55 protein-coding genes and 1 tRNA gene (1 of these 56 running past the window's edge) are annotated in these 57,671 nt (G+C 38.8%); 8 read left to right on the top strand and 48 right to left on the bottom strand.

The window, feature by feature from the left end; all coding sequences use genetic code 11:
- Positions 1-134 precede the first annotated feature (134 nt).
- From yunB to dapB, 9 genes are all read right to left on the bottom strand, one after another.
- Entirely contained in the window at positions 135-797 is a 663-nt protein-coding gene (gene yunB / locus H0Z36_RS07530) for a sporulation protein YunB (RefSeq protein WP_296865101.1), read from the bottom strand.
- A 156-nt stretch (positions 798-953) separates the two neighbouring features.
- Positions 954-1,027 (bottom strand) — tRNA-Gln (locus H0Z36_RS07535).
- A gap of 122 nt (positions 1,028-1,149) precedes the next feature.
- Positions 1,150-2,814 (bottom strand): ribonuclease J, encoded by a 1,665-nt coding sequence (locus H0Z36_RS07540; RefSeq protein ID WP_296865104.1) that lies wholly within the window; start codon positions 2,812-2,814, stop codon positions 1,150-1,152.
- A gap of 190 nt (positions 2,815-3,004) precedes the next feature.
- Positions 3,005-3,883 carry a 4-hydroxy-tetrahydrodipicolinate synthase gene (dapA, locus tag H0Z36_RS07545; protein WP_296865107.1) on the bottom strand — a complete coding sequence of 293 codons (879 nt, stop codon included), beginning with the start codon at positions 3,881-3,883 and terminating at the stop codon, positions 3,005-3,007.
- 19 nt (positions 3,884-3,902) lie between these two features.
- Positions 3,903-5,129 (bottom strand): aspartate kinase, encoded by a 1,227-nt coding sequence (dapG, locus tag H0Z36_RS07550; RefSeq protein WP_296865109.1) that lies wholly within the window; start codon positions 5,127-5,129, stop codon positions 3,903-3,905.
- A 13-nt stretch (positions 5,130-5,142) separates the two neighbouring features.
- Positions 5,143-6,159, bottom strand: coding sequence for an aspartate-semialdehyde dehydrogenase (locus H0Z36_RS07555; RefSeq protein WP_296865112.1), 1,017 nt, complete (start codon positions 6,157-6,159; stop codon positions 5,143-5,145).
- Positions 6,160-6,219: 60 nt separating this feature from the next.
- On the bottom strand, positions 6,220-6,831 hold the full coding sequence (locus tag H0Z36_RS07560) for a dipicolinate synthase subunit B (protein ID WP_296865114.1): 612 nt from the start codon (positions 6,829-6,831) through the stop codon (positions 6,220-6,222).
- Positions 6,832-6,849: 18 nt separating this feature from the next.
- Positions 6,850-7,764: a dipicolinate synthase subunit DpsA gene (gene dpsA / locus H0Z36_RS07565; RefSeq protein WP_296865116.1), complete on the bottom strand. Its 915-nt coding sequence runs from the start codon at positions 7,762-7,764 to the stop codon at positions 6,850-6,852.
- A gap of 169 nt (positions 7,765-7,933) precedes the next feature.
- Positions 7,934-8,734, bottom strand: coding sequence for a 4-hydroxy-tetrahydrodipicolinate reductase (gene dapB, locus H0Z36_RS07570; RefSeq protein ID WP_296865118.1), 801 nt, complete (start codon positions 8,732-8,734; stop codon positions 7,934-7,936).
- A 127-nt stretch (positions 8,735-8,861) separates the two neighbouring features.
- Between dapB and H0Z36_RS07575 the strand changes: the two genes are divergently transcribed.
- On the top strand, positions 8,862-9,299 hold the full coding sequence (locus H0Z36_RS07575; RefSeq protein WP_296865120.1) for a universal stress protein: 438 nt from the start codon (positions 8,862-8,864) through the stop codon (positions 9,297-9,299).
- Positions 9,300-9,337: 38 nt separating this feature from the next.
- Here the strand turns inward: H0Z36_RS07575 and H0Z36_RS07580 are convergent, their stop codons facing one another.
- Positions 9,338-9,757 (bottom strand): hypothetical protein, encoded by a 420-nt coding sequence (locus H0Z36_RS07580; RefSeq protein WP_296865122.1) that lies wholly within the window; start codon positions 9,755-9,757, stop codon positions 9,338-9,340.
- Positions 9,758-9,917: 160 nt separating this feature from the next.
- Here H0Z36_RS07580 and H0Z36_RS07585 point away from each other — a divergent pair, with 160 nt between their 5' ends.
- Positions 9,918-11,690, top strand: coding sequence for an NFACT RNA binding domain-containing protein (locus H0Z36_RS07585; protein ID WP_296865125.1), 1,773 nt, complete (start codon positions 9,918-9,920; stop codon positions 11,688-11,690).
- Between the two features lie 37 nt (positions 11,691-11,727).
- Here the strand turns inward: H0Z36_RS07585 and H0Z36_RS07590 are convergent, their stop codons facing one another.
- The 3 genes from H0Z36_RS07590 to pyrF are packed head-to-tail and all read right to left on the bottom strand — an operon-like array spanning position 11,728 to position 13,346.
- Entirely contained in the window at positions 11,728-12,024 is a 297-nt protein-coding gene (locus H0Z36_RS07590) for a hypothetical protein (protein ID WP_296865127.1), read from the bottom strand.
- Between the two features lie 24 nt (positions 12,025-12,048).
- Positions 12,049-12,624 carry an orotate phosphoribosyltransferase gene (pyrE, locus tag H0Z36_RS07595; protein WP_296865128.1) on the bottom strand — a complete coding sequence of 192 codons (576 nt, stop codon included), beginning with the start codon at positions 12,622-12,624 and terminating at the stop codon, positions 12,049-12,051.
- Between the two features lie 2 nt (positions 12,625-12,626).
- Positions 12,627-13,346 carry an orotidine-5'-phosphate decarboxylase gene (gene pyrF / locus H0Z36_RS07600; RefSeq protein WP_296865131.1) on the bottom strand — a complete coding sequence of 240 codons (720 nt, stop codon included), beginning with the start codon at positions 13,344-13,346 and terminating at the stop codon, positions 12,627-12,629.
- 156 nt (positions 13,347-13,502) lie between these two features.
- On the opposite strand from pyrF, the gene H0Z36_RS07605 reads away from it, so the two are divergent.
- Positions 13,503-14,804, top strand: a complete 1,302-nt coding sequence (locus H0Z36_RS07605) for an acetyl-CoA hydrolase/transferase C-terminal domain-containing protein (protein ID WP_296865133.1) — start codon at positions 13,503-13,505, stop codon at positions 14,802-14,804.
- 39 nt (positions 14,805-14,843) lie between these two features.
- On the opposite strand, the gene H0Z36_RS07610 is transcribed toward H0Z36_RS07605, so the two are convergent.
- From H0Z36_RS07610 to H0Z36_RS07665, 12 genes are all read right to left on the bottom strand, one after another.
- Positions 14,844-15,791: a dihydroorotate dehydrogenase gene (locus H0Z36_RS07610; protein WP_296865135.1), complete on the bottom strand. Its 948-nt coding sequence runs from the start codon at positions 15,789-15,791 to the stop codon at positions 14,844-14,846.
- 23 nt (positions 15,792-15,814) lie between these two features.
- Positions 15,815-16,591, bottom strand: a complete 777-nt coding sequence (locus tag H0Z36_RS07615; RefSeq protein WP_296865137.1) for a dihydroorotate dehydrogenase electron transfer subunit — start codon at positions 16,589-16,591, stop codon at positions 15,815-15,817.
- Positions 16,592-16,652: 61 nt separating this feature from the next.
- The gene (gene carB / locus H0Z36_RS07620; protein WP_296865139.1) at positions 16,653-19,862 is read right to left on the bottom strand and encodes a carbamoyl-phosphate synthase large subunit; all 3,210 of its coding nucleotides are present in this window, start codon (positions 19,860-19,862) and stop codon (positions 16,653-16,655) included.
- 23 nt (positions 19,863-19,885) lie between these two features.
- The gene (carA, locus tag H0Z36_RS07625; protein WP_296865141.1) at positions 19,886-20,950 is read right to left on the bottom strand and encodes a glutamine-hydrolyzing carbamoyl-phosphate synthase small subunit; all 1,065 of its coding nucleotides are present in this window, start codon (positions 20,948-20,950) and stop codon (positions 19,886-19,888) included.
- Between the two features lie 34 nt (positions 20,951-20,984).
- On the bottom strand, positions 20,985-22,271 hold the full coding sequence (locus tag H0Z36_RS07630) for a dihydroorotase (RefSeq protein WP_296865143.1): 1,287 nt from the start codon (positions 22,269-22,271) through the stop codon (positions 20,985-20,987).
- Positions 22,255-23,196, bottom strand: coding sequence for an aspartate carbamoyltransferase catalytic subunit (locus H0Z36_RS07635; RefSeq protein WP_296865145.1), 942 nt, complete (start codon positions 23,194-23,196; stop codon positions 22,255-22,257). The genes H0Z36_RS07630 and H0Z36_RS07635 overlap by 17 nt, the downstream gene beginning before the upstream one ends.
- 128 nt (positions 23,197-23,324) lie before the next feature.
- Positions 23,325-23,876 (bottom strand): bifunctional pyr operon transcriptional regulator/uracil phosphoribosyltransferase PyrR, encoded by a 552-nt coding sequence (gene pyrR / locus H0Z36_RS07640; protein ID WP_296865146.1) that lies wholly within the window; start codon positions 23,874-23,876, stop codon positions 23,325-23,327.
- A gap of 223 nt (positions 23,877-24,099) precedes the next feature.
- A complete protein-coding gene (gene ablB, locus H0Z36_RS07645) occupies positions 24,100-25,005 on the bottom strand; it encodes a putative beta-lysine N-acetyltransferase (protein ID WP_296865148.1) in 906 nt (301 codons plus the stop codon).
- Positions 24,998-26,260 (bottom strand): lysine 2,3-aminomutase, encoded by a 1,263-nt coding sequence (ablA, locus tag H0Z36_RS07650; protein WP_296865150.1) that lies wholly within the window; start codon positions 26,258-26,260, stop codon positions 24,998-25,000. Before ablA ends, ablB begins: the two co-directional genes overlap by 8 nt.
- 238 nt (positions 26,261-26,498) lie before the next feature.
- Complete coding sequence (locus tag H0Z36_RS07655) at positions 26,499-27,422, bottom strand: RluA family pseudouridine synthase (protein WP_296865152.1); 924 nt, start codon at positions 27,420-27,422, stop codon at positions 26,499-26,501.
- Positions 27,423-27,424: 2 nt separating this feature from the next.
- Complete coding sequence (lspA, locus tag H0Z36_RS07660; RefSeq protein ID WP_296865154.1) at positions 27,425-27,868, bottom strand: signal peptidase II; 444 nt, start codon at positions 27,866-27,868, stop codon at positions 27,425-27,427.
- Between the two features lie 23 nt (positions 27,869-27,891).
- Complete coding sequence (locus tag H0Z36_RS07665) at positions 27,892-28,506, bottom strand: TetR/AcrR family transcriptional regulator (RefSeq protein ID WP_296865155.1); 615 nt, start codon at positions 28,504-28,506, stop codon at positions 27,892-27,894.
- Positions 28,507-28,690: 184 nt separating this feature from the next.
- On the opposite strand from H0Z36_RS07665, the gene H0Z36_RS07670 reads away from it, so the two are divergent.
- Positions 28,691-29,548, top strand: coding sequence for a hypothetical protein (locus tag H0Z36_RS07670; protein WP_296865157.1), 858 nt, complete (start codon positions 28,691-28,693; stop codon positions 29,546-29,548).
- A gap of 105 nt (positions 29,549-29,653) precedes the next feature.
- Positions 29,654-30,589: a DUF5692 family protein gene (locus H0Z36_RS07675; protein ID WP_296865159.1), complete on the top strand. Its 936-nt coding sequence runs from the start codon at positions 29,654-29,656 to the stop codon at positions 30,587-30,589.
- A gap of 170 nt (positions 30,590-30,759) precedes the next feature.
- Here the strand turns inward: H0Z36_RS07675 and fdhF are convergent, their stop codons facing one another.
- The 20 genes from fdhF to pta form a co-directional block, all read right to left on the bottom strand.
- Entirely contained in the window at positions 30,760-33,456 is a 2,697-nt protein-coding gene (gene fdhF / locus H0Z36_RS07680; RefSeq protein ID WP_296865161.1) for a formate dehydrogenase subunit alpha, read from the bottom strand.
- 20 nt (positions 33,457-33,476) lie between these two features.
- A complete protein-coding gene (gene nuoF, locus H0Z36_RS07685) occupies positions 33,477-34,697 on the bottom strand; it encodes an NADH-quinone oxidoreductase subunit NuoF (protein ID WP_296865163.1) in 1,221 nt (406 codons plus the stop codon).
- A gap of 11 nt (positions 34,698-34,708) precedes the next feature.
- Positions 34,709-35,158, bottom strand: a complete 450-nt coding sequence (locus H0Z36_RS07690) for an NAD(P)H-dependent oxidoreductase subunit E (RefSeq protein WP_296865165.1) — start codon at positions 35,156-35,158, stop codon at positions 34,709-34,711.
- Positions 35,159-35,241: 83 nt separating this feature from the next.
- The gene (locus H0Z36_RS07695) at positions 35,242-35,607 is read right to left on the bottom strand and encodes a DUF134 domain-containing protein (RefSeq protein ID WP_296865167.1); all 366 of its coding nucleotides are present in this window, start codon (positions 35,605-35,607) and stop codon (positions 35,242-35,244) included.
- 78 nt (positions 35,608-35,685) lie between these two features.
- Entirely contained in the window at positions 35,686-36,177 is a 492-nt protein-coding gene (gene mobB / locus H0Z36_RS07700) for a molybdopterin-guanine dinucleotide biosynthesis protein B (protein WP_296865169.1), read from the bottom strand.
- A 13-nt stretch (positions 36,178-36,190) separates the two neighbouring features.
- On the bottom strand, positions 36,191-37,486 hold the full coding sequence (locus H0Z36_RS07705; protein ID WP_296865171.1) for an amidohydrolase: 1,296 nt from the start codon (positions 37,484-37,486) through the stop codon (positions 36,191-36,193).
- Between the two features lie 32 nt (positions 37,487-37,518).
- Positions 37,519-38,169, bottom strand: coding sequence for a class II aldolase/adducin family protein (locus H0Z36_RS07710; protein ID WP_296865173.1), 651 nt, complete (start codon positions 38,167-38,169; stop codon positions 37,519-37,521).
- 4 nt (positions 38,170-38,173) lie between these two features.
- Positions 38,174-39,205 carry an S-methyl-5-thioribose-1-phosphate isomerase gene (mtnA, locus tag H0Z36_RS07715; protein ID WP_296865337.1) on the bottom strand — a complete coding sequence of 344 codons (1,032 nt, stop codon included), beginning with the start codon at positions 39,203-39,205 and terminating at the stop codon, positions 38,174-38,176.
- On the bottom strand, positions 39,205-39,996 hold the full coding sequence (mtnP, locus tag H0Z36_RS07720; RefSeq protein WP_296865175.1) for an S-methyl-5'-thioadenosine phosphorylase: 792 nt from the start codon (positions 39,994-39,996) through the stop codon (positions 39,205-39,207). Before mtnP ends, mtnA begins: the two co-directional genes overlap by 1 nt.
- A 17-nt stretch (positions 39,997-40,013) precedes the next feature.
- Positions 40,014-41,171, bottom strand: coding sequence for a signal recognition particle-docking protein FtsY (gene ftsY, locus H0Z36_RS07725; protein WP_296865177.1), 1,158 nt, complete (start codon positions 41,169-41,171; stop codon positions 40,014-40,016).
- A gap of 22 nt (positions 41,172-41,193) precedes the next feature.
- The gene (gene smc / locus H0Z36_RS07730) at positions 41,194-44,763 is read right to left on the bottom strand and encodes a chromosome segregation protein SMC (RefSeq protein WP_296865179.1); all 3,570 of its coding nucleotides are present in this window, start codon (positions 44,761-44,763) and stop codon (positions 41,194-41,196) included.
- An 11-nt stretch (positions 44,764-44,774) separates the two neighbouring features.
- Positions 44,775-45,746 carry a biotin--[acetyl-CoA-carboxylase] ligase gene (locus tag H0Z36_RS07735; protein WP_296865180.1) on the bottom strand — a complete coding sequence of 324 codons (972 nt, stop codon included), beginning with the start codon at positions 45,744-45,746 and terminating at the stop codon, positions 44,775-44,777.
- Positions 45,747-45,943: 197 nt separating this feature from the next.
- Positions 45,944-47,032 (bottom strand): radical SAM protein, encoded by a 1,089-nt coding sequence (locus H0Z36_RS07740; protein ID WP_296865182.1) that lies wholly within the window; start codon positions 47,030-47,032, stop codon positions 45,944-45,946.
- Positions 47,029-47,763, bottom strand: coding sequence for a ribonuclease III (rnc, locus tag H0Z36_RS07745; protein WP_296865184.1), 735 nt, complete (start codon positions 47,761-47,763; stop codon positions 47,029-47,031). Before rnc ends, H0Z36_RS07740 begins: the two co-directional genes overlap by 4 nt.
- Positions 47,756-48,004, bottom strand: coding sequence for an acyl carrier protein (locus tag H0Z36_RS07750; protein WP_296865186.1), 249 nt, complete (start codon positions 48,002-48,004; stop codon positions 47,756-47,758). Before H0Z36_RS07750 ends, rnc begins: the two co-directional genes overlap by 8 nt.
- 23 nt (positions 48,005-48,027) lie before the next feature.
- A complete protein-coding gene (gene plsX, locus H0Z36_RS07755; RefSeq protein ID WP_296865189.1) occupies positions 48,028-48,984 on the bottom strand; it encodes a phosphate acyltransferase PlsX in 957 nt (318 codons plus the stop codon).
- A gap of 90 nt (positions 48,985-49,074) precedes the next feature.
- Positions 49,075-49,245, bottom strand: a complete 171-nt coding sequence (gene rpmF, locus H0Z36_RS07760) for a 50S ribosomal protein L32 (protein WP_296865191.1) — start codon at positions 49,243-49,245, stop codon at positions 49,075-49,077.
- Positions 49,246-49,262: 17 nt separating this feature from the next.
- Positions 49,263-49,766 carry a DUF177 domain-containing protein gene (locus H0Z36_RS07765; protein WP_296865193.1) on the bottom strand — a complete coding sequence of 168 codons (504 nt, stop codon included), beginning with the start codon at positions 49,764-49,766 and terminating at the stop codon, positions 49,263-49,265.
- Positions 49,767-49,991: 225 nt separating this feature from the next.
- Positions 49,992-51,191 (bottom strand): acetate kinase, encoded by a 1,200-nt coding sequence (locus tag H0Z36_RS07770; protein WP_296865196.1) that lies wholly within the window; start codon positions 51,189-51,191, stop codon positions 49,992-49,994.
- A gap of 38 nt (positions 51,192-51,229) precedes the next feature.
- A complete protein-coding gene (gene pta / locus H0Z36_RS07775; protein ID WP_296865198.1) occupies positions 51,230-52,222 on the bottom strand; it encodes a phosphate acetyltransferase in 993 nt (330 codons plus the stop codon).
- A gap of 128 nt (positions 52,223-52,350) precedes the next feature.
- On the opposite strand from pta, the gene H0Z36_RS07780 reads away from it, so the two are divergent.
- Entirely contained in the window at positions 52,351-53,592 is a 1,242-nt protein-coding gene (locus H0Z36_RS07780; RefSeq protein WP_296865200.1) for a nucleotidyltransferase, read from the top strand.
- Here H0Z36_RS07780 and H0Z36_RS07785 read toward each other — a convergent pair.
- Positions 53,589-54,368 carry a patatin-like phospholipase family protein gene (locus tag H0Z36_RS07785; protein ID WP_296865202.1) on the bottom strand — a complete coding sequence of 260 codons (780 nt, stop codon included), beginning with the start codon at positions 54,366-54,368 and terminating at the stop codon, positions 53,589-53,591. The genes H0Z36_RS07780 and H0Z36_RS07785 overlap by 4 nt on opposite strands.
- Positions 54,369-54,458: 90 nt before the next feature.
- Between H0Z36_RS07785 and ylbJ the strand changes: the two genes are divergently transcribed.
- A complete protein-coding gene (ylbJ, locus tag H0Z36_RS07790) occupies positions 54,459-55,643 on the top strand; it encodes a sporulation integral membrane protein YlbJ (protein WP_296865204.1) in 1,185 nt (394 codons plus the stop codon).
- On the opposite strand, the gene H0Z36_RS07795 is transcribed toward ylbJ, so the two are convergent.
- Together H0Z36_RS07795 and rsmD are read right to left on the bottom strand one after the other, a co-directional pair.
- Positions 55,644-56,093, bottom strand: a complete 450-nt coding sequence (locus H0Z36_RS07795; RefSeq protein ID WP_296865206.1) for an ATPase — start codon at positions 56,091-56,093, stop codon at positions 55,644-55,646.
- A 5-nt stretch (positions 56,094-56,098) separates the two neighbouring features.
- A complete protein-coding gene (gene rsmD, locus H0Z36_RS07800) occupies positions 56,099-56,665 on the bottom strand; it encodes a 16S rRNA (guanine(966)-N(2))-methyltransferase RsmD (RefSeq protein WP_296865209.1) in 567 nt (188 codons plus the stop codon).
- Positions 56,666-57,178: 513 nt separating this feature from the next.
- Between rsmD and gpr the strand changes: the two genes are divergently transcribed.
- Positions 57,179-57,671 carry the 5' portion of a GPR endopeptidase gene (gpr, locus tag H0Z36_RS07805; protein ID WP_296865211.1) on the top strand. It continues 467 nt past the right edge of the window, so 493 of the gene's 960 nt are visible here — the first part of the coding sequence; it begins with the start codon at positions 57,179-57,181; its stop codon lies beyond the right edge, outside the window.

Raw genomic sequence — 57,671 nt, forward strand, 5'->3', positions numbered from 1 at the left:
TTATAATACCACCTGCCTCGCTTATTGTCAACAGATTTTTTAACATTTTTTTCGCTTTATATATATTTTTCGAACCTACTCTTTTCAAATACGGTTTTAATGTAATCAACACCAATACAAGCCTGAAATAAATCTTAGTCTTTTATAAAAGGATATAAGCTCTGATTTTCGCCCTTAAAATCGACATAAGTCTTGGGCACATCCCCTACTATTATGGTTTCTGCCAAAGGAATAGTACTCGACACTTTTATTTCCTCATTCATGAACGGTACTGCTATTTTAAGAGTATGATTGATTTGAAAATAAATCAAATGGCGTGTTTGATTTATGCCTGCCTGTTCAAATTTATTTAAAACTTCTACATTAATTTGTCCGGTTGGAATAATATGAACATTTAATTTTGGACCCGCTGCTGCCAGGACTTTTAACCCTGAAAGCTGTCCTAGTGGTATGGCTATATATTCTTCTTGCACGTTATCTAATGATTTAGTTATTTCTACTACTGTTCCAGTCATTATTTTGTTAAGCATTATCGTATTAGGCTGCAGCAAAACAATATGTCCCTTATCATCTTTATGAACTATTACAATATCCGTATACTCTACTTTTGACACAACTTTTTCATTTACTATTTTATTAATTCTCTCTATCCCTTTTATCTGTGCCTCTGATTTAGCAATTTCAAGCAAACTTGCCTGTATTCTTAAATCTATATATACAAAAAGTAATATTATAATAAATAACGAAAAGATAAAGATAGATCCTTTGCCATGTCTTCGTGTTCGAATATTTATCATTTCCTCACCCCCATAATAAATATATATGAAAAATAGCCTCATTAGGTGAACACTTAATTTATACTCAAAATACAAAAAGCCGAAACTTCAAAAGTTTCGGCTCTACTTTATCCAAATTTGAATTTTATATCCCTCAAAATAATATGGAAAATAATATGGCAGCCGGACAAGGATTCGAACCCTGGCCAACTGATCCAGAGTCAGTTGTGCTACCACTACACCATCCGGCTGCAAAGCAAATCTGTATTCATTTATCTCGCGTTGATTATTATAATACATATAAAATTAATTGTCAAAGAGATTTAAAAAAATTCCCTTAATCTTTTTGACAATTAAGGGAATTAATTTTTGATCAGATTTCCATAATTATAGGCAGTATCATGGGGCGGCGGCCTGTTTTTTCAAATAAAATTTTACCAAGTTTATCTCGTATTTGAGCCTTTATAACTGCCCACTCGGTGATATTATGTTTTTCACAGATATCTAAAGCCTCTTTAACTTTTGCTTTAGCATCTTCAATCAATTCTTCAGATTCACGAACATAAACAAATCCACGCGTAACAATATCAGGTCCTGCTACAACCTGTCCCTGATCGCGATTTATAGTAACTACTACGATCATTATCCCATCTTGAGCCAACTGTTTTCTATCTCTGAGGACAATGTTACCTACATCTCCCACTCCCAAGCCATCAACTAAAACTTTACCTGCAGGTACTTTACCTGCAATAGATGCCTTTTTTCTTCCTATTTCGATTATATTGCCATTTTCAACTACAAAAATGCGATTACGGGGTATACCAAGGCTTTCTGCCAATTTCGCATGTTTCATTAAATGGCGATACTCTCCGTGCACCGGGATAAAATATCTTGGTCTTATAAGATTTATAAGTATTTTTAACTCTTCTTGCGCAGCATGACCGGAAACATGTACACCCATTCCCCGCTCATATATCACTTCTGCACCCTGCCTGAAAAGAAGGTCAACCGTTTTGGCAACCAGTTTTTCATTACCCGGTATAGGAGTAGCTGAAATAATCACCGTATCTCCAGGCCTTATTCCTACCCAGCGATGATCTGCTGTTGCTATCCGCGTCAAAGCCGACATAGGTTCTCCCTGGGATCCTGTTGTAACAATAGCTATTTCATGTGGGGGATACTTATCTATATCTTCCATCTCAATCATTATTCCATCCGGAATATTCATGTACCCTAACCGCTGGGCTATTTCAACATTGTTAACCATGCTCCGCCCTATTATACTTACTTTGCGGCCATATTTGGCAGCAGTAGTAACAACCTGCTGTATCCGGTGTACATTAGAAGCAAAGGTAGTAACAATAATACGACCTTCGCATCTGCCAAACAGTTCATCAAAGGTATTTCCTACTACCTTTTCCGACATGGTAAACCCTGTTTTGTCAGCATTAGTGCTATCCCCCAGCATAACCAAGACACCTTTTTCCCCAAGCTCCGCCAGTTTCCTAAAATCTACAACTTGTCCATCAACCGGTGTTTGATCCAGCTTAATATCACCGGTATGCAAAATTATTCCTAAAGGGGTATGTACTGCAACCCCTAAAGCATCTGGAATACTATGACTTACCCGGAAAAACTCCACAGTAAAATCATCAATATCTACTTTATCCCGCGGGTTAACAAGATGGAGTTTTACATTATCAAGGCAATGATCCTTAAGTTTTCCTTCTATTATACCCAGAGTAAGCCTGCTGCCATAAACCGGGACATTCAACTCTTTCAAAACATATGGCAGAGCACCTACATGATCTTCATGTCCGTGGGTTATTATTATAGCTTTGACCTTTTCGCGATTTTCCAGCAAATAAGTTATATCCGGAATAACTACATCTATCCCCAAAAGTTCTTCTTCAGGGAACATAAGACCAGCATCAATAACAATTATGCTGTTCTGATAACGGATAGCCAGCATGTTTTTTCCAATTTCCCCTAAGCCGCCCAGAGGAATTATGTGTAGTCGCGCATCATTATCCGGCACATCTTCACCTCCTTTTGTCCAATTTTCAAACCGCCCTGTACCCACTCAAATAATTATATATCAATCATTTTTTAAGTACAACTCGGTAATATTAAAAATACATAATTCCCCAATATATAACAACAAAAATTAGTGATAGATTTAAAAATCTATCTACTAATTTTCAACAAAAGCATTTAAATTTTAAAATTTAAATCAATTTATATTCTTTCAAAAGTTCTTGCAAAAATTGCTTCTCTTTTTCTCCCGCTTCAGTAAGAGGCAGCCTGAACCCACCTACCTGCATTCCTTTTATATTCAATGCCTCTTTTAAAGGAATCGGATTGGTAGTCACAAATAATCCTTTAAACATAGGAAATAGATAAAGATGAAGTTTTGTTGCCTTTTTTACATCTCCATTAACAAATGCATATATCATTTCCTTTATATCATTTCCCACTAAATGAGAAGCAATACTTATTACTCCATATCCACCCAAGGACATTATTGGTAAAGTTAAAGAGTCGTCTCCCGAATAAATTAAAACCCTTTCAGGTAAAAGCCTTATAAGTTTAGAAACCTGGTCTAAATCTCCGCTCGCTTCCTTTATTGCAACAATATTTTCTATCGCAGCAAGCCTCGCAGCAGTTTCCGGAAGAAGATTAGAACTTGTTCTTCCCGGTACATTATAGAGCATAACCGGAATGGATACGCTTTCAGCAATAGTTTTAAAATGCTGATAAAGTCCTTCCTGGGTAGGTTTATTATAATATGGGCAAACCAACATAACCCCATCTGCCCCATTTTTTTCAGCCTCTTGGCTCAAAATCACTGACTGTCTTGTATTGTTTGAACCGGTTCCCAGCCATACCTTTATCCGGTCACCTACTGCGCCTTTCACTACTTTAAGCAGCTGAAGTTTTTCTTCAGTAGTAAGTACCGGAGATTCTCCGGTAGTACCGCTAACTACAATGCCTTCACTGCCGTTATCTGCCAAATATTTGGCTAATTCAGCTGCCTTCGTATAATTCACCTCAAGATTTTCATCATAAGGAGTGATCATCGCTGTCATCAATCTAGGAGCCGACATATTATCACCACCATCTTTCTTATTTGCCTAATTCAAACTTATCATGCAGCACCTTAACTGCTTTCTCCATGTGTTCTCTTTTTACCAGACACCATATGTTAGTATACGAGTCACCCGACTGCAAAATAGGAATCTCATTTTCAGTTAAAGCCTCTACTACTTTAGCCATAACTCCAGGTATACCAGTCATAGCCGCTCCTACTACTGCTACCTTAGCACAGTTCATCTCTACATCCGGATAAATCCCTATTTTCCTTAGAACTTCTACCGCACGGATAGTATTTTCAGCCTGAACAGTGAATAAAATAACCTCTGGTTGAATATTTATGAAATCAACACTTATTCCGGCTAAAGCCAAAGCTTTAAATACCTTAAGTTCACAACCTTTTTTATCTTCTACATCACTGATATTAATTCTAAATTGTGAAATATTGGAGGTATGGGTAACTCCAGTTATCAGGTTATCACTTATAAGCCTTATTGTATCTAAAGTACCTGAAGTCGTATTGGTAACCAAAGTACCAGTATTTTCACTGAAAGTTGACCTAACCCGCATGGGTATTCCCCTTTGCATAGCAATTTCAACTGCACGGGGATGAATAACCTTAGCTCCTTCTCTTGCTAACTGACAAATTTCATTATATGTTATAGCATCAAGGAGCCTTGCATTCTCGACTATACGCGGGTCAGCAGTCATAACTCCCTCTACATCAGTAAAAATATCTATAACTTCCGCATTCAGGGCCACACCCAAAGTAGCCGCTGTAGTGTCACTCCCCCCCCTTCCCAAAGTGGTAATTTCACCTCTTTCATCTACTCCTTGAAACCCAGCTACCACAGGTATTATGCCTCTGCTCAAAACCTCTAAGATGTTCTTGGGATTAACATAAAGTATATGGGCATTGCCATGATTACTGTCAGTAATAATGCCTGCCTGCTGTCCAGTAAAAAAACGCGCCTCAAAACCCCGGGCACTAAGCTGACTTACAAGCAAGACCCCGGAAATAATTTCCCCGCATGACATTATTAAATCTAATTCTCTTGGACTAGGCTTAGGATTTACTTCTTTAACCATATTTATCAAAGTATCAGTAGCATAAGGGGCTTTTTCACGTCCCATAGCTGATACTACCACTACTACTGCAATATCATCCTTTTTAGCAGAGGTTATTATTTCACAAACCCTCGTTCTCAATTCGAGAGTAGCAAGAGAAGTTCCTCCGAACTTCTGAACAATTATTCTCAAAATATAACACCTCTTAATAAAGGCTGTTCTCAACAACAATCTCAGCTATCTGGATAGCATTGGTAGCCGCTCCTTTGCGGATCTGGTCCCCTACTACCCACATAGCAATACCGTTATCCGCCGAAATATCTTTTCTTATTCTTCCTACAAAAACTTCATCCTTATCTGATGTATAAAGGGGCATAGGATAAAGCTTCTGCTCTGGATTATCCTGAACTACTATGCCAGGAGCTTTCGACAAAATTTCGCGAACACCTTCGGGTGATATAGACTTTTCTGTTTCTAAATTAATAGACTCAGAATGGCTCCGATATACAGGTACTCTTACTGCTGTCGCCGCAATTTTTAAATCAGGCATATGCATTATTTTACGGGTTTCCCAGACCATCTTCATTTCTTCTCTGGTATAATCATGATCCACAAATACATCTATATGCGGAATAAGGTTAAAAGCAATTGGATATTGAAAAACAGAAGGTTTTATCTCTTCTCCATTCATATAAGCTTTAATATGCTCATCAAGTTCATGTATACCCGCAATCCCTGCTCCAGATACCGCTTGATAAGTAGAAACTACAACCCTTTTAAGTCCATATTTTTTATGAATAGGATTAATGGCAACTGTCATGATTATCGTAGAACAGTTTGGATTAGCTATAATTCCTTTGTGCTCTTTAATATCTTCAGCATTTACTTCTGGAACTACTAAAGGTACTCCTTTTTCCAACCGGAAAGCATAACTGTTGTCTATAACCACACAATTATTTTTAACTGCTAAAGGAGCGATTTCTCTGCTGACATCTGATCCTACCGCAAACAAAGCGATATCTGCCTTTTTAAAAGCTTCTTCGCTTACTTTTTGAACTGTAACAACTTCATCTTTATATTTAAGCTTGGTTCCTTCTTCACGCGGATCAGCTAAACATATAAGTTCGTTTATCTCAAAATCCCGCTCTGCAAGAACTTTTATCATTTCCTGCCCTACAGCTCCTGTAGCACCCACTACCGCCAATGTTATTCCTTTTGCCACTTAAATTACCTCCTGTAAAAATTATCTAATTGCTATTCTAACATAACAGCTTGCGCTGCCTCAAGAATTAGCCGGACCTAAAAGCACCGGCTGGATCTGCTTTCCTTCTAAAGCCAAAAGAACCGTATCCACAATCTTATCCATTTGGGCTACTAGAGAATTGGATTTTTCTACTGGATTATCCTGCCTAAACGGTACAAAGTAAATATTTTTCATATTAAGAAGCATTCCTATATTCCTAGCATTAATTCCTAAAGCATCATTAGTAGATATAGCAATTACTACCGGTCTCTGATTACGCAGTTGAGCCTTGATTGCCATCAAAGCAGGAGTGTCAACTATTCCATTAGCCAATTTGGCTATGGTATTGCCGGTAGCTGGTGCTACCACTATAATATCTAAAAGCTTTTTTGGTCCTATAGGTTCAGCTCCTACTATAGTATTAATTATTTGATGCTCGGTTATTTCCTTTATTTGCTGTTTTAAATCCTTTACCTTGTAAAATCTGTTATCAGTTTCATCTACTGTATACGAAAAAATCGAATAAATTTCTGCTCCTTCTTCCTTTAAAGCTTTAATTTGCGGAATTACTTCTCCCGCCGTACAATGAGAACCGGTAATAACCACCCCAACTTTTATCCCTTTAAGCCTGGCCGGTTTGACTTCTTGCACCCTACAAAAACCTCCCTTTTAATTACCCAAAAAACCATTATCCACTTTAGACAACTCCTTAATAATAAGCCGGGGAATAAAATCCGCTAAAATTTTCCCTGCAGTAACAGGAGCAACTTTTCCTGGAAGTCCTGGCGCAAGAATAGCTTTTAAACCAAACATATTTGCTGCCTCAAAATCAGTACCACCTGGCTGGGTAGCTAAATCGATTATTACCATATCAGGGTTAGCATAATTCAATACATCTTTAGTCAAAACCAGAGCAGGAACAGTATTAAAACATATATCTGTATGACTTAGAACATCCCTTAAATCACTAAAACCTGCCCTTATACATCCCATCTCATATGCCCTGGCCTGCTGCCCTTCATCACGTGCAATTACCGTTACATCAGAACCTAATGCCTTTAAAACTCGGGCTAATGTAACTCCTACCCTGCCAAAACCTATAACGCAGGTTCTACTGCCGTGAATAGTTATAGGAGTTTCCTCCATAGCAATCTGTACTGCACCTTCAGCTGTAGGTATAGAGTTTAAAATTGCTAGTTCATCCATCTCAATTACTTCCGATAAATTAAAATTATATCTTTCAGCCCAATCTTTAAGATATTGACGCGCCGATCCTATTATAACTAATGCATCAGGTGCGAGTTTGGCTATGGCTTTCTCGGTTAATACAAGCTTCTCTTCCGCATATACTGCCCGTATAACCCCCTGATTATCAGTACCAGGTAAAGGGAGAATAACTACTTCTGCATCCTTGCAAGCTTCCTCTACACTCTTGACTACAAAAGCACCATGCCCTACTTTTTCCTTTGGAAAACCTGCTACTACTAATGTAGCCCCCATTCTAACCAATTCAGATATTAATATAAGTTCGCGGTCATCTCCCCCCAGTACAGCAATCTTTATTCCGGAAAGTACTGAACTCACAACTTTAATCCCCCTTTTGGGTCTTTTTATGGCTACAATTAATAGTACTATATGTATATATATTAGAACTGGTGCTTGTCTTAAGCAGCCCGCCAGAAGAATTCAGGCTTAAAGGGTTCAAAACTAAAAAAAGCCAGGAAAAAGCCTCCTGACTCTCTTTCCTTACCTCTTAAAGCAAATTCTCCATACCATAAACCAATCCGGTTTTATCTGCTATTTTCTTTATTACCATTACTACACCTGGCATAAAACCTGCCCGGTCGAAAGAGTCATGCCTGATAGTAAGGCTTTGACCTATTCCCCCAAATATGACTTCTTGATGAGCAACAAAGCCCGGAAGCCTTACACTGTGAATTTTCACCTGTCCTACATTTCCTCCACGACAACCCGGTATTTTTTCGAATTCCTTCAAATTGCGCGGAGGATTCATCCCTAATTTTTCATTAATCATCTCCGCTGTTTTTATAGCTGTCCCAGATGGGGCATCCATTTTTTGGTCATGGTGTAGTTCTATTATCTCAACATTCGGGAAATACTTAGCTGCCTCTGATGCAAATTTCATCATTAAAACAGCACCAATAGCAAAATTCGGAATAACTGCGATTCCTCTTTCATTTTGATATGCCAACTTTTCAAGCTGCTCAAGCTCTATATCCTTCAAACCGGTAGTTCCCACTACACAGGTAACTTTATTTCTAAGAGCTGTCTTTACATTATTAAATACAGCCCCGGGATTGGTAAAATCAACCATCACATCAGGTTTTACTTCCTGAATCAGCTCTTCTAAATTTGAAGAGAAGGGAATGTTCAAACCAAGCAATTCCGCATCATTACTGAAATTGTGCTCAGCAAATTTTATATCAACAGCCCCAACCAACTCAAGTTCCTCATCAGCGGCGACCGCTTTTAAGGTTTCGCGTCCCATTTTACCCAATGCTCCTGTCACTATTACCCTTATTTTTTTTTCCATAATTCTATACCTCCAGTTCTTCTTAAAAAATAGTTTTATATTATTTTGCTAGTGTAGTCAAGGTTTGATATAATTGTATACAAAAAATCCTTGTTAAAGTTTTTTAGAAGCAAAGGAGGAATTATTATTGAATCAGTCTATTTTTCACAAGGTTTTACTCCCGGTAGATGATTCCCCCCAATCAGAAAACGCAGTGCAAAAGGCTATCGAACTATATCAAGCTGGAATAATAGAAAATTTGGTGTTATTCAATGTTTACAACACAGGTAATGTAGACATCACAAAACTGCACAGTTCCGAAAAACTAGATGAACTGCGGGCTGAATCCCTTAAAATTCTAGAAAAATATGAAAAAATCCTGTCCGAAAATAATATTCCCTGTACAGTAAAAAAAGCAGGCGGTGATCCTGCTGCACTGATTCTGGATTTAATTGAAAATGACGGCCAATTCGACCTTATAATAATGGGTAGCCGCCGGCTTAACAAATTTCAGGAATTAGCCTTTGGCAGCGTTACCGATAAAGTTACCCGTCTAGTAAGTATACCGGTACTTGTAATTAAATAAAACCTTGTCTTGAGAGCTTTTTCAAAAGCTCTTTTTTTTCACATACTGTTATAAAGTTTAGCTTTTTCAATAACATATTTTTCTATTTCTTTCACCAGTCTTCGTTCAGTAAAACTGGCAAACTGCGGATAACTTATAACTTTTTTCACATTTTCCATAAATCTTCTATTTATGCCAATTTCCGACCTTATCACTGATAAAACCTTTTCTTCATCATCAACCATATACAAAAGTGATATATCCTTTAGAACTTTAGCATCCTTATTGTTTATGGCTACAACAGCCGCATGTTCAAACAACTCATGTTTATCGACTTCATACTGTAAAAATTGTCTTATAAAATTCAGCCGCTTTTTCCCCCCTTTAGAAAGCAAAATTTGTCGGCTCAAATCTTTTTTAGCCTTTTCTATAATTAATACCTTATCCAAAATATTTTTATAAAAACTTTCTACCATCATTTCGCCCAACCTCAATTTAATCTTTTTCCTAGTTTTAGTTCGCCGTCCAAAAAAATATTCCTTTTTTCATTTTAAGTCTTACACATCTCAGGCGTTAAATCCTTCCCTTGTCCCTATATAAAAATAAATGCTATACTTTTGATGACAAGGAGGAGTTAACATGCCTTTTGATGGTTTTACTATAAAAGCTATCTGTTCTGAATTAAATGAAGAACTGTTAGATGCTCGAATCGACAAAATTTATCAACCGGAAAAAGATGAAGTCATTCTTATATTAAGAAAATACAGAGGAGCAACCTGCAAGCTTCTAATTTCATCTAATGCTCAATGGGCTCGGATGCACCTCAGTACAGAAAAAAAAGAAAATCCTTCTCTTCCTCCCAGTTTCTGCATGCTTTTGCGCAAATACCTGGAAGGTGGCAAAATTAAAACCATAAAACAGGTCGACTTTGAGCGCATAGTGCACATAGATATTGAAGCTTTAGATGACTTTAGGGAATGGAAAACTAAAACTTTAATCTGTGAATTTATGGGAAAACACTCCAACATAATACTTGTAAACCCTGAAAATAACATAATAATAGATGCAATAAAAAAATACGGCAGTGATGTCAGTTCCTATCGGGAAGTGCTGCCAGGCAAGGAATATATAAAACCTCCTTCCCAGGATAAATTAAATCCTTTAGAAACTTCATTTGATGATTTTGTTAAATTTATCTGGAAAAACAGTGAAAAAAACATAGCTAACGCTATTTTCAATACCTACTCCGGAATAAGTCCAAAATCAGCTGAAGAAATATGTATAAATGCAGGCATTAATCCTGATATGCCTGCTGAAGAGTGCGGTGAATACGAATTAACTAAAATATACAGCAAAATACAGGACATCATAAGCAGCATAGCTGCTAAAAACTGCGCTCCAATAGTAATATATAAGAATAATAAGCCGGTTGATTTTGCCCCGTTTAAACTGAATTCTCTCCCCACAGACAGGCATGAATTTTTTGATTCTATGAATTCAGCCTGTGATGCGTTTTTTAAAGAAAAAATGAACAGACTAAGATTAGAATCAATAAAAACTAACCTTCTTAGAAATCTGAAAGAATATCTTAATAAATGTTATAAAAAACAGGAACACTTAGAAGCCGATCAGCGCAAAGCCGAAAAAAATAAAAAATATAAAGAATGGGGAGAACTTTTAACCGCATATGCCCACAAATATAAAAAAGGAGATACTAAAGCCGTATTAGAGGATTTCTATACCGGAGAAAAAGTTGAAATCGAACTTGATCCTCGCTATACCCCTGTGCAAAATGCGCAAAGATACTTTAAAATCTACAATAAAAGCCGCAATGCCCTTAAACACTTGGAAAGCCTGATTAAAGCTAACCAGGAAGAAATTGATTATCTAGAATCAGTGGCAGTTGCTATAAGAGAAGCTGAAAACCTAGAAGAACTTGAAGAAATAATAGAAGAAATCGAAAAAGAAGGGTATATCAAGGATAAAAATAAAAGAAATAAATCAAAAACAAAAAGTAGCCCACGCCGATTTATTTCCTCGGATGGATTAGAAATATTAGTGGGGCGCAACAACAGGCAAAACGACATACTAACTTTAAAACAGGCAGATAAAAATGACCTTTGGCTGCATACCAAAGATATACCTGGAACCCATGTAATAGTAAAACTTCCGCCTAAGATAAAATCTATTCACGATGTTCCTGATTCAACTTTAGAAGAAGCTGCTGCCTTGGCGGCCTACTACAGCAAAGCTAAAGAAGCAGATAAAGTTCCAGTAGATTATACCTTCCGTATTAATGTTAAAAAACCAGCAGGTGCCAAACCGGGAATGGTTGTCTACGAAAACTACTGGACCATAATGGCTAATCCTCAGGATGAAAGAATAAAAAAACTTTTAAATAACAGTTTATAAAAATAAGGTATGGTTTCTAACCCATACCTTATTTCATTTATTTTAGAATTTCAACTGAACCATCATCATGCCTTATTATTTTGCTATCTTTTTCTAGAATATAAATCTTGCGGTTTACGTGATCAATCGCTATATCCCGATTAATAAGGGTAGTAATCTCTTCCTTAGTTATAAGGGTTCTTATCTGTACCCCGTTATCGTAAAGCTGTATATAAAGCTCTCCATTACTTCTTACTACCTTATCATGAACACAGCGCTTATAAGGCTTTAAGAAAACATATTCATATCCGCCTTCAACAAATTCCATTTCCTGCCCATTTAAAAAAAACCGCAAACTCCCTCTCCCTTTCTCATATTATTAATTGCGGCTTCCTGGCTTAATTGCAGGGATTTTTCCTTCAGCACATAAAGGACAATCAGAAGCTTCCCATGACTGAATATTCATAGTAAGCACCGCCTCTTTTCTAACTCCAAAGTCAACACTGCCTCCGCTTCGATCCACTAATACCCCTACTCCGGCTACAATCCCTTTATATTCTTTCACAACTTCAATTACTTCTTTTACAGATCCTCCTGTAGTCACTACATCTTCCACCACTAAAACCCTTTGTCCCGGCTTTATTTCAAATCCTCTTCTAAGCTGCATAACTCCATCTTTTCTTTCGGTAAAAATACCAGGAACCCCCATTTGTCTTGCTACTTCATAGGCAACTATAATTCCCCCCATTGCAGGTCCAATTACTAAATCAATTTTTTCATCGGCAAATTTTTCTGCGATATGTTTGGCAAGTTTTTCTGTATAAAGAGGATACTGCAAAACCAAAGCACATTGCATATACTGGTCGCTGTGCCGGCCAGAAGTGAGAATAAAATGTCCATTTAGCAAGGCTTTTGCATCTATAAATATTTTTACCGCTTCCTCATGGCTTAACATATTTAACCCTCCAATTCTTCAATTATTTTTTCTGCTGCTTTCTTAGGATTATCTGCTTTGGTTATAGGCCTTCCTATAACCATATAATCTGCACCCAGTTCTAAAGCTTGTTTAGGAGTAGTTATTCTTTTCTGGTCATTTTTTTCTGACCATAAAGGGCGTATTCCCGGTGTTACTATTTTAAAATCCGGACCACAGGCAGCCCGCACCGCTTTAATCTCATGCGGTGAACATACTACCCCTTTCATGCCGCATTCTTTAGCCATAACCGCCCATTTAAGGGCTACTTCTTCCACTTTCAGTCCTGCAATAAGCATATCATTTTCTAGTTCTTCCTGAGATATGCTGGTAAGGACTGTAACTGCCAAGGTTATTGGCGCACTTATACTTAATCTTGCTGCTTCTTTTTCCACTTCCCCGGCTACTTTTTTCATCATCTCCCTTCCGCCTGCAGCATGAAGATTAAACATATAACAACCTAAGCGGGTCATAACCTTACCAGCTTCTGCCACGGTGTTGGGAATATCATGAAATTTCAAGTCTACAAAGACCTTTCCCCCCAGTTCATTTATCGTTTTTACAATTTCAGGACCGGTGCTATTAAAAAGCTGCATCCCTACTTTAAATGCTCCTACATAATCTTTTAATTTCCTGACTAAATCTAAGGCTTCCTCTCTTGTCCCAACATCAAGGGCCAAAATAATCCTGTCTTTAGCTTGCAATTTTTAAACCTCCTTAACATTTATTGCAAAAATTTTGATTTTAACCAGTATAATGTATTCTTTATTTTATATACTTTACATATTTGTAACATCAATCTATATTAATTTTATATATCCTTTAATATTTCTGTTAATAAGCATATTGGAGGTAATTAAATGATAAACCGCTGGCACTCAGAATACAAACAAAAACTTACTACAGCCGAAGAAGCCATAAAACTGATTAAAGACGGCGATCATATCTACAGTGCACTTTGTGCAGGAGAACCGCCTGCCCTTTTGGAAGCCATAAGCAAAAATGTTAAATCCTTTAGAAATGTAACAGTTATGCAAATGCTGCCTACGCGCAACTATTCTTACATACATCCGGAAAATGTAGAACATGTTCGTCACGATTCCTGGTTTTCCGGAAGCAAAACACGTCAGGCAGTTAATGAAGGCTGGGCCGACTATACACCTCAACACTTTCACGATGCATGCTACCTTATGCGTGATGAACTGGTTCAGGTTGATGTATATATTGCAGCCGTAAGCCCTATGGATAATCATGGCTATTTTTCCCTGGGAGCCTCAGTTTGTTATGCCTTTGATGCTATAAAAAGAGCACGCACAGTCATATTTGAAGTCAATAAAAACATGCCTAAAACTTATGGCAACACCTTTGTACATATTTCTGAAGTTGACTGCATAGTTGAAAACACCTGTCCAATGCCGCAAATTAATTCAACTCCTCCAAATGAAGTTCAGCAAAAAATAGGTGCCAACATCGCTGAACTTATAGAAGACGGCTCTACCATACAGTTGGGATTTGGGGCTATCCCTATGGCTATGTCCGAATTTTTAAAAGACAAAAAAGATCTGGGTTTACATACCGAAATATTAGTCGATGCCATGGTAGACCTGGTAGAATGTGGAGCAGTGACTAACCATAAAAAATCTATTCATCCCGGTAAAATAATAGGAACTGCCCTGGTAGGAACCGACAAAATATATAAGTACTGCCATGAAAATCCCTTTGTTGAACTACATCCAGTTGATTATACCAACGATGTTAATGTAATAGCAGCTAATAATAAAATGATCGCTATAAATGCAACATTAGAAATCGACTTATTCGGCCAGTGTGTTTCAGAATCTTTAGGTTATATGCATTATAGCGGCTCAGGGGGTCAGGTAGACTTCTGCCGTGGTGCTGTTAAATCACCCGGAGGCAAAGCTATTTTAGCTATGCCTTCAACTACCAAAAACGATACGGTATCCAAAATAGTCCCCTGTCTAAAGCCTGGCGCAGTAGTAACCGTAGGGCGCAATGATGTTGACTATATTGTAACTGAATATGGAGCCGTCCGCCTGCGCGGCAAATCTCAAAAACAAAGGGCCGAACTTTTAATTTCCATCGCTCATCCTAATTTCCGCGATGAGCTTAAGTTTCATGCCAGAAAAATGAACCTGATTTAAATCTTTCTATATAATGCCAGATGACAAACTATCTGGCATTTATTTTATAACTGCTGCTCCGACCAGCTCACTTATAGATTTTATATTTTCTTGAACCATGTATTTTTTAATACCTTCTACTATCTCTAAAGCCAGGCAGGGATTTACAAAATTGCCTGTCCCAATAGAAACGGCTGTTGCTCCTGCCATAATAAATTCTAAAGCATCTTTATAATCCAAAATCCCTCCCCCACCTAAAATAGGAAGAGTAACCTCTTTATACACCTGATAAATCATGCGCAGAGCTACTGGCTTTATAGCTGGACCGGAAAGGCCTCCAAAGATATTCGCCAAAACCGGCTTTTTATTTTTTATATCTATTGCCATACCCATTAAAGTATTTATCATGGAAAGGGCATCAGCTCCCCCTGCTTTTGCAGCCTTCGCTATTTCTACTATGTCGGTAACATTAGGCGAAAGTTTCGGTATCACTGGAAGAGAGGTTTCTCTTTTCACTGCTTCTACCACTTCTTTAACTGTATCAGGATTGGTGCCAAACTGTAATCCTCCTTTTTTTACATTAGGACAGGAGATGTTAAGCTCAATAGCAGCAATCCCCTCACTATTTTCAATTTTAGCAGCTATCCTGGCATATTCTTCGATGGTATTGCCGGCAATATTAGCAATAACCGTAACTCCCTTTTCCTTTAAATAAGGCAAAAAATCGCGCAAAAAAACATCTATCCCCGGATTCTCAAGGCCAATAGCATTAAGCATCCCTGCCGGTGTCTCCACAATACGGGGTATAGGATTTCCGCTTCTCGGCTCTAAAGTAGTCCCTTTTACAATCACACCACCGATCTCGGATATATCCACAAAATCTTCATATTCCATACCGTATCCAAAAGTCCCCGATGCCACTGTAACCGGATTTTTAAGAATAAGGCCGCCTAAATTTACCGAAATATCCAGATCATTTTCATTAAGCTTATTTTCTGCCCTTGTCACTTTATAACCTCCTATCTTCCCTATCACTTGATGTCAGCCATAGAAAAAACCGGCCCATCTTTGCAAACCTTTACATAATGATCATCCTCTGGCTTCAGCTTTCGGGCACATCCCAGACACGCTCCTACGCCGCAGGCCATGTTTTCTTCCAAAGATACCTCCCCTTTTATTCCATATTTATCGGCATAATCTTTTACCGCCACCATCATAGGTTCAGGTCCGCAGGTATAAATAAATTCAATATCATGAGGATTTATCTTATCATAAAGTAATTCGGTTACCAATCCTTTATAGCCTGCACTTCCATCCATAGTTGCCAACATTAACTCTACACCAATGCTTCTTAATCTATCAAAGGCAACCAGCTCTTCACTCCGTGCTGCTCCATATAATACTGTAACCTTACATCCCCGCTCCCTTAAAACCCTGGCCAGGTAAATTAAAGGAGCAATTCCAACTCCTCCTCCTACCAGCAAAACACTTTTATAATCTCCTAAAGAAAATCCTTTTCCTAAAGGTCCCATGACATTTATATTTTCTTTAACCTTTATTTTAGTTAAAAGCTCAGTTCCTTTGCCCACCACCTTATACAGGAGAGTAATGCTGTTAAGCTTTTCATCTACATCATAAAGGCTTAAAGGTCTGCGCAGAAGAGGATCCATAGTCCCTCCCGTCTTTACATGCACAAACTGTCCCGGCTGACAGCAGGGTGCAATACGCGGCGCTATAAACTCAATCTCATATAAATCTCTTCCCAGCTTCTTATGCGATATAACTAATCCGTTCTCCATACAAGACATACAAGATTCCTCCATTTTTTATTTTCCAAAAAAAGGGACGAAAGGTCATCCCCCGTCCCGTTTACATTTTGAAAACATATTCATTAAGTGATTTAATTTCCATATCTTTCAGCTTAACCCTTTCTCTTATAACCTGTTCCACTACCCTCAAAGTATCCAACGAAGTAAGACATGGAATATTAAGCTCTACTGCTGCTCTTCTTATATGGAATCCATCAGTAAAGGGGCCTCTTGCCTGAGTTATAGTATTTACTACGAAATCAACCTTGCCGCTCCTTACCAGGTCAACAATATTAGGAAACCCTTCCTGCATTTTCTTTACGGTCTCTGCTTCTACCCCAAAATCTTTTAAGGCTTTAGCAGTTCCTTCAGTAGCAATAATTTTAAATCCCATTTCATAGAAACTTTTCAGTATTGGTAAAGCCTCTGCCTTGTCTTTATCTGCAATGGTTGCCGCTATAGTTCCTTTTTCCGGAACATTGACCCCTGCAGCTAAAAGTCCTTTATAAATTGCATTGTTCAGATCTTTGTCTATTCCCATTACTTCACCTGTAGACTTCATCTCTGGTCCCAGATTAATATCTACATTTATCAACTTGTTGAAGGAAAATACCGGTACTTTAACCGCATAAAAATCAGGCTCAGGGATAAGCCCTCCTTTATACCCCTGCTCTTTGAGGCTCTTTCCTAACATAATACGGGTAGCCAGTTTAACCATTGGAATACCGGTAATTTTGCTGACAAAGGGGACAGTCCGGCTGGAACGCGGATTTACCTCTAGAACATAGAGTTCATTATCATATGCAACAAACTGAATATTTATAAGCCCTTGGACCTTCAGTTCTAATGCCAGCTTAATCGTGTAATCTATTACCTTTTCTTTTATATCTGGACTCAAATCGAAGGCAGGGAAAACTGCCATACTATCGCCTGAATGAACCCCAGCTCTTTCAATATGCTGCATAATTCCAGGAATCAGGACATCTTGACCATCACACACTGCATCAACCTCAATTTCTTTACCCAAGAGATATTTATCCACCAAGACCGGGTGCTCACGATTAACTTTCACTGCCGTAGCCATATACTGCCTAATCTCATCTTCGTTGTGCACTATTTCCATGGCTCTCCCTCCCAACACATAGGAAGGCCGGACAAGAACTGGATACCCAATATTTTTGGCTGTTTCTAAGGCTTCCTCTACTGTAAAGCATGTTTTTCCTGGCGGCCTTGGAATACCCAGTTTTTCTACCATCTGATCAAAACGCTTGCGGTCTTCTGCCCGATCTATGCTGTCATAAGGAGTTCCTATTATTTTTACTCCTGCCCGATTAAGAGAACCTGCCAAATTTATTGCTGTCTGCCCGCCAAACTGCACTACTACTCCTTCAGGATTTTCACCATCAATAACATTCATGACATCCTCATATACCAGTGGCTCAAAATACAGGCGGTCAGAAGTATCAAAATCTGTACTCACAGTTTCCGGATTATTATTTATTATTATTGCCTTTTTCCCTTCTTCCCTTAAAGCCCATACTCCATGCACCGAACAGTAGTCAAATTCCACTCCCTGACCAATCCTTATAGGACCTGAACCTAGAACTAGAACCTTTTCTCCATCAATATGAGTAGCTTCATTCTCTTCTTCATAACAGGAGTAGAAATATGGTGTTACAGCATCGAATTCAGCTGCACATGTATCCACCAGCTTATATGTTGGAACAATTCCATATCCTTTTCTAAGTTTTCTTACTTCATCTTCAGTTATCCCTTGAACCTCTGCTATTTCAGCATCGGAAAAGCCCAGTTTCTTGGCTTCTTTTAAAAGTTCAAAAGTAAGTTCCTTTTCTTTCAGTTCTGCATAGAAATCGATTATATTTTTTATTTTCTTGAGGAAATATTTATCAATGCGGGTTATTTTCCAAATCTCCTCTATAGAAAATCCCCGGTTGAATGCTTCTGCGACAATAAAAATCCGCTCATCATCAGCATCTTTCAGCCTTTTAATTAAAGCATCATCATCTATATCTCGAAGTTCAGGAAGCATAAGTCCATTAAGTCCTATTTCAAGGCAACGGATTGATTTAAGAAAAGCAGCTTCAAAACTCCGGTCAATTGCCATAACTTCTCCGGTTGCTTTCATCTGGGTACCTAAACGGCGATCCCCAAAAACAAATTTATCAAAAGGCCACCGGGGAACCTTCAGAACTACATAATCAACCGCCGGCTCAAAACAAGCCGTAGTCTTACCTGTAACCGCATTGGGAATTTCATCTAAAGTATAACCTATAGCCAACTTTGTCGTAACTTTAGCAATCGGATAACCGGTGGCTTTAGAAGCTAAAGCACTGGAACGGCTTACCCGCGGATTAACCTCAATTACATAGTATTTTTTACTGAACGGATCCAAAGCAAATTGGATATTACATCCCCCAACTACCTTAAGAGAACGAATTATTTTTAAAGAAGCAGCCCTCAGCATTTGATACTCTTCATCAGTCAAGGTCTGAGCAGGGGCAACTACTATGCTGTCCCCGGTATGAATTCCTACCGGGTCTACATTTTCCATACTGCATATGGTTATACAGTTATCGTTGGCATCCCGCATAACTTCAAATTCAATTTCCTTATATCCAGCCACACTTCTTTCAATTAAAACCTGATTTATCGGACTGTTTTTAAGTCCTTTGGCAGCAATATTGTGCAGGTCTTCTTCATTATAAGCGGTTCCCCCACCAGTTCCCCCTAAGGTATAAGCTGGCCTTACTATGACGGGATAGCCTATTTCTTCAGCAAAAGCCAATGCTTCATCCACGGAATGAACAATAGCGCTTTCGGGAATCGGCTCACCTATCTCAAGCATAGTCTTTTTAAAATATTCCCGGTCTTCTGCCCTAGCTATCGCATCTAGGTGCATCCCTAAAAGAGGGACTCCGGTTCTTTCATATACTCCGGCTTTTTCTAAGGCTAGAGCCATATTAAGGCCGGTCTGTCCACCTAAATTGGCAATTATTCCATCAGGTTTTTCTTTTTCTATTATCCTTTCCACTGTTTCCACCGTAATAGGTTCAAAGTACACATAGTCAGCTATATCTAGATCAGTCATAATAGTAGCCGGGTTTGTATTTAAAAGAACTACTTCAATCCCTTCTTCTTTCAAAGCGCGGCATGCCTGGGTACCGGCATAATCAAATTCTGCAGCCTGCCCTATTACTATGGGACCTGAACCTATAACCATTACCTTTTTAAGATTTTTATTAAGCGGCATATTAACCCCTCCATCTATTTAGATTAAAGCATAGCGATAAAATCATCGAAGAAAAATCCAGTTTCACTGTAACCCGGGTATCCTTCTGGATCAAACTGAACTGAAAAGACCGGAAGGCTTTTGTGTTTTACAGCTTCGATAGTCCTGTCATTCAAATTTCGCATGGTGACTTCCAGCCCTGTTCCTTCTAAAGAAGTTTCATCTATGCTGTAGCCATGGTTCTGGGTAGTTATATAAACCCGATTAGTTTTCAAATCCTTAACCGGCTGATTTCCTCCCCGATGTCCAAAATCAAGTTTAACGGTTTTACCTCCCATGGCCAGAGCTAAAATCTGATGTCCAAGCCCGATACCAAAAACCGGTTTCTGCTTTATTATCTCTTTACATGTCCCAATTGCATAAGACACAGCAGCAGGATCACCAGGTCCATCAGATATAAAAACCCCATCCGGCTTAAGGTGCAATATTTCTTCTGCGTTAGTATCAGCCGGCACAGCAATAACTTCACAACCCCTGCGAAGAAAAGAATCTATTACCCCCCTTTTACTTCCCAGGTCAAACATTACTACCCTCTTGCTACCATGACCAAATTTCATGATATTCTTTCGGGTTACATATCTTACCACATCCCCTTTTACTTCCAAAGCCTCTTTCCTGGCCTTTTCCTTAAGCCATTCCATATGGTCAATATTATCAGTTATTACTCCCCCCATAATTCCCTCTTTTCTGATGGCCCTAGTAAGCGCACGGGTATCAACTTCTGTCAAAACCGCAACTTCACTCTTATTAAGGAAACTTATAAGATCAGTTTCCATCTCATAATGGCTGGGAAAATCAGTAGCCTCTCTTAAAACCAGCCCTTTAACCATTGCTCCGCGGGAAGCGTAACTTTTTTCATTCAAACCTACATTCCCTACCAGGGGATAGGTCATAACTACTATCTGACCGTAATATGAAGGATCAGTTATAATATCCTGATAGCTTATCATAGCGGTGGTAAATACCACTTCTCCTCCGGCCATCAAACAGTTATTCAATAGCTTCCCTTCAAAAACCCTGCCGTTTTCCAGTACCAGATATCCTTTCATTGTTTTCCACTCCTCTATTTAAAATGGTTTTAAATTATGCCTTTATCTTGCCATCTTCAAAAACAATCCTTCCTCCTCTTATTGTCATCCAGGGCCAGCCTTTAAATTCCATGCCCTTAAATGGAGTATTTTTGCCTTTGGAGTAGAATTTAGTTGGATCAACCTTCTTTACCATCTCAGGGTCAATTATAGTAATATCAGCTGCTCTTCCTTTATTTAGAGTACCTTTATCAAGCCCCAAAACCTGAGCAGGCCCTATGGTATTCAAAGCTACCCAGTCGGATAAACCTATTTTCCCTTGGTGAACAAGACTCATCGTTACAGCTACTGAGGTCTCCAATCCTGATATCCCAAAGGCAGCCGCGCTATATTCACAATCTTTTGCTTCCTTATGGTGAGGAGCATGATCACTCGCTATACAATCTATAATCCCCTCACTCAAGGCGTTGATCAGAACCTCAACATCCTCCTTAGAACGCAGGGGAGGATTTACTTTAGTATCTGCATCATAAGAGCCTACTATTTCATCAGTAAGTGTCAGATGATGGGGGGTAACTTCACAGGTTATTTTTATCCCCTCTTCTTTTGCCCGACGAATAAGCTCTAATGAACCCCGGGCGGAAACATGGCATATATGAACATGAGCCCCGGTAAGTTTGGCTAAAATTATATCCCTAGCTACCATAATCTCTTCTGCTGCCGCCGGTATGCCCTTTAATCCATAATAAGTCGAATAAAAACCTTCATTCATCTGCCCATCTTGGGATAATGCAGGTTCTTCACAATGAGACAAAACAGGAAGGGAAAACATTTTAGCATACTCTAAGGCATAGCGCATAATATCTGCCCTTACCACGGGTCTACCATCATCTGAGAGAGCCACACAACCTACTTTAAAAAGTTCTGCTATTTCGACAAGCTCCTGTCCCTGTTGTCTTTTAGTTATTGCTCCAATCGGCAAAACATTGACTACCCCTTTATCTCTAGCCTGCTCCTTAATAAAACTTATCACCGACTTATTGTCTGCTACCGGCTCAGTATTGGGCATACAGCAGATGGTAGTAAACCCACCGGCAGCCGCCGCCCTGGTTCCTGAATATATATCTTCTTTATATTCAAAACCCGGTTCTCTCAAATGAACATGAATATCGATAAATCCAGGACATACCAGTTTATTTTCAGCATCTATATTTATGCAATCTTCTGCATAAATATTCTGTCCTGTTTCTACTATTTTATCATTTTCCACTAAAATGTCTAGTACTTTATCTACTTTATTTGCAGGATCAATTACCCTGCCGCCTTTAATTAATAATCTCATCTTTAGTCCCTCCCATCATCAAATACAAAATTGCCATCCGGACTGCTACTCCGTTAGTTACCTGCTCTTCTATCACTGATTGACTTCCATCAGCTACCTCACTTGATATTTCTACTCCCCGGTTCATAGGACCTGGATGTAATACCAGAACATCCTCTTTGGCCTTTTTCAAATGTTCCGGCCTCAGCATATAAAGCTCAGAGTATTCATCCAGGGAAGGAAATAAACCCTTTTGCTGCCTTTCCCTTTGAATTCGCAGAACATTTATCACATCAACCCCTTTAAGGGCTTTGTCCAAACTGTAGTAGCTTTTAACTCCCAGCTTTTCTACTTCAGGGGGAATCAAAGTAGCAGGTCCTACTACCCTTACTTCACACCCGAATTTAGTAAGGCCATATATATTGGAGCGGGCTACCCGGCTGTGCAAAATATCTCCCACTATGGCTACTTTCAAGTCTTCTAAAGTCTTCTTCTTTTCACGAATGCTGAACATATCAAGTAAAGCCTGGGTTGGATGTTCATTAGCGCCATCTCCGGCATTTATTACTCTAATCCCAGTATTTCTTGCTACATAATGGGGAGTTCCGCTTACCGAATGTCTTATTACCATCAAATCAAACCCCATGACCTCAAGGGTTCTTATAGTATCTTTAAGGCTTTCCCCTTTTTGCACACTGCTGGTAGATACCGACAGATTAACTGTATCCGCACTCAGATATTTTCCGGCTATTTCAAAAGAAGTGCGGGTGCGGGTGCTGTTTTCGTAAAAAACGGTGACCATAGCTTTTCCCCTTAAAGTGGGAACTTTTTTAATATCCCTTTTTAATATATCTTTCATAGGAACTGCTGTATCTAATATCTGTTCAATTTCTTCCCGGCTTAAATCCTTAATTCCAAGCAAGTCTTTCCGTTTTTCAAAACCCATTTCTTTCTGCCTCCTTTTACTTATAAAAAAAGCCTTTCCTGCCGACTGGCAAGAAAGGCATGTTAAAACCGCATGAATTCCCCTGCCGCCCTTACCAGCCTCACGGGACTGTTTTAAAGGGTGGTTATCTATTCATCAACTACCTCCTGTATTATGACCCCATCTTTTCCATCATATTCTTCTACCATAACCGTAACTATCTCCAACTTGGAAGTAGGGGTATTTTTCCCAACAAAATCTGCCTTAATAGGCAGTTCACGGTGTCCTCTATCTATTAAAACAGCCAGCTGAATGCATTGAGGCCTTCCCAAATCAATCAAAGCATCCATTGCTGCTCTTACTGTCCTTCCTGTATATAAAACATCATCTACCAGAACTATTACCTTTTCATTAACATCAAAATTTACTTCAGTGCGATGGACCTGAGGATAAGCTGCTAAAGTAGTCAGATCATCCCTGTATAAGGTTATATCTAATATTCCTACCGGAACCTTGATCCCTTCAATTTCCTCAATCTTCTTTGCTAATCGTTCGGCTAAAGGGCCTCCCCTTCTTCTTATCCCTACTAAAGCTACATTTTCTACCCCTTTATTCCGCTCAATTATCTCATGAGCTATACGGGTCAAAGCCCTTTTCATCCCGGCTGTATCCATTATCTGTGCTTTTTCACGAAGATTCATAAAGAAGCTCCTCCTTCGTGCTTTTATCAGCAAAAAAGCCTATTTTTGGCGTGAGACCAAAAATAGGCTTAAAGTATCATCCATATTAATCCACTGTTATACTTCCACTTTCGCCTACCTTGTCAGCCTCACGGAGCCAACTTAAAGGTATCAATCTAAACGAATGATAAATTAACTTCCCATATATGTCAAGGACTTTTTCTATTTTTCTACTCGAAAAACATCATAATGTTTTGCAAAATACATTCATGTCTTCTAAATTACCGTCAATATTACAATTGTTTATTAAGGTTCCAGTATATTTATAACCTGCCCCGGCAAAGAGTAAATTAATCCCCGGAGAAGTGCTGCGTGCAATGCTGTATAATGTTGTTATACCTTTATGATAAAGATTTTCCTCTAATTTTCTAAGTATTATAGAAGCCAGCTTTTTACCCCGTTCAGAAGGCAGAGTAGCAAAATCCGTCATTTCCGCATTTTTAAGATGAAAGTTAATCTCAGCTGAAGCTGCCGCTACTATTAAATCACCTTTATATATCAAGCCATAAATAACATGATCCATAGTGGAAGCTAAATATTTATAATCTGTTATAGGATAAGGATAAGTTAAAAAAACTTGATCATAAAGTCGGGCTAATCCCGGTAAATCTTGTATTTCGGCAAATTTAAACATATACCCATCAGGTAATTCAAGATTTATTATTTCAGGATTATATTTTTGTATTAATTGTAATATTTGGCTGTTTTTTTCTGAAGAATGCGAGTGATTACGGTCAAACCAGAATTTCGAACAGACTACAGCATCTTCTCTTTTTCTAAAATAGTTGACTATCCTGGCTTCCTGAACAAAACCAAATTCGGAAAATAGCAGGACATCAGACTGAGGAATTTTCCCCCATATCTTACTGTAAGATCTTCGGGAAATCAGAGACTCTAAAGTAAAAATCATATTTCTAAAAGACGTTTTATCACGGATTTCATAGTCCCGTAAATAAATACGCTGGTTATGATCAGAGATCTCTGCTAAACAGTAAAAATCTTTACCCCGAATTCTACAGACTTGTTCTGAAACATCTGAAAAAAGTATATTAATTGGCTGCTGAACGTCAGAATCTGTATTATCAATCATTATTTCTTTTCGTTTCCTCCTTCCTGAGCTTTCGATAATTACCTTCAGGAATAAGACTTATTATATTATTACTATCGCTGTATAACTTTTCCAGTCCAATTTCATTACAGGTATTGTATTTTCCCGCATTGCAAATGTTGCATCCTAGTGGACAAGAAGAAGACTGGTCTTCCGGTTCTGTATAAACACAAATAACTCCTTCATAGTTGCGTAAAACTGTTTTGCGCGGAGAACAAGACAATACATAATTCGGTAGCACCGGAATTTTGCCGCCTCCACCTGGAGCGTCAACCACAAAAGTAGGAACTGCAAGTCCTGAAGTATGTCCTATGAGCCTTTCTAATATCTCAACACCTTTAGCCACAGGGGTTCTAAAATGTTCAATACCCCGCGATAAATCACACTGATACAGATAATATGGACGAACACGATTTTTTACAAGTTTATGCACCAATTCACGCATTATTATCGGACAATCATTTACACCTTTAAGAAGTACCGACTGATTACCTAAAGGAATACCAGCATCGGCGAGCATCGCAAGGGCTTGTTCAGCTTGAGGGGTAATTTCCTTAGGATGATTAAAATGGGTGTTAATCCATATAGGATGATACTTTTTCAGCATATTTACCAATTTGGTATCAATGCGCATGGGAAGAACTACTGGAGTCCTGGTGCCAATGCGGATAATTTCTACATGAGGAATACTTCTTATTTCAGCAATGATTTCTTCCAATCTTTCAGTCGATAAAAGAAAAGGATCTCCGCCCGAAAGCAAAACATCTCGTATTTGAGGATTTTTTCTTATGTAATTAACAGCTTTTTGAATATCAAATTTGCTTATAGGCTTATCTTTTTCTCCTACTTTACGTTTGCGGGTACAATGGCGGCAGTACATAGCACATTCATTAGTAACCAACAAAAGAACACGATCAGGATAGCGATGAGTAAGATGAGGCACAGGGGAATCCTGATCCTCTGATAATGGATCATCGAGTTCGTATTCACTGGTTATAAGCTCTTCGACACTGGGAATGGCTTGAATCCGTATAGGACATTCAGGATTTTCATAATCCATCAATGATGCATAGTATGGAGTTATTGCCATTGGGAAAATTTCCACGGCTTTTTTTATCTTTTTTTCATTTTCAGGGGTTATGCTTATAATTTTTTTTAATTGTTCTATATCAGTGATACGATTATTGAGCTGCCAGTGCCAGTCATTCCAATTCCTGTCCAAAATATTATCATGCAAAGTGTAGTTCAGTTTAGAAATGGTAAACACCTCCCGGAGAAAAACAAAAAAAATATTAACCAAAACAAAAAGTTTTGCTTTGGTTAATTATAAGTTTATTTATAAAGTTATTCAAATTTTATGTTTTATGATAATCAAATGATATAATATCTATGGACACATATGAATTGTTAGGAATAAAATATGCTATAAATACTGGTAAATGCTCAAAATAAATGGCAAATACTACTAAAACAAATTATCCTTTTTCACTTTTCCTCAATTTCTCAAGCACTTTCTCAAAATACTCAGGCAAAGGTGAAATAAACTCCATATACTCTCCCGTAGAAGGATGGTTAAAACCTAATAAGTAAGCATGTAAAGCTTGTGAATCAAACCCCAGATGTTTTTTTTCAGGACCATAAAGCGGATCACCAACTACAGGATGTTTGATATGGGAAAAATGCACCCTTATCTGATGGGTTCTTCCTGTCATAAGCTTTACTTTAACCAGGGTATAATTATCAAACCTTTCTAAAACTTGATAATGGCTTATTGCCGGCTTGCCATCGAGAACTACCGCCATTTTTTTGCGGTCAGTTTTGCTTCTTCCGATAGGTGCTTCGATAGTTCCCAGATTTTCTTTGATTACTCCATGCACCAGTGCAATATATTCCCGATTTATAGTATGTTCTTTTATTTGTTCTGCTAAATTGCGATGAGCCACATCATTTTTGGCAACTACCATAACTCCGGAAGTATCTTTATCCAGACGATGAACAATACCAGGCCTTAATTCTCCATTTATGCCTGATAAATCTTTAATATGATATAAAAGTGCATTTACCAAAGTATTATCCCAGTTCCCATGAGCTGGATGAACCACCATATTTTTTGGTTTGTTTATAATTGCTATATCTTTATCCTGATAAATAATTTCCAGAGGAATATTTTGAGGCTTTACCTCTATTTTCTGCGGTTCGGGAATTTCTACGGTAATTTTTTCGCCTTCCCTCACCCGATAACTTGCTTTCTTAAATTCGCCATCTACCATCACCTTTTTATTAGAAATAAGGTTCTGCACATTCGATCTGGAAAGCTGAGTAAAATAATCAGCTATAAAAACATCTAATCTCTCTCTTTCTGATTCCTCGCCTACCAGAATAATCTCTATACTGCTCATTTTTATGCCCCATTTCCTCTTTCCTGGTATAATAAAAATATAAAAATAACAATACTCCCCACTACAATACCTATATCAGCAATATTAAAAACCGGCCACCAACCTACACTTATGAAATCAATCACGCTTTTGTAAAAAATACGGTCAACTAAGTTGCCCAAAGCTCCTCCTGCAATAAGCCCCAGAGCATACTTAATTATATCAGGAGGATTATATTTACTGTCATAATAAATCATGCCTGCTACCACCATAAAGGCAGCAAAGATAAAAAACCAAATTTTTCCTTCCATTAATCCAAAAGCAGCTCCTGGATTATGGATATAAGTAAAGCTTAAAATCCCTTCGATAATGGTCCATTTTTCTCCTAAATTGAAATTGGTAACTACCCAGTATTTGCTGAGCTGATCTACCATAAGCATGATTACCATAGTTAAAAAAAACCGCATTTTTCTCCCTCTATTCCAAACGTTTAATTATCGGGAATCTGCTCCAATTGTTTAAGTAAAGTTAAAAAATGAGGAATACCTTCCTCCAAAAGTAAAAAGAAAACCCGCATAATGGTTTCATCATCTGCTCCTTTTGCATTAAGCAAATCCTGTAAAACCATACCATCAACAGCAGCTAAAAGCCAAGCGGCAAGAGCCCGGGTAAATATATTTTCCTCGGCTCCATAAGTATTAACTAAAATGTCTTCAATCCGGCTTATCCATTCATCATATTTTTTCTGGAATCTTTCTTCCAGCTGGCTATTCCCTAACATAACTTCATGGGTCAGATAAAACTGCAGCTTGTTTTCAGCCGTTTTTTTAAACCTTTCCATAAGATTGTCATAAACATCTTTTATAATTTCTTCACGGTTGCTCTTTCCCTCTTTTGATTTTTCGGCAACCCTTGCAGAGGCAGTCAAGCTTTCATCAATAATGTCATACAAAATATCTTCTTTGGAAGCATAATAATGGTATATAGCTCCTGTACTTACTCCAGCCTCTTTAGCAATGCTCCGCACAGTCGCTCCGGCTATTCCATTCTCGCTTATAACCTTGCGGGCTGCCTCTATTATTTTTTCTCTGCTCTCAGAACTCATTATATTAACTCCTCCATAATATGGCTTTTGAGCACATTAATATAATAACACAAACTTAAATTAAAAATAACTTAATCAAAACTGCTTTTTTGTCATTGACTTTATTATAAATCTTTGTTATTTTATTTACAAACCGAACGTCCGTTATGTTATATTTTATTTTTAATTTAAAGGAGGGTTTTTTATGGCAATACCGGCCTGGCAGTATGTAGTTTCAATGTCTGCCTACATTGCTTTTCTGTTGTTCTTCATCGCTTTTATGAGAAAACACTATAAGCTTTCCATGTACTTCTTTTTGGCTTCACTTTTGACCTTCCCGCTATGGTTTAACGGCGTAGAGGGTTGGTTCCGTTGGGCCAAGATTTTAAGTGTAATCCTCCCGACTATCGTTGTAGGCTTAGCCCGCATTTCAGTATACGAACAGAGAAAAGGTAAATTTTGGGAGTTTTTGCAAAAGGACTGGCTCTTATGGTTCTTATACTGTATATTATTCCTGAACATTCTGGAAGCAACCATTAAAGATGCAACTATGGGCAATTATTTCAATGCATTATGCGGTTTATTACTCTGCCTTACAATACCGTTCCCCCCTAAATTCTGGAAGATATCCACAGAACCTCATGGCGATTTAATCGCTTATACAACTGCAGCTTGGAATTTTATCTACACTTCATGGAATGCATGCTTCGTATATGCAGAAAGCCCGGTATATTTCTTCAGTTCGGTCTGCATTCTTCTGGCAGCTGAATTGTATCCAATTATTAAAGGTCGTCCCGAGCTTTATATCATAGCACGCGTATATACTTTAGCTATTCACCTTTTATTGCGGGCATGCTTCGTTGATCTTTTCCCGACACTTATGAATGCTGCGCCATTCCATAACCTGGAAGTCCTAAAGGTATGGGGAATCATTAACGGCATAATGATAATTCCTTACACACTCTGGCATATGTGGCAGCTTCACACCGGTAAAGCCGATGTAAGCTTCAGACGCGGAAGAGTAGAAAAACAAGCAGAAAATGAAGAAGTTGCTCTCGCTTAAATTTATTCCCCTTATCCTTATATGTAAAATTAATTTCATTATCTGGACTGGCCTTAAGCCAGTCCAATCCCTGATTTTTAAAAATAAAAACAGGAGGTATTTTTTATGGGTATTTTATATGAACAAATCGGACTTACCGGCTGGGGAATAGGAATTTTTGTCCTTCTCGCCTTAATGGCATTTAATGAACTCGGCCGAACTACCAAATGGGGAGGTATTGTTCTTTTTTTAATCACCCCGATTGTTTTAACCATTCTTGTTTGGCCAACCACTGCTGCACCAGGTAATGAATATGGAACCGGCAACTGGTTCAACTGGGTCAAAACTTACTCAGCACTTGCTGGATGTCTTGGTTTTATGGCTCTCCGTTTTATTCCCGGTTTGGTAGAAAAAAAATGGGCCTTATGGTTTCCACCTCTAATTTTAGGAATTAATATCTTTGAAGCAGTTATCCGCGATTTTCAATGTTTCACCTTCGGTGCGTGGGAAGGAGCATATATAAACAACCTCTGGGTAATGTCAGGGCCTTGGAATATAATGAACGGCATAGCAGGAATACTTAACATCATGACTATCTGCGGTTGGTATGGCATATTTATTTCCAAGGACAGAACCAAAGACATGATCTGGCCTGACATGATCTGGCCCTGGATTATTGCCTATGACCTGTGGAATTTCGCATACACATACAACTGCATAGCTGACCATTCATTCTACTGTGGGTTAATTCTTTTACTTTCCTGCACCATCCCTGCTTTCTTTATCAAAAAGGGTGCATGGTTGCAGCATCGCGCACAAACTCTGGCATTATGGGCCATGTTTGTTATGACTGTTCCTCAATTTGTAGATCGCATAGCTCCTGTTCACACTACCCACAATCCAGCTGCATTCTTTACAGTAAGTTTCCTTGCTCTAGCTGCTAATGTTGCACTGGCAATTTATCAGTTTAACAAAATCCGCAAACATAAAATTAATCCTCTGGGAGAGGAAGTTTATAAAGATACCAAGGCATATCAAAGAGCAGTTGCTGAAAATATCTAACTCTCTCCTCCAAAGTAAGCAGGCAATGAAGGTAACAAATTCAAATGCCTGCTTATTTTTTATTGAAAATCAATAAATAAATTTCTGAACAAAATACCCGCCGGCATTTTTAAAACTACCGGCGGGTATTTTTACCAAATCTTATATGTTATTCATTCCCCCATTATTATTTATATCTTTTCTATTTTGGCTGCTGCTAATTTAAATTCAGGTATTTTAGCCACCGGATCTAGGGAATTGGCATTAGTCAGATGATTTGCCGCGGCTTCTCCAAAATGGAAAGTAGTAAATACTATCCCTTCCTTTATGTTTTCGGTTACTTTAGCTTTGAGTTTAATACTTCCGCGGCGAGTGCTTAATTTTATCATATCACCATCCTTTATATTGTACGTTTCAGCAGTACGCGGATTTATCTCCACCTCATTATGCGGTCTATGCTGGTCAATCGCCGCTACCCTCCTGGTCATAGTTCCAGTATGATAGTGATAAAGGCTGCGCCCGGTGGTAAGTATCAAAGGATACTCCTCATCCGGCATCTCAGCCGCTTCTCTGTATTCTACCGGATGAAATTTGCCTAAACCTCTCGTAAATGTTTCCTTATGAAGAATAGGAGTTCCCAGATGATTTGTGTGAGGGCAAGGCCACTGGATACCGCTTTTTTCTATTCGCTCATAGGTTATCCCGGCATAAGAAGGAGTAAGGCTCCTTATTTCCTCAAATATCTCCTCAGGAGAATCATAACGCATAGGATATCCCATTCTTGATGCTACTTCACACAAAATTTGCCAGTCCGGCTTTGCGTTTCCTCTAGGTTTTATTGCCTTTCTTACCCTTTGCACCCTTCTTTCCGTGTTGGTAAAGGTTCCATCTTTTTCAGCAAAGCTTGCCCCCGGTAAAACTACATCTGCTTTAAGTGCAGTCTCTGTAAGGAAAATATCTTGAACCACCAAAAATTCTAAATTATCTAAAGCCTCTTCCACATGACGGCTGTCAGGGTCGCTGAGCATTGGATTTTCTCCTATAATATAAATGGCTTTTATATTCCCTTTTACTGCCTCATTTATTATTTCGGTCAAAGTTAAGCCTTTTTCAGGCGGAAGCTTTACTCCCCATGCCTTTTCAAACTTTATCCGGTTTTCTTCTACTTCTACCTTCTGATAGCCAGTATAAACATCAGGCAGCCCTCCCATATCACAGGCTCCCTGCACATTATTCTGCCCCCGCAAAGGATTTACTCCGCTTCCCGGCTTGCCAATATTACCGGTAAGCATAGCCAGGTTAGCTATAGCAAAAACATTATCAGTCCCTTTGCTATGCTGGGTAACTCCCATAGAGTAACAGATAGCAGCTTTATCAGCTTTTGCATACAACCTGGCTGCCTTAACAATTTCTTCTGCCGGCACTCCACATATAGCCTCCGCCATTTCAGGGGTATATTTTTTAACTGTTGCTTTCAGTTCTTCAAAGCCTTCTGTCCGCTTCTCAATAAACTCTTCATCCAGCAAATCTTCTTTTATAATCACATTCATCATAGCATTCAAAAGCACAATATCTGTTCCCGGCTTAAAAGGTAAGTAAATTTCAGCTATATCAGCAAGTTCAATCCTTCTTGGGTCTGCTACAATAAGTTTAGCCCCTCTTTTTAAAACATTTTGCCTTATCTTATAACCTATTACCGGATGATTTTCAGTTGTATTAGTCCCAATAAGGAAAATAACTTCTGCCTCTTCCTCTAAATCTTTTATACTGTTAGTCATTGCTCCACTGCCAAATGCTGCGCCAAGACCGGCGACAGTAACGGAATGTCAGAGGCGTGCACAGTGATCAACATTATTAGTTCCTATAACCGCCCTAGCCAGTTTCTGCGCCAGATAGTTTTCTTCATTGGTGGTGCGGGCAGAAGTAAATACAGCCATAGAACCAGCCCCCCACCTTTCTTTTATCTCTTTTAAGCGGGAAGCTGTATAATCTAAAGCTTCATCCCAGCTTACCGGAACTAATTCTCCATCTTTTCTTACCAAAGGCTGGGTAAGCCTTTCTTTTGAATTTACAAAGTCCCAGCCAAAACGGCCTTTTACACATAAAGCCCCACGATTGACCGGGCTTAATCTTTCATCCCTGACCGAATTTACTCCTACTACCTGGTCATTTAAAACCTTGAGTTCTAAAGTACATCCTGTTCCACAATAAGAACAAATCGTCCGGACTTTTTCAGTCTGATAATCTCTTCCACGTCCCTTTTCAACCTTGCTCACCAAAGCCCCTACCGGACATACCATTACACATTGACCGCAAAATACACAGGTTGAATCTTTAAGTCCACCGTCAAAAGCAGTAGAAATCACAACTTCATGTCCGCGGTTTTTCAAGTTTATAGCAAACGCACCCGTAATTTCTGCACAAGCCCGGACACATTTAGTGCACATTATGCACTTATCATAATCCCTTTCAATAAACGGGTTGGGGTCGTCCTTATAAAAATGCGGCTCTTCCCCTTTGAATCTGCTGTCTTTTACTCCATAGCGGTAGCAATAATCCTGAAGGCGGCAGTTTCCATCTTTTTCACAGACATGGCAATCCAGCCTATGCCGGGCTAAAAGCAGCTCCAATATAACCTTCCTTGCTTCAACCACCTCTTCACTTTCCGTTTGTACAACCATACCTTCTTCAGCCGGAGTAACACAGCTCGCAGCCAAGGTTCGCCTTCCTTCCACTTCTACTACACACATGCGGCATGATCCTGCCAGCTTTAACTCCGGATCATAACAAAGAGTAGGTATATCAGCACCTGCCAATCGGCAGGCCTCCAAAAGCATAGTACCTCGAGGAACTGTTACATTTTTTCCATCTATGGTAAGGTTTATCACTTTTCTAATTCCTCCCTCACTTAGTTTAATTTAGCCATATAATCCGATTTAAAATGTTTTATACTTGTCTCTATAGGAATAGGAGCTGCCTGCCCCAACCCACACAAGGATGCTTTTTGCATAACCCGGGACAAAACTAAAATATTTTCTATGTCCTCCGGTTTGCCTAATCCCTTATTAATTCGTGTCATCATTTCATACATACGGAAAGTACCTTCCCTGCATGGGTTACATTTTCCGCAGGATTCATGCTTGAAAAATTTGGCAATTCTAGTCGCTATATCTACTATATCCCGGGTTTCATCTAAAACAAAAACTGCCCCTGAACCTAAAGAAGCCCCAATTTTAGTCATAGAATCGAAATCAATCGGAGTATCAATATTTTTCTTGGGTATAAATGCACCGGAACTTCCTCCTACCTGAACCGCCTTTAATTCTCGGCCGCTTTTTATGCCTCCTCCTAATTCATAAATCACATCAGACAGAAGATAATCAGTAGGAACTTCGAAATAGGTAGGATTATTAATATCTCCAGTTAAAGTCAAAATCTTCGTCCCCGGATAATTAGGAGCACCAATCGAAGCAAACCACTCAGCACCATTAACCAAAATATAAGGCAAGCACGCAAAAGTCTCAACATTGTTCACAACTGTTGGCATTCCCCATAAACCCTCTACTCCGGGAAAAGGCGGCTTAAATCTGGGTTCACCACGTTGTCCCTCAATAGATTCAATAAGCGCAGTTTCTTCACCGCAAACATAAGCCCCTGCTCCCATTCTGACTTCTATATCAAAATCTTCTAATGCACCTATTTCTTTAGCACTTTTAATCGCATTATTCAAAAGTTTTACTATATAAGGATATTCTCCACGACAGTATATATAGCCTTTTTCAGCTCCAATAGCTGTCGCACATATTGCCATCCCTTCCAGCAAGGCTTGAGCATTTTTTTCACATATAATGCGATCTTTATAAGTTCCAGGTTCACCTTCATCCAAATTGCACACTACATACTTTATGGGAGCATTTTCTGGAATAAAACTCCACTTCATTCCGGTATTAAAACCTGCACCCCCACGTCCTCTGAGATTAGATTTTTTTACTTCTTCAATAATCTTTTTTGGTTTCATGCGGCGGGCCTTTTCTAATCCTTTATATCCGCCTACTTTAATATAATCCTCTGCCTTTTCCGGGTTTATCTTATCAGCATATTCCAGTATTATGCGCTTTTCCCCTTTCATACTTCTCCCCCTTATTCATATTTACTTAAAATCTGCGGAATTTTTTCTGGAGTAACATTAAGTTCAGGTTCGCCATTTATGGTTATAACCGGTGTAGCCTGACACTGTCCTACACATTCACAAAGTTCTAAAGTAAATTTGCCATCCGGGGTAGTCTCCCCTGCTTTTATTCCCAGATAACTTTCTAATGCCTTAAGAACCTTATCAGCTCCCGCTACATGACATGGAGCACTTTCACACATGCGTATAATATATTTGCCCCTTTTTTCAATCGAAAAATGAGTATAAAAAGTTGCTATACCATAGGCTTCTGCTTCAGGAATTCTAAAAATCCTTGCTGTTTCTTTTAGAGCTTCCTGAGGAATAAAATTATATTCCTTTTGCAAAGCATGAAAAGCTTCGATAATTCCCCCTTTTTTGTCTTTAAATGGTGCTATAATTTCCTCAAAACTTTTCCCCACTATATCATCCTCCTTAAGTGAAAAAAATAACAAATAAAAAGGACAACCGTTAAGGCTGTCCTTCACCCCTTGCATGAATCTAGTTATAAATCGCTTCCCTTATCGTCTTCCTCCTCATCATTATATAAGCCTTTGTGCCTGCCTTCACGATAATGTCCGTGCAGTTCATAGTTTCCGCCTTCTAAAACTAAAACCTTAGAATTTATAATAGCATCAGCCACCTTGCGATGAGCTTCAACCAAAATGCGCTGAAAGGTAGTCCGGGAAACCTGCATTTCTTCTGCACACCTCACCTGATCATAGCCTAATAAATCTTTAAGGCGCAAGGCTTCTGCCTCTTCTATTTTTAAAATAACTTCCTCTAATTCATATCCCGGTATCCCTGCCGGCTTAAAGCAGTTAGCCCGGGGAATATGTCCCACTCTGCGACACTTAACCCTTCTCGGCATGTAAAACCTCCTGCAAAATATAGGAATAACTAGAATTATCAAATATTTGCCCTTAAAAATCAACCTCTATTGGCTTATTTATATATTGAAAAATTTCAAGAGATAATCTGTAAGCTCTTCTATTTGTTCAAAAGCAAATACTTTTATGGTTCCTTTCCCATCATCTACTTTAAAATCAGCTACCCTCGCTATTATGCTGGGTAGATTTAAATACTCAGTGCTTATATCTTTTCTTAATACCTCAACTGCAGGGTAACCTGCCTTTTTGTATCCTTCGGTAATTATTAAATCAGCATAAGGCGCAACTTCTGCAATAATCTGGTTTAATGAGCGCGGTGAAGAATTACGCCGGTATACTATCTCCACATCATCACAAACCGTCAAAACTAAAGGAATTCCACCTCTAAACAACTTTCCTGAATCATTGGTAACATCTATATCGATACCATGATGGGCATGTTTTATAACTGCTGTTCTTACTCCTTTTTGTTCCATAAAGGATGCCACCCTGGTAAGAAGCGTAGTCTTACCAGCATTATGCCAACCTACAAAAGAAATCACCGGTTTCATATTATATCACCGTTTAATAGCCCTTTACAAGCTGCCATCCGATTCTGGCAGCTTTATCTAGCACTTCTTTTTCATCGAAGGTCTTTATTTCCCTGTTTTCCATAACTATTTTCCCATCAATTATTACTGTATTCACATCACCAGCCTGGGCTGCATAAACAACATTAGCCACCAAGTCATATCTGGGCATTATATGAGGGGCATCTAAATCTAAAATAATGATATCTGCTTTTTTCCCTGTCTCAAGTTTCCCTATCTTTTTCTCTAAACCTAAAACTTTTGCTCCATTAGCAGTCGCTATCTTTAATGCCTCATAAGCCGGTAAGACTGTGGGATCCATAGTATTGACCTTATGTAAAAGGGCACAGGTTCTCATTTCCTGAAGCATGTCCAGATTATTGTTGCTGGATGCTCCGTCCGTGCCTAAAGCTACTGTAATCCCCTTTTTGAGCATCTGAGGCACAGGAGCTATACCACTCGCCAGCTTCATATTGCTTTCAGGATTGTGAGCTACCCCTACATTATGCTTGTTCATTATTTCCATATCATTTTCAGTAAGATGAACACAATGAGCAGCCAGAACCTTGTAATTGAAAAGCCCTAAGCTTTCTAAATGTTCTACCGGAGTTTTTCCATACTGTTTTTTGATATCTTCAAATTCAGTTTTAGTTTCAGCAACGTGAATATGTATACCTACACCAGTCTTTTCCGCCAGAGCAATAACTTTTTTCAAATAATTAGGCGGACAGGTATAAGGAGCATGAGGTCCCAGCATAAAAGTAATCCTGCCATCAGCCCCATTATGCCATGTTTTTATAAGCTCTTCACTTTGTTTTAAAGCCAGCTCACTTTGCAGCCCAATTCCCACCATGCCCCGGGATAAAACTGCCCGCATCCCGGTTTTTTCCACCGCTTTAGCAACTTCATCCATACAAAAATACATATCGGCAAAAGTTGTAGTACCCGACTTTATCATTTCGGCAATAGCCAGCATAGTTCCCCAGTAGATATGCTCTTCAGTCAGTTTTTCCTCCAAAGGCCAAATTTTAGTCTGCAGCCACTCCATTAAAGGCAGGTCATCAGCATATCCTCTAAGGAGAGTCATAGCTGCATGAGTATGGGTATTGATAAAGCCAGGCATAGCCAGCTTATTCCCGCCTTCAATTATCTTATCAAAACTGCCTCCTGGTGCATCCCCTTCGCCGATTTCCTTAATTTTATCGCCGCTTATTACTAAATAACCTTTTTCTATTATTTCATCAGCTTCATTCATCGTAATAATGCTTATATCCTTAAGTAAAATTTCCATGCACACAGCCTCCCTCTCTATATGAAAAATAATTATTTATCTTTGCTTTGTCCATAAGTCTTAAACTTTTCATGAAGGTATTTTATATCATCAGATGAAAGCACATTTATATTGCCTAAATGCTGGGCATAAAAGGTTATCATAGCTGTTCTTTCCGCAATATAACATACATTAAGGGCAGCGGAAGGTGAAACATCTCCGGCAATAAGCCCATGGTTAGCAAGTAATACCGCTTTTTTATTATTTTCCAAAGTTTTAACTACATTTTCAGCCAGTTCTTCTGTCCCACAGTGCGCATAAGGTGCTACGGGTATTTCGTGCCCTACTGCCTGAGCAGTTTCCTCCAATATTATCGGAATAGGACGTCTGGCAACCGCAAAAGCCGTAGCATAAGGGCTGTGCACATGGACAATCCCTTTTATATCCGGACGATTTTTATAGATAGCCAGATGCAAAACAGTTTCTACCGAAGGCTTAAAAAAGCCTTCTACTACCCGACCTTCAAGGTCAACAACCACCATATCTTCATGGCTCAAAGTTCCGTAATCCATACCGCTGGGGGTTATTACCATCAAATCATCTACCAGGGCACTTACATTTCCCCAGGTTCCCGGAACCAGCCTGGCCTCATAAATCTCCCTGGCTGTCTTGCATACTTCGCGCCTCGCTTCAACACAACGCATACCATCACTTCCCTTTAAGCATTTTTATACCTTCAGAAAAAGGCGGAGTTATTACCCCTTTTTCCGTAATTATTCCTTTTATAAGATGGTTGGGAGTAACATCAAAAGCAGGATTAAAAACATCCACATCCTCGACTGTAATATAAAAATCCTTTATCTTTCGGACCTCATCCTTATCCCGCTCTTCAATCGGAATATCCCCTCCGCTTCCTATATTCAAATCAATGGTAGAAAGGGGAGCAGCCACATAAAAAGGTATATTATGATGGTAAGCAAGAACAGCCAGGGAATAAGTCCCTATTTTATTGGCCGTATCCCCATTAGCAGCAATCCGGTCTGCCCCGACAACAACCACATCTACATTTCCCAAATTCATAACATACCCGGCCATATTGTCAGTTATAAGGGTTACAGGTATATTATCCTGTATAAGTTCCCATACGGTAAGCCGCGCCCCCTGAAGCACAGGTCTTGTTTCACATGCCCAAACTTTATCTACCCTTCCTTTATTAAATCCAGCCCTTACAACTCCCAGTGCAGTGCCAAAACCACAGGTAGCTGCTGCCCCGGCATTGCATATAGTCATTACCCGGGCTGAAACAGGCAAAAGCTCACTCCCGTATTCACCTATCGCTTCATTAACCTTTATATCTTCCTCATACATCTTGAGTGCCGTCTGTTTAAGCTTTTTCTTAATAATTTCTACATCTTCACCTGCATATTGATTAAAAACCTGTTCCATTCTGTTTAATGCCCAGAAAAGATTGACTGCAGTAGGACGGGTAGAAGCCAAAAGATCTTTAGCCTGTTTAAAATAGCTCTTAAGCTCTTCACGGCTCCCCTTAAACTGAGAAACAGCCATAGCCAATCCGAAAGCAGCTGTGACTCCAATGAGAGGAGCTCCTCTCACCATAAGAAGCTTAATGGCTTCTGCCACTTTTTCTACCGTATCCAACTTTTCATAAACCACTTCACCAGGAAGCTTTCTTTGGTCTAATACTACTACAACATCGTCTTCAAAATATACTGTTTTTATCATTTCATAACCCCTTTTTCATTTAGTATCTTGGCACAATCGCATTTCTTTTCTTTCGGAATATATTTAAGACTTGACATAATAAGCTTTCTTACCTCATTTATGCTTTCTTTAATCATATCTACCACTTCACTGTGTGTCAAAATATTGGGAGAAATCCCAGCTGCAAAATTAGTAATAATCGATATATTTCCATAACACATACCTAACTCACGCGCCAAACAAACCTCCGGCACACTAGTCATCCCTATAACTGACCCGCCTAACATTTTAAACATTGCAATTTCAGCCGCTGTTTCAAAACGGGGACCTTCAGTACATACATATACCCCGCCATTGTGGATGGTAAGGCCAAGTTCTTTTCCTGCCTTTTCAATTGCGTCCCTTATTTCCGGACAGTAAGGAACCGTCATATCACAATGAACTACTCCTTCTTCTCCGCCTTCATAAAAAGTATTTTTGCGGCTTTTGGTAAAATCTAAAAACTGGTCTGCCAGAACATAATGTCCTGGTTTTAAATCATAATTGAGTGAGCCAACTGCTGCAGTAGCAATTATATTTTTAATCCCTATCTGCTTTAATGCCATAATATTAGCCCGGTAATTTACCAGATGAGGCGGAACACTGTGTTTCTCTCCATGACGGGCAATAAAAGCTACCTCCATTTCTTCATATTTTCCTATGATAAGTCTAACTTCACCATAAGGAGTAGACTCAACCTGCTCTCTGGAATCTTCTAAAAGAGCTGGATCATAAACCCCGGTTCCCCCTATAATAGCAACTTCAGGCATTAAATATCTCCTCCTTCTTATTCTTCTTTTACATTGAAGAGCGCTTCAGCAAATAGGACCGGATCAAATTCGCGCAAATCTTCCATACCTTCACCAATGCCTACCATTTTTACCGGTATGCCTAATTCTTTAGAAATAGATAATACTATACCACCTTTAGCAGTTCCATCCAATTTAGTCAGGATTATTCCCGATACCCCGGTAGCTTCCTTAAAAATCTTAGCCTGACTTACTGCATTCTGTCCGGTAGTAGCATCTACAACTAAAAGCACCTCATGAGGAGCAGAAGGAATTTCTCTTTCTATTATTTTTCTAACTTTGCTTATTTCCTTCATAAGATTAGTTTTATTCTGCAGCCTGCCTGCTGTATCTATAATAACTATATCAGATTTTCTGGCTTTAGCAGCATTAAGCGCATCAAAAACTACTGCCCCCGGATCAGCACCTTCCTGATGTTTAATAATCTCAACCCCTACCCGGTCAGCCCATATGCTGAGCTGGTCTATGGCAGCTGCCCTGAAAGTGTCGGCTGCCACTAATAAAACTTTCTTATTCTCCTGTTTGAACCTGTAAGCAAGCTTGGCAATAGAAGTAGTCTTACCTGCTCCGTTAACTCCTACCACCAAAACAACTGCTGGTTTTTCCTGAATATCAACATTAATGCCTGTATCATAATCGCCCAAAATTTTAACGGCTTCCTCTTTAATAAGCTCCATGATTCGGGAAGAATCGGCTATTTTGTTCTTTTTGGCCGCCCTTCGTATATTTTCCACTAATTCAAGCGAAGTTTCTACTCCTACATCAGCCTGTATCAAAATATCTTCTAAGCCTTCAAAAAAATCTTCATCCAGTTTTTTATTAGTCTTTACAAGATTAACTATTTTATCACTTATATTAACCCTGGTTTTGCCCAAGCCTTTCTTAAAACGATCGAACAATCCCTTCTTAGAAGGCTTGTTCCCTTTTTCATCCATTTCATTAATAGACTTAACTGCTTCTTCTGAAGTTTCTTTCTCAACAGTTATTTCGTCACGCACTATTTCTTTTACTGGCTCATCAACCTCAAAATCTTCTTCATCTACAACTTTAGCTTTAGCTTCTTCTCTTAATTCCTCCCTTTGTTCCTCTTGCCTTTCTGTTTTTTTCTTTCCTTTAAACCTGTCGAAAAAAGCCATAGTTCCATCCTCCATCCTTTAACTATCCTGCTATACTTTCAACATCCTCCATAGTCAAAGTTAAAACTGAAGAAACGCCTTTTTCCGGCATCGTTACTCCATAAATGACTTCTCCTGACTCAATAGTAGCCTGACGATGTGTTATTATAATAAATTGAATTTCATCAGACATCTTTTTTACAAAACGTGAAAAGCGGTTAAGATTGCTTTCATCCAGTGCTGCATCAATCTCATCTAAAAGGCAGAAAGGCGCCGGTTTTAGGCGCAAAAGTGCAAAAATAAAAGCTATGCAGGTAAGCGCCCTTTCTCCTCCTGAAAGAAGGCTCAATGATTGAGTTCTCTTCCCCGGCATTTTTACCTCAATTTCTACCCCTGACTGCAGTTCATCTTCAGCCGGTTCAAGTTTAAGCCGTGCCTCTCCACCCCCAAAAATCTCTATAAAAGTTTTTCTGAAGCTTTCGCTTGCTTTAGTCAAAAACCGGGAAAAATCACGGTGCATCAGTTTTTCCGTTTCTTCAAGCAGTTTTTCTAACGATTCCTTCCCCTCTTTAAGGTCTTCATACTGCTGGATTAAAAAATCATATCTTTGTTTTATTTCCTGATATGATTTTATTGCCTCAACATCTACCGGTCCCATTTTTTCAATCTCTCTGCTTAAAATTTCCATTCTCTTCTTATATTCATTAACTTCCTTAACCGCAGGCAATTTGGGGAAAACCTGTGGAGGCGGGCATTTAAAATCTTCTAAAAACTTTTGGCTAACATTATCATTTTCGGTTTCTAAACGCGCAAGCGCAATCTCTAAATTTTTAATCTGATTATCTGTCTTCAAAATATCAGATTTTAATGGCTCAATACTCATGCGCAGTTCTTCTAACTGCTGTTTTAAAGCTTCCTCTTTTTTTCGAACCTTAGAAATTTCCCCGTTTACAGAATCAAGCTGGCTAAAATTATAATCCAATTTTCGCTTAGTTTCGATAAGATTTTTTTTCTCTTCTTCTATTTCCAATAAAAGTTTTTTCTCCAGCTCCTGTGCTTCGCTTACCGCCTGACGGTAAGAAGACTCTACCTCTTTAAACTGCTTTATATTATGTTTAAAGTTTTCTAATTCTTTTAATTTCATTTTTATCTGCTCATTGTAAGAAGAAAGCCTTTCATCGTACACCTTAAAATCTCGTTTTTTATCTTCCAGTTCCTGCTTTAAAATATCTAGTTCTGCAGCTATTTCTTCACTGGCCCCATATTTTTCTTCCTGTTCTCTTCCTAAAATACTTATTTCCTGTTCAAGTTCACAAAATTCCCGTTCTATCATACTTTGTTCACGGACTAATGCCTGTTTTTCTTTTTCCAAAGAGCTTATGTCTTCTTCTAAGTCAAAGAGCTTATTTTTAAGCATTTCATAGGTAAAATTAATCTCTGAAAACCTGTTTTTTTGTTCCGCTATAGTCTTTTCCAATCCTTCAAGTTCCCGTTTAAATTTAAACAAAAGTTTATCCTCTTTAGCCAGCACTATTTCAATATTTTTCTTTTCCTCAGCTAGTTTTCTGGCTTCACTTTTATAATAAAGGGGGGTTTTGACATCTTCCTTTTTGCTTCCCCCTGTCATAGCACCGCTGGGATTTATAATTTCCCCTTCCAAAGTTACTATGCGCAGAGGAAAATCAAAAACCTTAAATAAAATAATACCCTGTTTTACCTCATTTACAACTACTACCCGCCCTAAAAGATATTCTACCGCTTTCTCATAAATCGGATCATATTTTACTAACCTTGACGCTATTCCTAAAACGCCTTCTCTTTTTTCCAGTTCTTTTGCTATTCTATCTGGTATCTTCTGCACCTTTAAAATATCCAAGGGTAAAAAGGTTACCCTTCCTGCTTTACTCTGTTTCAACAAACTAATAGCCCTTTCGGCAGTTGCCGCTTTATCTACTACTATGTTTTCCAATCCCCTACCTGCTGCGGCATCAAACGCAATTTCCATGCCAGGGGGGACTTCGATTAATTCGCCTAATACACCTAATATACCAGGTATTTTACTTTTAGCATTCAATATAAACCGGACAGCCGAAGAATAACCTCCCAGCTTCTTTTGAATATCATCTATGTACGCTATTTTATGGGATAATTCCATTTTTTTGCGGTTTAAATCATCTATCCTCTGATTTATCTGGCTTATTTGGGACAAAACCGCATTCTTTTCTGCCAAAATCGTTTCCAACTCTTCTTTCATCCTGGGAATTTCTTCTTCATTTTCAGCTTTTTTCTGTTTTAAAAACATAATTTCTTCATGTTGTTTTTTTATCCGTTCACACAGCTCTTCTAACTTTATATCAAGCCTTTCCTTCTTTTCTTTAACTTTTTTAATCCTCTCTTCAGTCTTGATAAATTTATTCCTGGCGTAAGCTGCCTGTTCAGTAATTTTAAATACCTGTTCTTTTTTTACCTCGAATTCCCAGCTCTTATCTTCGATCTCCTGGCCTAATATCTGCAGCTTTTCTTCTAACTCCTGATATTTTCTCAGTTTTTCATTATATTCTTTCTCTTTTTTCAGACAGTCAATGTTTATTTTTTCTATTTCTTCTCTGACCTTGGTAATCATCTGGCTGTATCTTATATTATCTTCTCTCGCAGATCTTAGTCTCTCCTCTTTATTGTTTATTTTTTCTTGGCTCAAACCTATCGTGCTTTTAAGCGCATTTAAATCTGATTCCAAAAGATACTTACGCTCTTTAAGACTTTCCAGGTCTTTCTGCTCTTTTAACAGCTTCTCTTCCAAGCCTTTAAGGGCGAACTCTTTTTCTTTTACAACTGAATTCAGGCTATTAAGCTTTTCTCTTTTTTCCTTCAAAGCTTTACAGTTTTTATCAATTTCATTCTTTATCCTGGCAATTTCAAAAAGCATTACCTTATGTTTAAAGAAATTAAATTCATCTGTAAGCCTTAAATAAATCTCCGCTCGGGCTGCTTTCTGTTCCAGCTCATCCTTTTGATGAACAATTTCTCCCAATATATCGTCAAGCCTAATCAAATCATTGCTGGTAGCTTCTATTCTTGCTTTTACTTCATTTATCTGCTGACGGTATTTTATTACCCCTGAAGCCTCTTCCAGTAAAAGCCTGCGGTCTAAAGGCTGCCCATTCAAAACCTTTTCCAATTCTCCCTGGCTTATTATAGAATATCCACATTTGCCCAATCCAGTTCCGGTAAAAAGCTTATTTACATCTTTCATCCGGACTCTGGACTTATTAATATAAAACTCACTTTCCCCGGAACGGAAAATCTTTCTTCCTACAGTTATCTCGCTAAAATCCAGCGGCAGCACATTATCCTCATTATCCAAGGTAAGCTCTACACTAGCCATGCTGAGAGGCCTTGCCCTATCAGTCCCATTAAAAATTACATCCTCACTTTTCTGCCCCCTGAGCTGCCTTACATTGGCTTCTCCCAAAACCCAGCGCACAGCATCTACCAGATTACTTTTGCCACAGCCATTAGGCCCTACAATAATATTAACTCCGGGTTTGAAATAAATTTCGGTATTATCGGCAAAAGATTTAAACCCCTTCATCTCCAGCTTCTTAAGGTACACTTCTTTTCCTCCTAAAGTCCAATAATACTCACATCGCCTGTACTTACCCTTATAATCTCTTTTCCAGTATTGATAAGCATATTTCCCATCAAATCTATATCCTCATTTATTCCTTCTATCACGCGTTCTCCTCTTTTAACCATTACCTTTTTCCCTAAATGCATACATCTATCTTTAAATTTATCTAAAATCGGGGCAAAACCATTTTCCAAAAAAAGAAGATAGCAAGACTCAAGTCCCTCTAATACTTCAGCTAAAACTCGGTTAATATCATGTTCCCTTCCTGACTCTATATAAAGCGAAGTAGCTGTTTCTCTTACCGCTAAAGGCAAATCCTCTTCTCTGAGATTAACATTTATGCCTATCCCTGCAATAAGATAGTAAGTCGTATCAATTTCTCCATTTAATTCCAGAAGGATGCCGGCAATCTTCTTATCCTGATAATAAACATCATTGGGCCACTTTATATAACATTCATCTGGCAGAAACTTGCTCAAACTATTACAAAGACCTGCAGCAAACACCAGCGATAAAAGCGCAATTTCACTTACCGATAAAATCGGATGCAGAACTAAAGAAAACCAAAGTCCTCCGACAGGGGACTCCCATCTTCTCTGCAGCCTCCCTCTGCCTGATGTTTGTTTTAAAGCAGTAATCACAGTTCCTTCTTCAATCTCATTCTTTTTCAAAATCCGCTTAGCTTCTTCATTAGTTGAATCAAGGCAGTTATAATAAATAATATTACGTCCGAAAATTCTAGTCTTTAAAACTTCTTTCACAGCTGCCGGAACAATCACGTCTTTTTTATTTTTTAAAACATATCCTCTGCCGCTTACTGCCTCAATATCATATCCTTCAGCCTTAAGTGCCTCAATATGCTTCCATACTGCTACCCTGGTTATACCTAGTCTTTCTGCCATTTCACTGCCAGATATGTAGCCCTCTTCCTGCCTATAAAGTTCGTTTAAAATCTTCTCTCGCATATCCCTTATCTCCTCAATTTAAATCAACTGCCACAAGTTATAAGAAATATCTGCCGCATTATCGTTGATTTATTTGACAAAGACCATAAAACTCCTCTTTTTTAAAGTCGACAACATAGGTAAAATCCTGGCTTATTCCATAAAAAAAGGCTAAAGTATTAAGACTGCTTTAGCCTTTTTCATCGTAAAACCTCATTTTATGAATGACAAATGCGCTGGACATCTTGCAAAAAACTTGTCCTGGATAAAATCTTATCTATCCTTTCTCCATCAAAACTCATCCCTATATCATCAGGATCAATTAAAGGACAAGGTTTTACCTTAACTTTTATCCCCAGCTCCTTTCGGTAAAAATCTATATTTTCTCTCTTATAGCCCACCATTTTGGAAACATCTCGCGGATTAACCAGAAAAACAACTTCTCCTTTATAAGATAAATTCAAACCTTCAGAAAGCAGCTTTTCGCCTTGTCTCCTGAACACTTCCTGTTCTACCAGTTCGCCAAAAGCGGGATGAAAAGGTCCTGCTCTTACTACCCCTTCTGAACGTAATTCTTCAGATGGTTGCAGTCCCATCCGGATGACCTCTATGTCGTAATAATTAAAAATTAAAAACATATCCGCAGATATTGCCACTGCTTTCTCTAAAGCTAATGGCTGATACTCCCCGGAAATAAGCATTTTTTCCAAACGGGTTCCGGATATAACCAAAGTAGGATATATTCTTACCATATCCGGCTTTAATTGGGCTGCAATACAGGCAGACCCTTGCGAGCGTTCATATGTGTCTTCCGGCAGTCCAATCATAAGCTGAATACCCAGCTTAAAACCATATTCTTTTATAAGATGACAGGCTTTAAAAACATCGCAAACCCTATAACCACGACACGATGCTTTTAAAACCTCATCATATAAAGACTGCACTCCAAGCTCAATAGTCTCAACATGCCAGAACTTTAAAAAACTCAAAATTTCGTGGTTAATAAAATCCGGCCGGGTAGATATCCGTATTGATTTGACTCTGCCTTTTTCAATGTAAGGAGCCACCCTTGCCAAATATGCTTCCTGCAATTCTTGTTCAATAGCAGTAAAGCTTCCACCAAAAAAAGCAACTTCAACTACTGCATCATCAGAAACCGTAGCTAAATGCTCATCGATTATGCGGCTGACCTCTTCAGGTGAAACTACCCCATTTGGAGCTGCTATTTTTTTCTGATTGCAGAATATACAATTAAATGGGCAACCTAAATGAGGTACAAAAACAGGTATATTAACATGTCGCCTCAATTTACTTCTCCTTTTTTAAGTTTTTTTAGTATAAGCTCATACATAAGATTATCCTCCAAAACCTTCCCAGCCGCATTTTGCTCAGCTTCTTTTTTGCTGCCGCCTTCTCCCGTTGCAATGAGCTCTCCCCGGAAAAATACCCCTGCCACAAAACTCTTATTATGAGCAGGACCGCTCTCACTTATAATCCTGTAAGTAACATTTTCACTGGTGTGTTCCTGCACTATCTCCTGCAGGCGCGACTTATAGTCATAATAATCACCACTGGCACTCTCTTTTATACAATCTTCCAGATGCAGCAGAATAAAATCCCTGGCTGCTTCACAGCCTTGATCCAAATATATAGCACCTATAACCGCTTCTACTGCATCTGCAAGGATAGATTTTCTCTGCCTGCCGCCTGATATTTCTTCACCTTTGCCTAGCAAAAGATACTCACCCAGATTAAGTTTTTGAGCTACTTTGAATAAAGACTTCTCACATACTACTTTAGCCCTTATCTTAGTTAAATCTCCCTCTGGCTTATCTTTATAATGTCTGTAAATATAATCAGCTACAATAAAATTCAAGACTGCATCTCCCAGGAACTCTAAACGCTGATTGTTAACCCGGTTATTTCTTTCCTGGGAATAGGATGGATGGGCTAAAGCCATGGACATCAGCTCAGGATTTTTAAAGCTAAGGTTGTTATCTTTCAAAAATCTGGCGGCAGCATCCCGGGTATTAGGCATGCTTCACCTGCTGAAGATAATCATATAAAGCAGCTACAAGAGAGCCCATGGTAGGGTAATTGTCCAGATCTTCTTCCGGAAACTCAATATCATACACATCTTCCAAAGCCATAATCATTTCTACAATATCAATTGAGTCTGCATTAATTTCTTCAAAAGCAGTATCCATAGTTATCAGGTCTTCTTCAATTCCCAGTTGTTCAGCCAAAAATTTTCTTGCCAGCTCAAAAAATTCCTGCATATCTCCTTACCTCCCGTCCTGACTTACTTTAAAAAAGTTAAAGCCTCCACCTGCTTTCTTACAATATCATTCTTTATACAATCACAGGCTACACATAAACCGTTATAAACTGCCTCTCGGTTAGAGCTGCCGTGGCACACAATACTGATTCCGTTTACTCCCAAAAGAGGTGCCCCTCCTATACTAGTATAATCCATTTTACTGAAAAATGTGGGGAGTTTTCCTATTTCTTTTACGACATTTCGTGCCAGAAAAACTGATAATCCTTCAACAGTTTTCAATACTATATTACCGGTAAAACCATCGCATACAATAACATCTGCTTTCGCATCAAAAATATATCTTCCCTCTATATTGCCTGTAAAATTTAAGCCTTCATTTTCTTTGAGAAGATTGTGAGCTTCAACATAAAGACTGCTGCCTTTAGTTTCTTCTTCTCCGTTATTAAGCAAAGCAACCCGTGGATTTTCTATCCCCATAACCACCTGTGCGTAAACTTTTCCCAATAAGGCAAACTGTACAAGCTGACGTGGCCGACAATCTATATTGGCACCCGCATCAATTAAAATCGTATTTTTTCCTTCCTGATTCGGGATAAATGTTGCAATCGGAGGTCTTTCTATATTTTCCATCCGGCCCAAGATAAATACAGCTGCTGCCATCTGCGCACCTGTACTGCCACAGGATAAAACCGCATCAGCCTTCCCTTCTCTTACCATCTTGGTGGCTACTACTATTGAGGCATTCTTTTTTTTGCGCAGTGCAGTAGCAGGAGATTCATCCATTCCAATGACTTCAGTAGCATTGACAATCTCCACCAAGCCAGGTTCATAATTATGTTGTGCAAGTTCTTGCTTTAAAATTTCCTCTTTTCCTACTAAAACAACTTTAGTCTTTTCTTTCTGGGCAAACAGAACAGCACCAGCCACAACTTCCCGGGGAGCATAATCTCCGCCCATGGCATCAACTGCAATTTTCATTTTAACATCCTCCTTAAAAACAAAAAGTAAGCCTTGAGTCTTTATATAAAGACCCCAACTTACTTTTTGACCAGTATAAATCAAGCATCATTACATAACATTTTTTCCTTTATAATATCCACAATTCAAACAAGCCCGGTGAGGCAGTTTAAGTTCATGACATTGAGGACATTCAACAAGTGCGGTCTTTTCTATCTTTCTCCACTCAGAACGCCGCTTATTTTTACGGGAATGTGACTGTTTTCTTTTAGGTACACCCATGGGTTAAACCTCCTTCCCTATCTTATTAATTGTTTTAACTTTTCCCACCTGGGATCAATATTTTGCTCCTGACATCTGCAGGCTCCAGTATTTAAATCAGCCCCACAAAAAGGACATAATCCCCGACAATCTTCTTTACACAACGGCTGAAGAGGCAATGAAAGCATAACTTCTTCTTCTAAATAAGTAGTTATATCTACTTCATCACCCGTAAAAAAAACAACATTTTCTTCAGTAAATTCACCTTGCAAACCCTTTTCGACAATATTAAAATATAAATCAATATCTACCGGAAACTCAGATTCCTTAAGGCAACGTGAACACTCGAGAATTACTTTAGCTTTAAGTTTCCCTTTAGCTAAAAACATTTCCCCAGTGTTCTCTACTTCCAAATAGACTTCAGCTGGAGCAGAAAACTTGCCTTTAAAATCAGAAAGAATTTCATCCCTTAACCAGGCGTTAAAACTGTACTCTTCAGCTACCGCTATTTTCTGCTTCAAATTTTTCAAATACAGCTTCATAACATACACCCCATAAAAACACCAGAATAATTATAGTCTTCCGTTAAGGTTATTGTCAATAAAAGCATGGTCAATTACAAAAAATTTTAAAACCTGCTTTAATCCAGGATTAATATCAGTCGGTAAATTTATATTATGTAACATACTAGCATAAAAAAATAAGAACAGCAAATCAGACCAAAAAATAAAGCAGGGGAATCCCCTGCTAAAATTTATTCAATTTTATTATTTTCCCTGAGCAAGTCTGTAAGTATCTCTTGCTATAACCAGTTCTTCGTTAGTCGGAATAACGAAAATTCTTACCTTGGAATCTTCAGCGGCTACATCTACTTCTTTGCCTCTTACCTTGTTCTTTTCTGGATCTATCTTAATTCCTAGGTAATCCAAATCTTTACATATATTTTCTCTTACATCATAGCCGTTTTCGCCTACGCCAGCGGTAAATACTAAACAGTCACAGCCATTTAACTTAGCAATATAATTTCCAATATAACCTTTTACACGATTATAGTAAACTTCCAAAGCAATTTTAGCCCTTTCATTGCCAGATTTAGCAGCTTCTAATATATCCCTTAAGTCATTGGATACCCCGGAAAGCCCTAACATACCACATTTTTTATTAAAGTAGTTATTAGCCTCCTGAGTATTCATGCCCAATTTTTCCATAAGAAAAAATACTATGGCAGGGTCAATGTCTCCAGAACGGGTCCCCATTACTAATCCCTCAAGAGGAGTAAAGCCCATACTGGTATCTACTACTCTACCATTCTTTATAGCGGCCATGCTGGCACCATTACCCAGGTGCAGAGTTACTATCTTACATTCTTCATAAGGTTTGCCCAGCATCTCAGCTGCCCTATGAGATACATAATAGTGAGAAGTTCCATGGAATCCATATCTTCTTACATGATATTTTTCATATACTTCATAAGGAAGTGCATATAAGAAATTTGCAGGATCCATCGTCTGATGAAAAGCGGTGTCAAATACTGCAACATGAGGAACATTTGGCATAAGAGCTTGACAAGCCTCTATTCCCATCAAGTTAGGCGGATTGTGTAAAGGAGCTATATCAAAGCAATCTTTAATGACTTTTTTAACATGGTCATCAATAACTACTGATTCTGCGAAGTTTTCTCCTCCATGTACAACCCGGTGTCCTACAGCTCCTATTTCATCCATGCTCTTTATTACACCATATTCTTCATTGGTTAAAACCTCTAAAACCAATTTCATACCTGCAGTATGATCCGGCAAATCTCTCTTTATAACTACTTCATCCTTGCCAGCAGGTTTGTGTTCCAGAGTAGTCCCGGGAATTCCTACCCTGTCAACTAATCCCTTAGCTAAAACATTTTCATTAGTCATATCAAAAACCTGATATTTTATAGATGAACTGCCTGCATTAACTACTAAAACCTTCATTTATAAATATACCTCCTTAAAAATTCATACTTCATAATTTAAGCTCTCACTGCAGTCATAGCTACAACATTGACAATGTCCTCTACGCTGCAGCCGCGTGAAAGGTCATTAACTGGTTTAGCCATTCCCTGCAGAATAGGTCCAATAGCTTCAGCCTTAGCCAGTCTCTGAACCAGCTTATAGCCAATATTTCCAGCCTGAAGATCAGGGAATATAAGAATGTTGCACTGACCGGCCACTGGACTTCCGGGAGCTTTTGATGCACCTACCTTAGGAACTAAAGCAGCATCAGCCTGCAGTTCGCCGTCAATCTTAAGCTCAGGGAATTTTTCCTTGGCAATGGCAGTAGCCTTAGCAACCTTTTCAACTACTTCATGGCTGGCGCTACCCTTGGTAGAGAAGGAAAGCATACCAATCTTAGGATCGTCAATATCACAAAGCTCAACGGCCGTATTTACTGAAGCTTTAGCAAAGTCAGCCAGCTGTTCAGCTGTCGGAACCGGAGTTACAGCACAGTCAGCAAAAACAAAAATGCCATTATGACCATATTCACAGTCAGGAACAATCATAATAAATGCTCCAGAAACAGCCGAAATGCCGGGTTGGGTTTTAATAATCTGCAGAGCTGGCCGCAGAACATTTCCGGTAGTATTTTCAGCACCTGCTACCTCACCATCAGCCTGTCCCATTTTCACCATCATAGAGGCAAAGTATAAAGGATTAAGCATGGATTCTTTAGCCTTGTCAAGGTCTACCCCTTTGTTCTTGCGCATTTCATAGAATGCCTGAACATAATCGTCAAAATAAGGTGTTTTTACAGGGTTAACAATTTCTGCGCCCGAAATATCAGCTCCGATCTTGCTGGCCAAACCTCTAATTTCACCTTCATCCCCCAAGAGTATAGGTCTGGCAATTTTGTTGTCAACAATAGGCTTAATCGCCTGTAAAGTGCGTTCTTCCAAACCTTCAGGAAGAACAATGGTTTTCTGTTTTTGAGCCGCCTTTTCTCTGATTTGAGCCAATAAACTCATGTCTTCAACCTCCCTTATTTTGCCCTCACCGAAACATGTACACATGTTCCACAACTTATTTTATCATAAATAATGAAATTAGTGGCAATATTTATATAACCTATAAATACTGCAAGCGAGGTAGAAAAATGTCAGTTTTAGGCGTAGTTGCTGAATATAATCCTTTTCACAACGGACATCTTTATCTTTTAGAAGAAGCCAAAAAAAAGCATAATTTTGAAGGTATTGTGTGTGCCATGAGCGGAAACTTTCTGCAGCGTGGCGAACCGGCCCTTTTGAATAAATGGGCCCGTGCCCGCATGGCATTAGAAGGAGGCGCTGACTTAATAATCGAGCTGCCATTCTGCTTTGCAGTAAGAAGTGCCTACTATTTTGCCAGCGGCGGAACACAGCTTTTAGCTAAAACAGGAATAGTAACCCATATTGGTTTTGGCAGTGAAAGCGGTGACTTCCAGAAACTTGACACCTTAGCCGAATACTGGCTGGAAGAAAGCTCGGAATTTAAAAAAAAGCTTAAACATTACTTGGATAAAGGCTTTAATTTCCCTGCCGCACGCGCAAGAGCTTTAGAGGATGTGGCAGAAGAAAAAATCTCTAAAGATTTTATCAAAAATCCCAATGATATACTAGGGGTAGAATACCTGCGCAATATAAAAGAAAAAAATCTCCCCTTAAATCCTATAGTCATAAAGCGTACCGGCAGCGGCTATCACAGTATAAAAATGGGGAAAATATCCAGCGCCACTGCTATACGTCATGCGCTTAAAAATAATACTTACATAGAAACAATAAAAGAAGCCCTGCCCGCAACAAGTTTTAAAATATTAGCAGAAGAAACAGAAAAAGGATATGCCCCTGTATTTGAAGAAGAATTAGGGACCCTCATCCTATTCAAGCTGCGCACCATGTCGGAAGAAAAATTAAGCCAGATATATGAAATAAAAGAAGGCCTGGAAGCAAGATTTTACAATGCCGCTTTTAAAAGCTCTGACATAGAAGAACTGCGTCAAAACATAAAAACTAAACGCTACAGCATGACCCGCATAAACCGCAGCCTTCTTTACGCATTATTGGACTTTACTTATGATAAAGCCCAATTGTTCGATGAACATGGCCCCCAATACATCAGGGTATTAGGCTTTTCCGAAACAGGACAGAAACTCCTCAAAAAAATAAAAAAAACTTCGTCCCTGCGTATAATAAACCGTGGCAGCGAAGTAAAACAGGCATTAGAAAAAGATCCCAACCCTGTTTTAAGAGAGATGTTAAGCCTTGATGTCAAAGCCGGTAATATATACAGTCTGCTTTATCCATCAACAGATGTTCGCAAAGGAGGTCAGGACTTTACAACTTCGCCGGTAATAATTTAAATCATCTTAATTTTTTCTTTTATTATTTCCAATTTTTTCTTTGCTTCCTCGCGCCCCAAAGCGATAATCTCATCTGCTTTATCAAAATCGCGGGAAGAAAATCTTCCAACTTTAGGTTGAAGCACAATATCCGCCTCAGAAGAAGACAAATCAAAATGAAGCTTTTGCATAATATCAAGCGAAGTCAAAATAACATCCAGAGCATTTTTTATCTCTATCTGTCTATCCGGTCCAAAAGTGACATCAACTGCAATAACCACATCAGCGCCTTTTTCCCGGGCTACATCAACCGGCAGCCGGTCAATAACCGCCCCATCTACCAAAACCATATCATCACGCCTCACCGGATTAAAAATACCGGGAATAGATATGCTGGCCCTTATGGCTTCTGCTACACTTCCTTCTTCCAAAACTACCCTCTGTCCTGACAATAAATCAGTCGCTACTACCGATAGAGGAATAGCAAGCTCGCTGAAATCCTTTTTCTTGGTCAGAAGCCTTAAAACTTCTACAATCCGCTTACCTGCCATAAAACCCAAACGCGGAACATGTATATCATAAAAAATACTCGTATCAATCTGGCAAACCGTTTTTTCCAGCATCCTCAGATCAGTGCCGGATGCATAAATGCCTCCAATCATAGCCCCCATACTGCTTCCTACGATAAAATCAAAGGGAATGTTATTCTCTTCTAAAACCTGCAAAACCCCTATATGAGCATAGCCTCTGGCACTTCCTGCGCCTAAAACCAGGCCTATTTTAGGAGATTTATCCATATAATTCCTCCCGTATTTTAATTAAAGCTTGTTTCTAATCAGCAAACAAATCTCATATATTTTTTAAAACCCCTTCGGGAGAGTTCTTTAATGACACCTTTTTCACGTATGTTTTTTACATTTATAATTATAATTTTTACCTTTTTCATGATCATTAACCCTCAAGAAACCGTAAAAGCATCAGCCGACGGATTCAAATTATGGTATTCAGTTCTCCTCCCTGCTCTGCTGCCTTTTTTTATAGCGGCCGAACTTCTTGTCAGCCTTAAATTCACCAATTTTTTAAGCCTTATTTTAGAGCCGGTAATGCGTCCTCTTTTCAGGCTTCCCGGAAGTAGCGCCTTAGTAATAGTAATGGGTTTTACCTCCGGATTTCCCGTCGGAGCTATTTTAAGCAAAAAACTTTATGATAGCAAAATGCTTACAGAAGAAGAAACGGAACGTCTGGTGTCATTTACCAACAACTCTAGTCCCCTTTTCATAATAGGTGCAATAGGAGTAGGAATGTTAAGTGCGCCAATATTAGGATATCTTCTAGCCTTTTCCCACTATGCCGCCAATCTGCTGGTAGGTTTGGTATTAAAATTCAAAGCTCCTCTTCCGTTAAAAACAGCAGCACCTCCCGCCCTTAGATTTAACGAAGCCTTAAAAACAATTTCCGAAATTCCCTCTCACGGAATAGGCCGCCTGGTAGGAGATGCTGTCCAAAACAGTATCAACAATATTTTAACCATCGCCGGTTTTATAATTATTTTTTCAGTCTTTACACGTATGCTCATAATATGGGGTATCATGGACATCTTTGCCCATTCTATAGTTAAAATCCTGTCTTTTACAGGTTTAAACTACCATGCTGCATACGGCATAGGCATAGGCATATTTGAAATCACTCTGGGAACTAAGACTGTTGCAGCATCTAACATCGACATAATATCCCAATTAATCATAATAAGCATTTTGCTTTCATTCAGCGGTCTCTCAATTATTGCACAGGTAATGAGTGCAGTTGCCGGAACTAAAGTTCGCCTTGCTTTTTACCTTAAAGCCCGGTTTATGCAAATGCTTTTTTCTGCATTATTTACTTATACAGGCTATATCTGGCTTGCATCCCATTCAAATCCGGTAGCTTCTTTTTCCTTTCCTTCTTATAAAATCCTGTATTCTTTCGACGCTTTCAGATTATCGATCAACTGTCTGATAACAGGTTCAGTTATAATCGCCCTGCTTATGCTGATAAGTCTTATAAAAGAAATAAACCTTAAAACTAAAACTTAATTAACTTTTTCTGAGCTCTTCTTTTCCGCGGCTTATCGCTTCTAATCCTTTGCGCAAAACTATTTCCATATGGGTTAAGACGCTTTCCGCATATTCATCGGCTTCCCGCTGTATTTCCTCTGCCGTCTTTTGAGCTTTGGCCACTATTTCTTCTGCCACCTGCATAGCATTCTTAGTTATTTCATTTTCATCCAACATGCGTGCAGCATGGTTTTGAGATTCCTTAACATACTCATCTGCTTTGGCACAAGCTTCCTGGTATATTCTTTCTTTTTCTGAAATAATTAATCTGGCCTGTTCCAGCTCTTCAGGCAAAATAGCCCTTATTCTGTCTAACCTGTCCAAAAAAATATTAGATTCAATAAGGGTTTTCCCGCCTGATAAAGGCATCTTCTTCCCTTCCTTAATCATCATCTCCAGTTCATCTAACAACCTGTAAATCTCCATCATAATCATTAATCCTCCCGCAACCATCTGTAATAATGTAAAATTGAATCTCCATAAACATTCATACGATATTTAATCAAATAATCCAACTTCTCCGGCATTTCTCTGTCCTTTTTGCTTCTTATTACCAATATTCCACCTTCTTTTAAAATTGCAGCCTTATCTAAAGTCTTAATTACTTTATCAAATATACCCGGATTGGTGAAAGGCGGATCAGCAAAAATCACATCAAATTTTAAATCTCTTTTCTTGAGTATATCAAGTGCTTTAAACACATCATTTCGATAAACCTCAAACCCTTCCGTAAAGCCACAATTAGCAAGGTTAGCATGAACTGTTTTTATTGCTTCTGAGCTGTTGTCGATAAAAAATACCTTGTCTGCTCCCCGGCTCAATGCTTCAATTCCTATACTGCCGCTTCCACAAAAAAGATCCAAAAAATGCGCATCTAAAACTTTTTCTCCTAAAACATTAAAAAAAGCCTCTTTTATCATATCCGTAATTGGACGGGTATTAAGCCCGGAAGGGGCAACCAGTCTTCTGTTTTTAGCCTTGCCAGCTATTACGCGCACCATATATTCTCCTTATGAATTATTTTTTTGGGCAATTACCTTTTTTCACCTATTAATTTTATATTTTACCACAATTTTTTTTAAAAATACTGTATATATTGAAGTAAAACGGACAATGATATTAGTACCAGATAAAAATCTGGTAACAAACCCTCCCCAACAACTTTACAAAATTCTCCTCTCCCCAAAATGGCGGTCAAAACGACCGCCATTTTATCCTTACGATTTTAATGTTACAAAGCTGACAACATTTTATAAGACCAATCATTTCTCCTTCTCTATCAGCTGCCAGTATCTCAAACAGTTGAGGAGAATAATAGTGGAAAAGCAAGATCCCACATCCCCTGTCCTCCCAGTCCATTTTTCTACATATAAACCCCTATTCTCCTGAAATATACGTTTTTCTCTTTTTTCCTTTATTTTTTATCGTTTTTTTGCATTATTCAATTTTTATATTCCCGCATATTTCTTCTTCCTCCTGCGGATAATATATCCAGTAAAGGAGGTAATAACATTATGAACGAACTTTTAAGGCTCTTGAATCTGCGCATAGACCTGGCTGTAGAAGCCCGCGACCTCGTACGCGGAGCAACTGGGCAGGAAATCCCCGGAGTTGAAGAAAGAGTAGAACAGATGGAACACATCAAGATTAACACTATAAATATAATTAATGAAATGGGAGCCCAGCAGATGGGACGCCCGATAGGAATTTATGTAACTATTCAGTCCCCTCCCCTTAAGATTAACGATCCTTATGTAAGGGACGAAATTATTAAGGCTATGGAAAAAAGCCTGCATACCCTTTCCCAAAATATGCTCAAACCCGGGGACACGGTTTTGCTGGTAGGACTGGGAAACTGGCGGGCTACCCCTGACGCTTTAGGTCCTAAATTTATAGAATATAGCCCAATAACCAGACATTATCATCAAGAAGCCCCCCAGGCATTAGTAGAAGGAATGCGTCCTGTATGCGGCATTGCTCCCGGAGTTCTGGGCATAACCGGACTAG

The organism is Thermosyntropha sp. (assembly GCF_017656155.1).
Taxonomy (GTDB): Bacteria; Bacillota; Syntrophomonadia; order Syntrophomonadales; family Syntrophomonadaceae; genus Thermosyntropha.

What these genes read in the sequence shown, in the direction of transcription:
- mobB (WP_296865169.1), bottom strand. Translation starts at nt 36,177, where the DNA reads ATGAAACCGGTGATTTCTTTTGTAGGTTGGCATAATGCTGGTAAGACT.
- pyrE (WP_296865128.1), bottom strand. Translation starts at nt 12,624, where the DNA reads ATGTTAAGCCATGAGGAAGCGGTAAAAATATTTATAGATGCAAAAGCC.
- dapB (WP_296865118.1), bottom strand. Translation starts at nt 8,734, where the DNA reads ATGGAAAAAAAAATAAGGGTAATAGTGACAGGAGCATTGGGTAAAATG.
- H0Z36_RS07630 (WP_296865143.1), bottom strand. Translation starts at nt 22,271, where the DNA reads ATGAGATTATTAATTAAAGGCGGCAGGGTAATTGATCCTGCAAATAAA.
- nuoF (WP_296865163.1), bottom strand. Translation starts at nt 34,697, where the DNA reads ATGAAAGGGGAAAAGCGCATAATACTGGAATATGCTGATAAGATAAAC.
- H0Z36_RS07705 (WP_296865171.1), bottom strand. Translation starts at nt 37,486, where the DNA reads ATGGAAATTTTACTTAAGGATATAAGCATTATTACGATGAATGAAGCT.
- H0Z36_RS07585 (WP_296865125.1), top strand. Translation starts at nt 9,918, where the DNA reads ATGCCTTTTGATGGTTTTACTATAAAAGCTATCTGTTCTGAATTAAAT.
- H0Z36_RS07735 (WP_296865180.1), bottom strand. Translation starts at nt 45,746, where the DNA reads ATGCGAGAGAAGATTTTAAACGAACTTTATAGGCAGGAAGAGGGCTAC.
- H0Z36_RS07605 (WP_296865133.1), top strand. Translation starts at nt 13,503, where the DNA reads ATGATAAACCGCTGGCACTCAGAATACAAACAAAAACTTACTACAGCC.
- H0Z36_RS07580 (WP_296865122.1), bottom strand. Translation starts at nt 9,757, where the DNA reads ATGATGGTAGAAAGTTTTTATAAAAATATTTTGGATAAGGTATTAATT.
- ftsY (WP_296865177.1), bottom strand. Translation starts at nt 41,171, where the DNA reads ATGGCTTTTTTCGACAGGTTTAAAGGAAAGAAAAAAACAGAAAGGCAA.
- H0Z36_RS07665 (WP_296865155.1), bottom strand. Translation starts at nt 28,506, where the DNA reads ATGAGTTCTGAGAGCAGAGAAAAAATAATAGAGGCAGCCCGCAAGGTT.
- H0Z36_RS07675 (WP_296865159.1), top strand. Translation starts at nt 29,654, where the DNA reads ATGGGTATTTTATATGAACAAATCGGACTTACCGGCTGGGGAATAGGA.
- dapA (WP_296865107.1), bottom strand. Translation starts at nt 3,883, where the DNA reads ATGTCGGCTCCTAGATTGATGACAGCGATGATCACTCCTTATGATGAA.
- lspA (WP_296865154.1), bottom strand. Translation starts at nt 27,868, where the DNA reads ATGCGGTTTTTTTTAACTATGGTAATCATGCTTATGGTAGATCAGCTC.
- pta (WP_296865198.1), bottom strand. Translation starts at nt 52,222, where the DNA reads ATGAGTTTATTGGCTCAAATCAGAGAAAAGGCGGCTCAAAAACAGAAA.
- rsmD (WP_296865209.1), bottom strand. Translation starts at nt 56,665, where the DNA reads ATGGTGCGCGTAATAGCTGGCAAGGCTAAAAACAGAAGACTGGTTGCC.
- yunB (WP_296865101.1), bottom strand. Translation starts at nt 797, where the DNA reads ATGATAAATATTCGAACACGAAGACATGGCAAAGGATCTATCTTTATC.
- ylbJ (WP_296865204.1), top strand. Translation starts at nt 54,459, where the DNA reads ATGACACCTTTTTCACGTATGTTTTTTACATTTATAATTATAATTTTT.
- pyrR (WP_296865146.1), bottom strand. Translation starts at nt 23,876, where the DNA reads ATGAATCTTCGTGAAAAAGCACAGATAATGGATACAGCCGGGATGAAA.
- H0Z36_RS07655 (WP_296865152.1), bottom strand. Translation starts at nt 27,422, where the DNA reads ATGAGCAGTATAGAGATTATTCTGGTAGGCGAGGAATCAGAAAGAGAG.
- carA (WP_296865141.1), bottom strand. Translation starts at nt 20,950, where the DNA reads ATGAAAGGATATCTGGTACTGGAAAACGGCAGGGTTTTTGAAGGGAAG.
- H0Z36_RS07750 (WP_296865186.1), bottom strand. Translation starts at nt 48,004, where the DNA reads ATGCAGGAATTTTTTGAGCTGGCAAGAAAATTTTTGGCTGAACAACTG.
- H0Z36_RS07635 (WP_296865145.1), bottom strand. Translation starts at nt 23,196, where the DNA reads ATGGGTTTTGAAAAACGGAAAGACTTGCTTGGAATTAAGGATTTAAGC.
- H0Z36_RS07785 (WP_296865202.1), bottom strand. Translation starts at nt 54,368, where the DNA reads ATGGATAAATCTCCTAAAATAGGCCTGGTTTTAGGCGCAGGAAGTGCC.
- rnc (WP_296865184.1), bottom strand. Translation starts at nt 47,763, where the DNA reads ATGCCTAATACCCGGGATGCTGCCGCCAGATTTTTGAAAGATAACAAC.
- mtnP (WP_296865175.1), bottom strand. Translation starts at nt 39,996, where the DNA reads ATGCCTGAAGTTGCTATTATAGGGGGAACCGGGGTTTATGATCCAGCT.
- H0Z36_RS07780 (WP_296865200.1), top strand. Translation starts at nt 52,351, where the DNA reads ATGTCAGTTTTAGGCGTAGTTGCTGAATATAATCCTTTTCACAACGGA.
- H0Z36_RS07710 (WP_296865173.1), bottom strand. Translation starts at nt 38,169, where the DNA reads ATGCGTTGTGTTGAAGCGAGGCGCGAAGTATGCAAGACAGCCAGGGAG.
- ablB (WP_296865148.1), bottom strand. Translation starts at nt 25,005, where the DNA reads ATGATTGATAATACAGATTCTGACGTTCAGCAGCCAATTAATATACTT.
- H0Z36_RS07615 (WP_296865137.1), bottom strand. Translation starts at nt 16,591, where the DNA reads ATGTCTTGTATGGAGAACGGATTAGTTATATCGCATAAGAAGCTGGGA.
- H0Z36_RS07695 (WP_296865167.1), bottom strand. Translation starts at nt 35,607, where the DNA reads ATGCCGAGAAGGGTTAAGTGTCGCAGAGTGGGACATATTCCCCGGGCT.
- H0Z36_RS07770 (WP_296865196.1), bottom strand. Translation starts at nt 51,191, where the DNA reads ATGAAGGTTTTAGTAGTTAATGCAGGCAGTTCATCTATAAAATATCAG.
- H0Z36_RS07765 (WP_296865193.1), bottom strand. Translation starts at nt 49,766, where the DNA reads ATGAAGCTGTATTTGAAAAATTTGAAGCAGAAAATAGCGGTAGCTGAA.
- H0Z36_RS07795 (WP_296865206.1), bottom strand. Translation starts at nt 56,093, where the DNA reads ATGATGGAGATTTACAGGTTGTTAGATGAACTGGAGATGATGATTAAG.
- rpmF (WP_296865191.1), bottom strand. Translation starts at nt 49,245, where the DNA reads ATGGGTGTACCTAAAAGAAAACAGTCACATTCCCGTAAAAATAAGCGG.
- plsX (WP_296865189.1), bottom strand. Translation starts at nt 48,984, where the DNA reads ATGAAAATTGCAGTTGATGCCATGGGCGGAGATTATGCTCCCCGGGAA.
- carB (WP_296865139.1), bottom strand. Translation starts at nt 19,862, where the DNA reads ATGCCGCTTAATAAAAATCTTAAAAAGGTAATGGTTATAGGTTCAGGT.
- H0Z36_RS07670 (WP_296865157.1), top strand. Translation starts at nt 28,691, where the DNA reads ATGGCAATACCGGCCTGGCAGTATGTAGTTTCAATGTCTGCCTACATT.